This window comes from Muribacter muris, from assembly GCF_004569585.1.
GTDB lineage: Bacteria > Pseudomonadota > Gammaproteobacteria > Enterobacterales > Pasteurellaceae > Muribacter > Muribacter muris.
This window is the reverse complement of sequence record NZ_SPPA01000022.1, coordinates 1-51,826: the sequence shown is the minus strand read 5'-3', so window position 1 is coordinate 51,826 and position 51,826 is coordinate 1. Positions and strand designations below refer to the sequence as shown.

The 51,826-nt window shown below is 46.8% G+C and carries 45 protein-coding genes, 1 tRNA gene, 1 pseudogene and 1 riboswitch; of the genes and pseudogenes, 24 read left to right on the top strand and 23 right to left on the bottom strand.

Annotated elements, in window-relative coordinates; all coding sequences use genetic code 11:
- The 7 genes from E4T80_RS09715 to mnmC form a co-directional block, all read right to left on the bottom strand.
- Positions 1-625 (bottom strand): hypothetical protein (locus tag E4T80_RS09715; RefSeq protein ID WP_135057889.1); only part of this gene is annotated, 625 nt, incomplete at its 3' end.
- A 17-nt stretch (positions 626-642) separates the two neighbouring features.
- The gene (locus E4T80_RS09710) at positions 643-1,875 is read right to left on the bottom strand and encodes a tyrosine-type recombinase/integrase (RefSeq protein WP_135057887.1); all 1,233 of its coding nucleotides are present in this window, start codon (positions 1,873-1,875) and stop codon (positions 643-645) included.
- Between the two features lie 307 nt (positions 1,876-2,182).
- Positions 2,183-2,259, bottom strand: a tRNA-Ile gene (locus E4T80_RS09705).
- 77 nt (positions 2,260-2,336) lie between these two features.
- Positions 2,337-3,392 carry a molybdenum ABC transporter ATP-binding protein ModC gene (gene modC / locus E4T80_RS09700; protein ID WP_135057885.1) on the bottom strand — a complete coding sequence of 352 codons (1,056 nt, stop codon included), beginning with the start codon at positions 3,390-3,392 and terminating at the stop codon, positions 2,337-2,339.
- An 8-nt stretch (positions 3,393-3,400) separates the two neighbouring features.
- Positions 3,401-4,087 (bottom strand): molybdate ABC transporter permease subunit, encoded by a 687-nt coding sequence (modB, locus tag E4T80_RS09695; RefSeq protein ID WP_135057883.1) that lies wholly within the window; start codon positions 4,085-4,087, stop codon positions 3,401-3,403.
- A 2-nt stretch (positions 4,088-4,089) separates the two neighbouring features.
- Entirely contained in the window at positions 4,090-4,842 is a 753-nt protein-coding gene (modA, locus tag E4T80_RS09690) for a molybdate ABC transporter substrate-binding protein (RefSeq protein WP_135057880.1), read from the bottom strand.
- Positions 4,842-6,842: a bifunctional tRNA (5-methylaminomethyl-2-thiouridine)(34)-methyltransferase MnmD/FAD-dependent 5-carboxymethylaminomethyl-2-thiouridine(34) oxidoreductase MnmC gene (mnmC, locus tag E4T80_RS09685; RefSeq protein ID WP_135057877.1), complete on the bottom strand. Its 2,001-nt coding sequence runs from the start codon at positions 6,840-6,842 to the stop codon at positions 4,842-4,844. The genes modA and mnmC overlap by 1 nt, the downstream gene beginning before the upstream one ends.
- Positions 6,843-7,124: 282 nt before the next feature.
- Here mnmC and purR point away from each other — a divergent pair, with 282 nt between their 5' ends.
- Both purR and E4T80_RS09675 read left to right on the top strand, forming a co-directional pair.
- Positions 7,125-8,162 carry an HTH-type transcriptional repressor PurR gene (gene purR, locus E4T80_RS09680; protein ID WP_047977905.1) on the top strand — a complete coding sequence of 346 codons (1,038 nt, stop codon included), beginning with the start codon at positions 7,125-7,127 and terminating at the stop codon, positions 8,160-8,162.
- Positions 8,146-8,757, top strand: coding sequence for a DedA family protein (locus tag E4T80_RS09675; protein WP_135057874.1), 612 nt, complete (start codon positions 8,146-8,148; stop codon positions 8,755-8,757). The genes purR and E4T80_RS09675 overlap by 17 nt, the downstream gene beginning before the upstream one ends.
- A gap of 354 nt (positions 8,758-9,111) precedes the next feature.
- Here the strand turns inward: E4T80_RS09675 and tadA are convergent, their stop codons facing one another.
- The 10 genes from tadA to thiM all read right to left on the bottom strand — a co-directional run bounded on the left by tadA (position 9,112) and on the right by thiM (position 22,514).
- On the bottom strand, positions 9,112-9,651 hold the full coding sequence (gene tadA / locus E4T80_RS09670; RefSeq protein WP_135057871.1) for a tRNA adenosine(34) deaminase TadA: 540 nt from the start codon (positions 9,649-9,651) through the stop codon (positions 9,112-9,114).
- Between the two features lie 310 nt (positions 9,652-9,961).
- A complete protein-coding gene (locus E4T80_RS09665) occupies positions 9,962-11,752 on the bottom strand; it encodes a DEAD/DEAH box helicase (RefSeq protein ID WP_135057868.1) in 1,791 nt (596 codons plus the stop codon).
- A 167-nt stretch (positions 11,753-11,919) separates the two neighbouring features.
- A complete protein-coding gene (gene nlpI / locus E4T80_RS09660) occupies positions 11,920-12,843 on the bottom strand; it encodes a lipoprotein NlpI (RefSeq protein WP_135057866.1) in 924 nt (307 codons plus the stop codon).
- 69 nt (positions 12,844-12,912) lie between these two features.
- Complete coding sequence (gene pnp / locus E4T80_RS09655; protein WP_135057863.1) at positions 12,913-15,033, bottom strand: polyribonucleotide nucleotidyltransferase; 2,121 nt, start codon at positions 15,031-15,033, stop codon at positions 12,913-12,915.
- A gap of 217 nt (positions 15,034-15,250) precedes the next feature.
- Positions 15,251-17,023, bottom strand: coding sequence for an ABC transporter ATP-binding protein/permease (locus E4T80_RS09650; RefSeq protein WP_135057860.1), 1,773 nt, complete (start codon positions 17,021-17,023; stop codon positions 15,251-15,253).
- 105 nt (positions 17,024-17,128) lie between these two features.
- Entirely contained in the window at positions 17,129-19,273 is a 2,145-nt protein-coding gene (locus E4T80_RS09645; protein ID WP_135057857.1) for a TonB-dependent receptor, read from the bottom strand.
- A 350-nt stretch (positions 19,274-19,623) separates the two neighbouring features.
- A complete protein-coding gene (gene frr / locus E4T80_RS09640; protein WP_047977115.1) occupies positions 19,624-20,181 on the bottom strand; it encodes a ribosome recycling factor in 558 nt (185 codons plus the stop codon).
- 60 nt (positions 20,182-20,241) lie between these two features.
- On the bottom strand, positions 20,242-20,931 hold the full coding sequence (gene thiE / locus E4T80_RS09635; RefSeq protein ID WP_135057854.1) for a thiamine phosphate synthase: 690 nt from the start codon (positions 20,929-20,931) through the stop codon (positions 20,242-20,244).
- Positions 20,921-21,721 carry a bifunctional hydroxymethylpyrimidine kinase/phosphomethylpyrimidine kinase gene (gene thiD / locus E4T80_RS09630; protein ID WP_135057851.1) on the bottom strand — a complete coding sequence of 267 codons (801 nt, stop codon included), beginning with the start codon at positions 21,719-21,721 and terminating at the stop codon, positions 20,921-20,923. Before thiD ends, thiE begins: the two co-directional genes overlap by 11 nt.
- Positions 21,714-22,514: a hydroxyethylthiazole kinase gene (thiM, locus tag E4T80_RS09625; protein ID WP_135057848.1), complete on the bottom strand. Its 801-nt coding sequence runs from the start codon at positions 22,512-22,514 to the stop codon at positions 21,714-21,716. The genes thiD and thiM overlap by 8 nt, the downstream gene beginning before the upstream one ends.
- 55 nt (positions 22,515-22,569) lie before the next feature.
- A riboswitch (TPP riboswitch) is annotated at positions 22,570-22,659 on the bottom strand.
- Between the two features lie 246 nt (positions 22,660-22,905).
- Between thiM and lpcA the strand changes: the two genes are divergently transcribed.
- From lpcA to recO, 9 genes are all read left to right on the top strand, one after another.
- Entirely contained in the window at positions 22,906-23,490 is a 585-nt protein-coding gene (lpcA, locus tag E4T80_RS09620; protein ID WP_047977111.1) for a D-sedoheptulose 7-phosphate isomerase, read from the top strand.
- Positions 23,491-23,769: 279 nt separating this feature from the next.
- The gene (gene rpsB / locus E4T80_RS09615; protein WP_047977110.1) at positions 23,770-24,495 is read left to right on the top strand and encodes a 30S ribosomal protein S2; all 726 of its coding nucleotides are present in this window, start codon (positions 23,770-23,772) and stop codon (positions 24,493-24,495) included.
- 98 nt (positions 24,496-24,593) lie between these two features.
- Positions 24,594-25,445: a translation elongation factor Ts gene (tsf, locus tag E4T80_RS09610; RefSeq protein WP_047977109.1), complete on the top strand. Its 852-nt coding sequence runs from the start codon at positions 24,594-24,596 to the stop codon at positions 25,443-25,445.
- Between the two features lie 194 nt (positions 25,446-25,639).
- On the top strand, positions 25,640-27,433 hold the full coding sequence (gene lepA / locus E4T80_RS09605) for a translation elongation factor 4 (protein WP_047977122.1): 1,794 nt from the start codon (positions 25,640-25,642) through the stop codon (positions 27,431-27,433).
- A 224-nt stretch (positions 27,434-27,657) separates the two neighbouring features.
- Positions 27,658-28,620, top strand: coding sequence for a signal peptidase I (gene lepB, locus E4T80_RS09600; protein WP_135057845.1), 963 nt, complete (start codon positions 27,658-27,660; stop codon positions 28,618-28,620).
- A gap of 54 nt (positions 28,621-28,674) precedes the next feature.
- On the top strand, positions 28,675-29,346 hold the full coding sequence (gene rnc / locus E4T80_RS09595; RefSeq protein ID WP_135057842.1) for a ribonuclease III: 672 nt from the start codon (positions 28,675-28,677) through the stop codon (positions 29,344-29,346).
- A 127-nt stretch (positions 29,347-29,473) separates the two neighbouring features.
- On the top strand, positions 29,474-30,223 hold the full coding sequence (locus tag E4T80_RS09590) for a Fic family protein (protein WP_407662377.1): 750 nt from the start codon (positions 29,474-29,476) through the stop codon (positions 30,221-30,223).
- 82 nt (positions 30,224-30,305) lie between these two features.
- On the top strand, positions 30,306-31,211 hold the full coding sequence (gene era, locus E4T80_RS09585; RefSeq protein ID WP_135057836.1) for a GTPase Era: 906 nt from the start codon (positions 30,306-30,308) through the stop codon (positions 31,209-31,211).
- A gap of 186 nt (positions 31,212-31,397) precedes the next feature.
- Positions 31,398-32,105, top strand: coding sequence for a DNA repair protein RecO (recO, locus tag E4T80_RS09580; protein ID WP_135057834.1), 708 nt, complete (start codon positions 31,398-31,400; stop codon positions 32,103-32,105).
- Here recO and metX read toward each other — a convergent pair whose 3' ends face one another.
- Entirely contained in the window at positions 32,106-33,179 is a 1,074-nt protein-coding gene (gene metX / locus E4T80_RS09575; protein WP_135057832.1) for a homoserine O-acetyltransferase MetX, read from the bottom strand. It lies immediately after the preceding gene.
- Positions 33,180-33,430: 251 nt separating this feature from the next.
- On the opposite strand from metX, the gene E4T80_RS09570 reads away from it, so the two are divergent.
- The 3 genes from E4T80_RS09570 (at position 33,431) to treB (ending at position 36,657) form a co-directional block, all read left to right on the top strand.
- A complete protein-coding gene (locus E4T80_RS09570; protein WP_047977100.1) occupies positions 33,431-34,327 on the top strand; it encodes a DMT family transporter in 897 nt (298 codons plus the stop codon).
- A complete protein-coding gene (locus E4T80_RS09565; RefSeq protein WP_135057829.1) occupies positions 34,324-35,010 on the top strand; it encodes a SanA/YdcF family protein in 687 nt (228 codons plus the stop codon). The genes E4T80_RS09570 and E4T80_RS09565 overlap by 4 nt, the downstream gene beginning before the upstream one ends.
- Before the next feature lie 228 nt (positions 35,011-35,238).
- A complete protein-coding gene (treB, locus tag E4T80_RS09560) occupies positions 35,239-36,657 on the top strand; it encodes a PTS trehalose transporter subunit IIBC (RefSeq protein ID WP_135057826.1) in 1,419 nt (472 codons plus the stop codon).
- Positions 36,658-36,996: 339 nt separating this feature from the next.
- On the opposite strand, the gene E4T80_RS09555 is transcribed toward treB, so the two are convergent.
- A complete protein-coding gene (locus tag E4T80_RS09555) occupies positions 36,997-39,132 on the bottom strand; it encodes an alpha-galactosidase (protein ID WP_135057823.1) in 2,136 nt (711 codons plus the stop codon).
- 27 nt (positions 39,133-39,159) lie between these two features.
- Entirely contained in the window at positions 39,160-40,443 is a 1,284-nt protein-coding gene (locus tag E4T80_RS09550) for an MFS transporter (RefSeq protein WP_135057820.1), read from the bottom strand.
- Between the two features lie 120 nt (positions 40,444-40,563).
- Between E4T80_RS09550 and E4T80_RS09545 the strand changes: the two genes are divergently transcribed.
- Together E4T80_RS09545 and E4T80_RS09540 are read left to right on the top strand one after the other, a co-directional pair.
- On the top strand, positions 40,564-41,649 hold the full coding sequence (locus tag E4T80_RS09545) for a LacI family DNA-binding transcriptional regulator (RefSeq protein ID WP_233437171.1): 1,086 nt from the start codon (positions 40,564-40,566) through the stop codon (positions 41,647-41,649).
- Positions 41,650-41,724: 75 nt separating this feature from the next.
- A complete protein-coding gene (locus E4T80_RS09540; RefSeq protein ID WP_047976218.1) occupies positions 41,725-42,726 on the top strand; it encodes a TerC/Alx family metal homeostasis membrane protein in 1,002 nt (333 codons plus the stop codon).
- Positions 42,727-42,818: 92 nt separating this feature from the next.
- Here E4T80_RS09540 and leuB read toward each other — a convergent pair whose 3' ends face one another.
- Positions 42,819-43,895, bottom strand: a complete 1,077-nt coding sequence (leuB, locus tag E4T80_RS09535) for a 3-isopropylmalate dehydrogenase (protein WP_135057817.1) — start codon at positions 43,893-43,895, stop codon at positions 42,819-42,821.
- Between the two features lie 259 nt (positions 43,896-44,154).
- Between leuB and bioA the strand changes: the two genes are divergently transcribed.
- Genes bioA through E4T80_RS09505 form a run of 6 tightly spaced genes read left to right on the top strand, consistent with a single transcriptional unit; the run spans position 44,155 to position 48,859 of the window.
- Positions 44,155-45,447 carry an adenosylmethionine--8-amino-7-oxononanoate transaminase gene (bioA, locus tag E4T80_RS09530; protein ID WP_135057893.1) on the top strand — a complete coding sequence of 431 codons (1,293 nt, stop codon included), beginning with the start codon at positions 44,155-44,157 and terminating at the stop codon, positions 45,445-45,447.
- The gene (locus tag E4T80_RS09525; protein WP_135057814.1) at positions 45,434-46,573 is read left to right on the top strand and encodes an 8-amino-7-oxononanoate synthase; all 1,140 of its coding nucleotides are present in this window, start codon (positions 45,434-45,436) and stop codon (positions 46,571-46,573) included. The genes bioA and E4T80_RS09525 overlap by 14 nt, the downstream gene beginning before the upstream one ends.
- Before the next feature lie 8 nt (positions 46,574-46,581).
- Complete coding sequence (locus E4T80_RS09520) at positions 46,582-47,223, top strand: DUF452 family protein (protein WP_135057811.1); 642 nt, start codon at positions 46,582-46,584, stop codon at positions 47,221-47,223.
- On the top strand, positions 47,214-47,963 hold the full coding sequence (bioC, locus tag E4T80_RS09515; protein WP_135057808.1) for a malonyl-ACP O-methyltransferase BioC: 750 nt from the start codon (positions 47,214-47,216) through the stop codon (positions 47,961-47,963). The genes E4T80_RS09520 and bioC overlap by 10 nt, the downstream gene beginning before the upstream one ends.
- On the top strand, positions 47,964-48,608 hold the full coding sequence (gene bioD / locus E4T80_RS09510) for a dethiobiotin synthase (RefSeq protein ID WP_135057805.1): 645 nt from the start codon (positions 47,964-47,966) through the stop codon (positions 48,606-48,608).
- On the top strand, positions 48,608-48,859 hold the full coding sequence (locus E4T80_RS09505) for a YceK/YidQ family lipoprotein (protein ID WP_135057891.1): 252 nt from the start codon (positions 48,608-48,610) through the stop codon (positions 48,857-48,859). The genes bioD and E4T80_RS09505 overlap by 1 nt, the downstream gene beginning before the upstream one ends.
- 8 nt (positions 48,860-48,867) lie before the next feature.
- Here the strand turns inward: E4T80_RS09505 and ubiG are convergent, their stop codons facing one another.
- Positions 48,868-49,581, bottom strand: coding sequence for a bifunctional 2-polyprenyl-6-hydroxyphenol methylase/3-demethylubiquinol 3-O-methyltransferase UbiG (gene ubiG, locus E4T80_RS09500; RefSeq protein WP_135057801.1), 714 nt, complete (start codon positions 49,579-49,581; stop codon positions 48,868-48,870).
- 299 nt (positions 49,582-49,880) lie between these two features.
- Between ubiG and gdhA the strand changes: the two genes are divergently transcribed.
- On the top strand, positions 49,881-51,218 hold the full coding sequence (gene gdhA / locus E4T80_RS09495) for an NADP-specific glutamate dehydrogenase (protein WP_135057798.1): 1,338 nt from the start codon (positions 49,881-49,883) through the stop codon (positions 51,216-51,218).
- Positions 51,219-51,413: 195 nt separating this feature from the next.
- The gene (locus tag E4T80_RS09490) at positions 51,414-51,689 is read left to right on the top strand and encodes an aerial mycelium formation protein (protein ID WP_135057795.1); all 276 of its coding nucleotides are present in this window, start codon (positions 51,414-51,416) and stop codon (positions 51,687-51,689) included.
- Positions 51,690-51,716: 27 nt separating this feature from the next.
- On the opposite strand, the pseudogene E4T80_RS09485 reads toward E4T80_RS09490, so the two are convergent.
- Positions 51,717-51,826: pseudogene (locus E4T80_RS09485) on the bottom strand (IS1595 family transposase); the annotation flags it as partial.

Below are 51,826 nucleotides of genomic sequence, written 5' to 3'. Positions count from 1 at the left end.
TTCCATGCAAAGCATACCAGGTTATTCCCTGTTTAAATAACAAGGAGTTTATCAAAAGATGCAGTGGATCACTTTTCGATGATCTTACTGCATCAGCCTGGCGCATTTTTGCATGATCATTAACAGTTAGGCTGTTTAAACTTTTCTTTGTCATAGATTTTCGATAGCTTTTGTTTGTTATCCTAAACGCTTTTCTGATGTAAAAAAGAGCGATAGCTCCAGCTAGCTCATAGCCTTTAAAGGCTGAAAGCTTTCCCTTATTATCTTTTCTTGTTTTTTCTACTATTTTTATGAAAATTTCGGAAAGGCTAGCAGGTAAAATGCCTTTTCCATTGAAATAATTATTTATATTTTCAATAATTGGGCAATCATAATCAAAGAACACTCCGTTAAAAATAGGGTCTTTATGAGCTAGTTTATATGCCTCTTGTACTAACTTTTCCATTTTTAATTCTTTAGTTACGGTTATTATACAAGCAGAAATACGCTCATCATTTAATAGCTGTAATTTATCCTCTTTACTATGTTCAAAAATTGTAAATAGTTCATCTATTAAAAATATTCCCTTTTTAGGGAAATTCGCATTTGAGATACATTTTGCTTTTAATGAAGTTAAAAAATACATATATTCGCCTTATTTATTTAAAATTTTATTTGCTTTTCACACTTCTCCACATAATCCGCCCACTGTTGCATCACCGCCACACGTTGATCTAAATAGTCGGTGCGGTTATAGGCTTTCCGTGTTTGGTCGGCGATGATGTGAGCTAAGCACGCTTCCACTACGTCATAGTTAATAAGCTGTTCATTGAGATAAGTGCTGGCAATACTGCGTAGTCCGTGAGCGGTGAGCTTACCTTGATAGCCTAATAATCTAATCGCACGGTTGGCGGTTTGTGGGTTCATTGCTTGTTGTGGCTTGAGTTCGCTTTGAAAAATGTAGCGACTATGCCCTGTGATTTTTTGCATTTTTTCTAACAATCCGACCGCTTGCCGAGCGAGGGGAACCGTATGCGGACGTTTACCACCTTTCATTTTTTCAGAGGGGATAATCCATAGCCTTTTCTCAAAATCAATTTCCGCCCATTCTGCCGTTGCTGCCTCTCGTGGTCTTACCATCGTGAGTAATTGCCATTTGATTAAAATCTTGGTTTGTAGGCTAAGGTTGTAATCTCTTAATCGCTCAAGGAATAGGGGTAATTCTTCGGGACGGATAGTCGGGTTGTTCTCGGTTTTCTGCGTGCTGAAATTCGCTGATACATTCACACACTTGTTAAATTCGATGATGTCCGCATTGACGGCATAGTTCATAATTTCATTAAGCAGGCGGATCACACGGTGCAATGTATCGCCTATGCCTTTTTCCTGTAACGGCTCAAGGGCTTTGACGACTAGCTTCGGTGTGATAGAGGAAATCGGCTGATTGCCGAGTATCGGGAACAAATGCTTTTCCAGCCTGCTCCAGTTCTTCTCGATTGTTTTTATTTGGATTTCACCATTGGCGGCATCATTCAGCCGTTTTTGCCGCCACTTATCCGCTACTTTGTATAGCGTATTCTCCCGTTTGTTGATCTCTTCGCTTTCAATCTGCTGCCGGTATGTTTGCGGGTCGATATTTTCCGCCAGTAACGCTAAAAATTCCTCCCGTTGCTTGCGTGCTTGGGCAAGGGAAATATCAGGATATTTTCCCAAGCTCAATAGCACACGCTTGCTAGGTATGCTAAAGGGCTTGTAATAATTAAACCGCCAGAGCTTCGAGCCGTTGGCTTTTACCAATAAATAAAGCCCTTGCCCATCTGAAAGGGTGTAATCCTTTTCTTTGGGCTTGGCTCTCTCAATTTCTGTATTAGTGAGTGGTTTAGTTATACGCGCCAAAAAATCACCTAAATTACATCAAAACTGTATTACCACGGGTTAAAGTCCTGAAAATTGAGCGTTCAATAGCGATATAACTAAAAATTAGACGAACACTTTTCAGATAAGGCATTAAGCCGATTTGGTTATACCGTTTTGGGTTAGTCGGTAAATGTATAACTAAGCATATAACTAAAATCAGCGGTTGTAAACGTAAGAATGCGTAAGAGAACGTAAGAAGAAAGAAGATAAAAATGCTTGAAAGGCTTGATATATAAGGGTAGAGTTGATGAAAACGTAAGAGAAAATAAGACGGGAAAAGTGAAGTTGGTCCCCCTTACCGGACTTGAACCAGTGACCAAGCGATTATGAGTCGCCTGCTCTAACCGACTGAGCTAAAGGGGGATTGATAATTGACAACGATTATAAGGGAAAAGCGTCTGAAAAGCTAGGCGGGGGAAATTGTTAGCCGAAAAAACAAGCTATAGGGAGACGCTTTTGATTTGTACATAAACGGTTTGCCCTTGGGTGAAGTTTAGTTCGTCAAATGCCCAATGGCTAATGCTTGCCCAGATTTTGTGCTGATCGATTTGTACAGCGATATCCACGCGGTCGGTTTGGGGCAGTATTTTGCAAATTTGTCCGTTGAGAATATTGCGGATTGAGCTGTGCTGCGGCGGGCTAAGCGTAAGAGAAATATCCCGACTAGCAAGGGTGATGCGTAATTTATCTCCATTTTGATAACGAGAATTCTGCGGTACCCAAAGGTATTGAGAACCGATGCGTAAGCCGAGCATTTGATAGGCGCTGAGCTGGGTGGCAATCGGGAGTTCCAGCAGGGTGATTTTTTGGCTAAGCGGCTGCCAAGGGGCAAATGCCGCACTGTGCCAGACCTTCTCTGTGGTATCGTGAGCCAGCATTTTGCCGTTATCCATCAGCAAGATATAATCCGCCAATGCAACCACTTCATCAAGATTGTGGGTAACATAAAGAATCGGAATGTTGAGGGTGCGGGTAAGTTTCCCCAAATAAGCCAATAACTCTTGTTTTCGGGGCAGATCGAGGGCGGAGAGCGGCTCGTCTAATAATAAAATATCCGGATCGCTCAACAATGCCCGCCCGATCGCCACTCGCTGTTTTTCGCCGCCCGACAGATGTGCGGGGTAGCGGTTGAGTAAATGCTCAATCCCTAATAATGCCACAATTTGCAGATATTTTGCCGGATCAGACCGCTTGCAACCGTAGTTGAGATTGCCCTCCACTCGATAATGAGGAAAGAGGCGTGCTTTTTGAAACACGTAGCCGACCCGCCGTTTTTCCGGCGGTAAATGAATGCGTTGGTGTGAATCAAATAAGATCCGATCGTTTAAGCGAATACTGCCGCTCGCGCCTTGGCTTAAACCGGCGATCAGGTTGATCAGGCTGGATTTCCCCGCCCCCGAACGTCCTAGTATGGCGGTAACGCCCTTGGCGGCAATGGTTGTGTTCACCGCTAAATGCAGCTCGCCGAGGGATTGTTGAACGGATATTTGTAACATTCTTCTCCCTAATGTGTCCGTTTTTGGCGTTGGGCTAACCATTCCGAGCAGAATAGTGCCGTGAGCGAAATGGCTATCGCTACTAGGCAGAGCCGAGCGGCAGCACGTTCGCCGTCCGGGCTTTCAATGAAGCTGTACAGTGCTGCCGGAATGGTTTGGGTTTGGTTAGGAATATTTGAAACAAAGGTGATGGTTGCCCCAAATTCACCGAGAGAGCGGGCAAAACCAAGCACTGATCCGGCAATAATACCGGAGAGAGAGAGCGGCAGATTGAGCGTGAAGAACACTTTCAACGGGCTTGCCCCTAGGGTGCGGGCGGCGTGTTCGAGTTTCGGATCGACATTTTCAAAAGCCAATCGAATAGCACGTACCATTAGCGGAAAAGCCATAACCACAGAGGCTAACACCGCCCCACGCCACGAAAAGCTGAAAGAGAGGCCGAACCATTGCCACAAATACTGCCCGATTAGCCCTTTTTTCGCCATTAAAATCAAGAGCAGATAGCCGATCACTACAGGTGGCAATACAAGGGGCAAATGCACAATGCCGTTTAATAATGTTTTTCCCCAAAACTGTTTGCGGGCGAGCAACCACGCCACCCAAATAGCAGGCGGCAGCGCCCATAAGATCGCCACGCTAGCGACTTTTAGGCTTAACACAATGGCGGTAAGTTCGGCATCGGAAAAAGAAAACATTGTTATTTCAACGGCTTAAAGCCGGCATTGAGAAAAATTTGTTGTGCTTGAGGCGATGTTAGGAATGCCAAAAAATGCGCAGCTTGCGGATTGTCGCTCACCGTGGCGGCGGGATAAATAATTTCCCCGTAACTTGCCGCAGGAAAGGTGGCGACTCGCTTCACTTTGCGGCTGATGTTCGCATCGGTCGCATAGACAATACCGAGCGGCAGCTCGCCCCGTTCCACATAAGCAAGCACAGCACGCACATCTTTTGCTTTTGCCAATTTAGGCGAAACTTGCGCCCACACACCGAAATATTCAAGGGCTTTTTTCGCATAACGCCCGACGGGAACATTATCATCCCCCACCGCTAAGTAGCCCTCGCCCAAAGCGGCTTGCCAATCAAAATCATCTAGCGTTGAAGGTGTGAGCGGGCTGGATTGCGGGGCAATCAGCACCAGTTCATTTTGCACAAGCGGGGTGATTTGTGCAATTTTTTTCGAACGTTTTTCCGCCAAATATGCCATCCATTTTTGGTCGGCAGAAATAAACAGATCCGCCGGTGCATCTTGTTCAATCTGTTTTGCCAGAGTTGATGAGCCGGCGAAAGAGAAGACAATCTCGGTATCCGGTGCTTGTTGCTTATAGGCATCGCCGATTTGCTGTAACACATTGGTGAGCGAGGCGGCGGCAAATACGTTGAGCTGAGCGGCGAAAGCGCTGTTGGCTAACAATGCAAGGCTCAAAATAAAGTAACACAACCGTTTTTTCATTAAATGGTTCTCCCTTTTATCAGATGACGAATCCAACTGCGGTTTGGCGTGAGGGCGTGCAGAATGTCCTCGCTCAACGGAAGCGGTTCACCGCATATTTGGCTGGCGAGCAGCTCGCCGAGCAGGGCGGCGGTCGTCAATCCCCGCGATCCCAAGCCGGCGACCAGATAAAGAGCAGGGTAGCTTTTGGCTTGAGCGATCGGCATTTTTCGGCGTAACTGATTGTAGAGATTGGCATAATCCGCTTTTTGTGCGCTGAAATCCGGCATTGCCCCCACCATTGGAATGCGATCCCGAAATGCCGCCCGAATACCAATTTTCGCCCGATTGTGCGAGCTATCCAGTTCGTTCACCCAGTCGCAAGCGGTCAGATTTTGTTGAATTTTTGCAAAATTTTGTTGATGTTCGGCGAGGTTGAAAGTGTTATCGGCATTATCCCGCAGATGACTCGCCCCAAGGCAGTGCGTGCCTTGCGCAGATATTGGGGTGAGATAGCCGTCATAGCAGACTACGCATTTCAGCTTGGCTAAGGTGGCGTTGCTCGGCAGTTGGCTAACTTGCCCCCGCACCGGATAGAGCGGAATGCCTTCCGCTTGCGGAAACGCCGTCAGAAGATGACCGTTCGCCAGCACTACGGCTGCGTGGCTGAATGTTTGCCCGTTATGCTGCCACTGCCAGCGTTCGCCTTTATGTTCAAGATGTTCGACCTTATGGTTTAGCACAATCTTTAGCCCTAATTGTTCAAGGTAGGCAAACCCGTTTTGGACTAATTGAACGGGAGAAAGCCAGCCGCTATCCTCTAAAAATGCGCCGCCGTTTTGAACGGGAAGCCCGATTTTTTCACTTAATGTGTTGGCATCGAACAGCTCAAATAGGGCGTTGTCCCAATCTTGCTCCGCCATTTTTTGTAACTTTTTGGCGGTTTTTTCGTTATAGGCATAGAGCGCTACGCCGGAAAAATGATGTTCAAAATCAACGTGTTGGGCAAGTTGTGCCAAACGTTGCTTGGCATAATCGAAACTATGCACATAGAAACGGATATTGCGCTCGTCATCATCGCTTAATTGCGGGTAAATCGCCCCTTGCAGATTGCCGGACGCATTTTGCGCAAGAGCATTATCTTGACAATAGAGGGTAACCTTTTTACCCCGTTCCAGTAGCGACAATGCGACAAAAAGGCTGGCAACGCCCCCGCCAACAATCGCAATATCATCGACAATCGGCTGACGATGAGGGGAAAAATAGGGGTATTGCGGCGGCAGAGGCGTGCTATCCAGCGGTTTTTCTCCCCACAGCATTTCCCGCTTTTTGCCGAAGCCTTTGCGTTTTTTGACCTCAAATCCGACCGCTTGCAAGCCCCGCCGAACATCGCTAGCGGCGGTAAAGGTGGCAAAAGAGCCGCCTTGGGCGGTAAGGCGGAACATTTGGCGGTAAAGCGGCTCACCCCACATTTGCGGATTTTTATCCGGCGAGAAACCGTCTAAAAACCAACAGTCAATGGTGCTGTTGTAGCTGTCGCCCAGTTGGGGCAGATTGTCGGCCATTTCGCCGAACCAGAGGTCGAGATAAATTTCGCCAAAATGGTAACGCTGACAGCCGGTTTGACGAGGCTGCCAACAAGCGGTCAGTTGTTGCGAATAATGTGCAAATTGCGGATAGGCTTGGTGAACCTCAGACAGTTGCGTAGCGGTGAGCGGAAATTTTTCAAACGAGATGAAATAAAGACGCTTTAACGGGCTATCGGGGTAGCTTTGGCGAAAGGCTTCAAAACGTTCTGCAACGGCGAGGAAATTCAGCCCCGTGCCGAAGCCGGTTTCGGCAATCACAAAATAGGCGTTGGTGTGGCGTTGCCATTTTTCCCAAAGCTGATTGCCCTCTTGGAAAACGTAACGGCTTTCAGCCAAACCGTCTTGGGTAGAAAAATAAATATCGTCAAATTGCTCGGAAACTGGAGTGCGGCTGGCATTAAAAGCAAGGGAAGCGAAGGTCAGTTTAGCCATAATCGTCAAAGAAAATGGTGAGTTTGCCCACCATTTTGGTGTTTGAATGGATTGAGATTAGAAAATGTTGATAGCGAATAATACAATCATACCTAATGCACCGGTAACGGCTAACATTGCATAACCAAAAGCGCCCATAATTCACTCCGTAAATCTGTCATTGAAATAAGGTGTATTCTAAAAGGATTTAATAAAAATGCAATCGAAAGCCCCGATTTTGTTTAGGAAATCCGTCATTTTTGGCTATAATGAAGCAATTTTTTGTGATGAAGGACCGTGATTATGGCCACAATTAAAGATGTCGCCAAACTTGCCGGTGTTTCAACGACAACCGTTTCCCACGTGATTAATCAAACACGTTTTGTTTCACAAGAGACAACCAAAGCCGTGTGGAATGCGGTAACCGCGTTGAACTATTCGCCGAGTGCGGTGGCTCGTAGCCTGAAAATCAATACGACAAAATCTATCGGAATGATTATTACCACCAGCGAAGCGCCCTATTTCGCCGAAATTGTCTTGGCGGTCGAAGAGTATTGCTACCGTCAAGGCTATTCGCTGTTTTTATGCAACACGCAAAATGAGGTTGAAAAAATCCAAAATCACTTGGATATGTTGGTGAAAAAGCGGGTGGACGGCATTTTGGTGATGTGCTCGGAATATACGGACAATTCATTGGCGTTGTTTAATGGCTCAAATGTGCCGATGGTGGTAATGGATTGGGCACCAAATGATGAAAAGAGCGATCGCATTATCGACCACAGTTTTGACGGCAGCTATATGGCAACCCGTCATCTCATTGAAAACGGCCACCGTGATATTGCGATCATTGCCGGTCATTTATATAAAACTACTGCCAAAGCCCGCTTTAACGGCTTTGTCAAAGCAATGACGGAAGCCGGCTTGCTCATTCGCGAAGAGTGGATTAAAGAGAACGATTTTGAACCGGAAGGCGGTTATGAAAGTATGAACAGCCTGCTCCGACAAGATAAATTACCGACTGCGGTAGTGTGCGGTTGTGATACCATTGCACTGGGGGCGATTTCGGCGATTACGGAAAAAGGCTTGTCTGTACCGCAGGATATTTCCGTTATCGGTTACGACAACATTCACAGCTCCCGTTTTTATGCACCGCCGCTCACAACCATTCACCAATCCAAAACCCGCTTAGGGCAGATGGCGTTGGACGTTTTGTTAGAGCGGATAAAAGATCAAAGCGGCGAGCATTTGCCGAAAACCTTAGAATTTTTTCCGGAATTAGTGGTGCGTAGTTCCGTGCGTAATTTAAACAACGAAAGGAAAGCAAATGGAATTTCTGATTGAATTTTTCAGTAGCTACGGCTACTGGGCGGTCTTTTTTGTCTTGCTGGCGTGTGGTTTTGGCGTGCCGATCCCCGAAGATATTACCCTGGTTTCCGGCGGCGTGATTTCCGGCTTGGGCTATACCAACGTGCATTGGATGTTAGTCGTGAGTATGCTCGGCGTGTTGGTAGGCGACAGCACAATGTATTGGCTGGGGCGGATTTACGGGGAGAAAATTCTCAACTTTCCGCTTATTCGCAATGTTGCCACACCGGCACGTTTTGCGACCGTGCAAGCCCGTTTTGAAAAACAAGGTTGGAAATTACTGTTTGTCGCCCGTTTTCTACCGGGGCTACGAGCGGTGGTCTATTTGGTCTCCGGCATTACCCGTAAAGTCAGCTTTACCCGCTTCGTTGCGGTTGATTTTATGGCGGCGATTATCTCCGTGCCGATTTGGGTTTATCTCGGTGATTTCGGCGCAAAAAATTTAGACTGGCTGGAAGCACAAATTCACCGAGGGCAGATGGTAATTTGGGTGCTGCTCTTGCTCGGCGGTTTATTTGTCTTTTGGAAATGGAAAAAAGCCAAGAAAACCAAAGCTCAATCGGCGCAGTAGCAGGGCAGAACGACTATATTGGAAAGATAAAAAGGACGCTATTGAGCGTCCTTTTTTATGTTCATTCAAAAAGAGTAAGGCACAAAGATTTCGGCTATTGGCGGATACTTGTGAAAAGATCAATATCTATCGCAGTGTCATACCACCAAACGATTGCTTACAGGTAGGGACACACTGCGTGTGTCCGGATTTTAACCTATTGAAATAATTTGATTTTTATAAAGGACACACGCAGTGTGTCCCTACATTCTGTTAAAATGTCTATTTTTGTGCATTTGCTACATAATACTGGATAATTTTGAAATTATGCGGTTTTATGACGGACGCCGGTGTGGCGTTGCTACAATCATAAAATCAGCCTAAACTGACCGCTTGCAAGGCTTTGAGTGCTTTTTTCTCCGCCCGTCTTTTTTGAAAAAAGCGGCTGATTTTTTCACCGCACTGTGCCGCCATTACCCCGCCTCGAATATGAAGAAAATGGTTCATTTTGTACTCTTCAAAAAAGTGAAAACGGGAGCCGATTGCGCCGGTTTTATAATCCGCTGCACCAAAGACTAACCGCCCCAGCCGACTATGTAAAATTGCACCGGCACACATTGTGCAAGGTTCAAGGGTAACGTAGAGGGTACAGTCGATCAGGCGATAGTTACCCAAACGCTGTGCCGCCGAGCGAATAGCAAGCATTTCGGCGTGTGCGCTCGGATCGGAAAGGCTGATCGAACGGTTCCAACCTTCACCGATGATCTGCCCTTGCGGATCGATCACAACTGCTCCGACCGGAATTTCACCTTCCCGTTCGGCATTATCCGCCAGCATTAAGGCGTGCTGCATTAGAGCATAGTCTTGCTCGCTAAGATGTAGTTCGCAATGATGTTGTTGGGGTTGAATAAACATTTATGATAGAAAAGCTGGTTGATATAGGCGTTGCATACGTTTGAATGGTGGTTTGCAACGCCGTTAATTGTCATTTTACAGCTACTGATATTATTTATAAGTATCTGGTTCAGCCTGAAAAGCGTGGCAAGCGGCGGGATTTGAACGATTTTATGCAAAACCAGGCTCTTATAATATGCCTAGCCTGTACTTTGATTAAATAGACAGCATTTCAACTATTTATACGGACGCTGATATAGCGTCCGTTATCAATTTGAGTTGCTGGTTTGTATTGCAAAAATACCGTCAAACTCACCGCTTGCGTGAGGGGTTAGCGCCGACCTCGCTCGTTAAAACGTTTTTCTTTAAAGCCGCTTTTACGATCACGAAAACCGTGTTCATCACGGCGATCACGTCTGTCGCCCCGTCCTTTGCCTTTTTCATCAAAAGGCGTATTACCGTCCACCGCACCGAGCAACGACATTTGCATCGGTTTGCTTAATACACGGGCTTTGCGGGCAAAATGTTCGACCAAATGCTTCGGCATACCTTGCGGCAGCTCAATCGTCGAATATTTGTCGTGCAATTTGATATGCCCGATATAGCGGCTGCTAATATCGCCTTCGTTGGCGATAGCCCCTACGATATGGCGGACTTCCACCCCGTCTTCACGTCCAAGTTCGATGCGGTAAAGATCCATTGCAATCCGGTTATGTTCACGGTGTTCACGACCGCCACGGCGTTCGGCTGAACGAGGGTTTTCCCGTCCACGTCCCCGTTCGCTGCGGGCAGGGCGGACAGCTGGATCGGGCGGTAAAATCAATTTTTGCTTTTCCTGTAATAGCATCATCATTGCCGCTGCCAGTTCTTCGTGATCTTGATCGGCAGTGAATAAATCTTCCAATAATTCACGGTAAAGTTCTAAATCGTGATGTTCAAGCTGCTGCGAAATGCGGGCTTTGAATTTTTCACGGCGTTTTGCCATTAAAATTTCGTGATTTGGGATCGGCACTTCGTCAATCGGTTTTTTCATTAAATGCTCGATATTACGCAATAAACGGCGTTCACGAGGCTCAACGAAGAGTAAGGCTCTGCCTGAACGACCAGCACGGCCCGTTCGTCCGATGCGGTGGACGTAACTTTCGGAGTCCAGCGGAATATCGTAGTTGATAACAAGGCTGATGCGTTCCACATCTAAACCACGGGCGGCGACATCAGTCGCAATCAGAATGTCCAAACGTCCCGATTTTAAACGCTCTAATGTTTGTTCACGGGCTTGCTGGGTCATATCGCCGTTGAGTGCAGCGGCACGGTAGCCGTGGCGTTCAAGCAATTCGGTAATATCCGTTGTGCCGGTTTTGGTGCGGGTGAAGATGATTGCCGCATCAAATTCTTCCACTTCTAAAAAGCGGAGTAGCGCATCGTTTTTGCGAAAGCTATTGACTAGCCAGTAGCTTTGGGTAATATCCGGTGCGGAACGTTGGGTTGCCTGAATTTTCACCTCTTGCGGATCTTGCATAAAACGGCGGGTAATGCGGCGGATTGGTTCCGGCATTGTTGCCGAGAATAGCGCAGTTTGGTGATGCTCCGGCAGTTCCGCCATTACGGTTTCTACATCATCAATAAAGCCCATTCGTAACATTTCGTCCGCTTCGTCTAACACGATCGCTTTGAGAGCGGAGAGATCGAGCGTGCCACGGCGGATATGATCGAGAATCCGCCCCGGTGTGCCGACCACAACTTGCGAACCTTGTTTTAAGGCCCGGATTTGAATATCGTAGCGCTGACCGCCGTAAATGGTAACCACACGCACGCCTTTCATATTTTTGGTAAATTGTTCGCACGCATCAGCCACTTGAATGGCAAGTTCACGGGTAGGTGCCATCACTAACATTTGCGGGAAACGTTGTGCCGGATCAAGACGGGCTAAAATCGGGAGGGAAAAGGCGGCGGTTTTGCCGCTGCCGGTCTGTGCCATTCCCAGCACATCACGCCCTGCTAACAGATGTGGAATACAGGCTTGCTGAATAGGCGAAGGGGTGATGAACCCCATTTCATTGACGGCATCAAGAATAGATTGAGGTAAGCCGAGATCGGCAAAGGTAAGAGATTGCGTTGTCATAAGATTCCAATAATCGTGCCCAAACTGTTTGGGCGGTTTGAAAATACATTGTTGAGGGGTTAGGTAAAACAAAAAGTGTCGGCAAATCAATGCGGAGTATAAGATTGTCATTGTGCAAGCGGGCAGTTTTGCAAGATTTTCGACAAATCCGACCGCTTGTTATCGTCCTAATTTTTCCCAACAATTACGGGAGCTGTTTGGCGATTGCGCAGTTGCGAAAGCTCAAACAAAGCAAAACGATACTCAACAAAATTATAAATTTGGTTTGCCGCAGCAAGACGGAAGAAACTTTTTGCCTCTTCCAACTGATTCAATTTGAGTGTTTGTTTTGCGAGATAAAAATACGTTTCCGTTAAAATTTCAGCGTAGGTTGGCGTGTTCGGCTCTGCCTGCGTATTCATTTTTGAACGGAGCTGTGTCAGGGTTAAATCCCCTAAAAAGTAACGAACAACCGAAGTACCCCAAAAATCTTCGGATATGCCTTTTGAGCGTTCGGTCAGATTTTGTTTTGCCGTGGCCGGGGCAAGTTCTAATTCGTTAAAATAAAGCCATAAAGCCCGATAAGGATCGGTTTTATCCGCTTGGTAAAATGCCTGAAAATCCCGCTCGGCTTCGGCATAACGCTGGCTATAATAGAAAGCAAGCCCTCGGTTTAAACGGGTGTAATCGTATGCATTGTCTAATTCTAAGACGGCGTTGAAAGCATCAATGGCACTGTCATAATCATCTTCCAATAGTAGATACAGCCCTAAATAATTGTAGGCTGCCGCCATTTTGGGATTATGCTCAATGGCGTGGGTGAAATCATAACGTGCCAGCGACCAAAGCCCTAAACTGTCATAAATCACGCCTCGCTCAAAGAATAATTCCGCCCGTTCCGCATTGGCTAATTTTGCCTCTTGCAGTACTTGCGTTAGCCGCACAACCATTGCTTCTTGTTCAAAGCGTAGCTGGGGGTTAAGCTCTGCAAGGGATAATCTGTCCGGATAGATCATATCCGTTGCACGATTAACGCAACCGCTTAAAAACAGCAGGGCGAAAAGAGCGAATAGGTAAGCTCGAAAGTTTAACAACTTAACAGCTTGTTGCATTTATAAACCTTAGATCAAATAGCAATGGCTTTCTCTCGCGGGAGAGAAAGCACATTGTCGGATTAGCGTTTATTCAAGCGTCGGCTCTGCTTCTACAACTTCGGCAGGCACTGGTGCGATGTCTTTCATCGTTAATCGGATACGACCTTGGCGGTCGATCTCCACCACTTTCACTTGTACCTCTTGACCGACTTCCAAGTAGTCGGCAACCCGTTCCACTCGGGCATCGGTGATTTGTGAAATGTGCACTAAGCCTTCTTTACCGCCCAAGATTGACACAAATGCGCCGAAATCGACAACACGGGTAACTTTACCTTTATAAACGGTATTGACTTCAACTTCGGCAACGATCTCTTCGATACGTTCCATCACACGTTTTGCCGCACCATTGTCCGTTGCGGCAATTTTCACTGTGCCGTCATCATCAATATCAATAGATGTGCCGGTCTCTTCGGTGAGCGCTCGGATAGTTGCCCCGCCTTTTCCGATCACATCTTTGATTTTCTTCGGATCGATTTTCATTGTGTGGATACGAGGCGCAAAATCGGAAATATCGGCACGAGGGGCTGGGATCGCTTGTTCCATCACCTCTAAAATGTGCATTCTTGCGCCTTTCGCTTGGTTAAGGGCAATACGCATAATTTCAGGCGTGATGCCTTCAATTTTGATGTCCATTTGGAGTGCCGTAACCCCTTTTCGTGTACCGGCTACTTTGAAGTCCATATCGCCAAGGTGATCTTCATCGCCCAAAATATCGGAAAGTACCACAAATTTGTCGTCTTCTTTCACTAGACCCATTGCAATACCGGCAACGGCGGCTTTAATCGGCACGCCCGCATCCATTAACGCCAGTGATGCACCACAAACGGACGCCATTGACGATGAACCGTTGGATTCGGTGATTTCAGATACAACACGCACCACATACGGAAACTCTTCCGCAGTCGGCATTACAGCTAATACGCCCCGTTTTGCCAAACGACCGTGTCCGATTTCACGGCGTTTTGGTGAGCCGATCATTCCTGTTTCGCCGACAGAATACGGAGGGAAGTTGTAGTGGAAAAGGAAACGATCGGATTTTTCACCGGTTAATTCGTCAATAATTTGTGCATCACGCTCTGTACCTAATGTCGCAACTGCGAGGGCTTGGGTTTCGCCACGGGTAAAAATGGCTGAACCGTGTGTGCGAGGCAATACGCCGGTGCAAATATCTAATGCCCGAACCGTATCTACGGTACGACCGTCAATACGAGGTTCGCCATTAATAATGCGGCTACGCACGATTTGGCTCTCTAATGCCGTGATAATATCAATGATTTTGCCTTCACTGATGCTGTCATCTGCGGCTGTAATTTGTGTGATGACATCGGCTTTAATCGCATCAATTTGCTCGTAACGAACTTGCTTTTCAACAATGCGGTAGGCTTCGCCAAGGCGGGCTTCTGCCAAACCTTTCACTTTTTCAATCAGTGCCGTATCCGGTTCCGGTGCGACCCAGTTCCAGCGAGGCTTGCCTGCTTCTTGGACGAATTGTTTGATATTTTCGATCACCACTTGTTGTTGTTCGTGCCCGAACACCACCGCCGCTAGCATCTGTTCTTCCGATAGAATATCCGCTTCGGATTCAACCATCAGTACAGCTTTGTCCGTGCCGGCAACCACGAGATCTAAACGGCTTAATTTTTGCTCGTTGATAGTTGGGTTTAACACGAATTGATCATTGATAAAACCGACACGAGCCGCACCGATTGGGCCGTTAAACGGCACGCCGGAGAGAGAAAGTGCAGCAGATGCGCCAATCATTGCAACTAAATCCGGACTGATTTGCGGATTGACGGACACCACGGTGGCAATTACTTGGATTTCGTTGAAAAAGCCTTCGGGGAAAAGCGGGCGAATCGGGCGGTCGATTAAACGGGCGATTAAGGTTTCGCCTTCAGACGGACGACCTTCACGTTTGAAAAAACCGCCCGGAATACGACCGGCTGCGTAAGTCCGCTCTTGATAATTGACGGTTAAGGGAAAGAAATCTTGCCCTTCTTTCACCTCTTTTTTAGCCACAACGGTTACAAATACGGTGGTATCGTCCATACTTGCCATTACCGCTGCGGTAGCTTGGCGGGCGATTGCCCCCGTTTCTAATGTAACAGTATGCTGACCATATTTAAACTGTTTCACAATTGGATTCATTTTTTAACTTCCTTTTGAATATCATTATTGTTTTACTTCTTAAAAAGGGCGACTAGCAGAAATCCTCTTATCTTTTTAGGGCTAAAAGCATTTCTGATAGTCGCTTTTCACTGACGAGAAGCAAAACTTGTTTATTATAGCGAAATTTTTGCCGAAAATCGCCTACTATTTCCAATTTGCAATGATTTTATGCTAACTGACCGCTTGTTCTGGCATTTTAGTTGGTTTCGACACAACAAATTCCAAGGGTGATCCGTTTATTATGAAACGGTTGCAGGGTACAGCGATGTCCAACACTAATCAGAATACTGTGTGGCAGAGCTTGTTTAATCGTGCGATAGAGTATCGCTTCGGTGGCTTCGTCCAGCGCCGAAGTCGTCTCATCAAGGAAAATCAATTCCGGTTTACTGAGTAAAATACGCACGAAGGCGATACGTTGCAATTCTCCCGGCGAGAGCGTAGTTTGCCAGTCGAGATCCTGATCTAACGCATCAAGATATTTTTCCAAGCAACACTGCTGCATTACCTGACGGATTTGCGTATCGCTGGCATTAATATGCGGATAGCAAATAGCGTCCCGTAACGTACCTTGCGGCATATAGGGACGTTGCGGTAAAAAGAGCGGTTGCTCGGTACAAGGACGTTCGGCAATGCCAACGGTTTCAAACGGGTAAATCCCCGCCAATGCTTTTAATAGTGTGGTTTTGCCTGTGCCGGACGCCCCTTGTATGAGCAACGCATCGCCATTTTTCAGTTCTATATTGATATTTTGCATTAGCAGCGTGCCGTTTGCGTCTTTAACCCCAAAGTTTTTTAGGGTGAACCCTCGGCTACACGGATAAGGGTAGTGAAGCTGGGTGCTGTCTAACTTATCCAATGTGATAAAAAAACCGTACAGGCGGTTAAGGCGAGCTTGATAAAGGGTAAAATCATCGTAAAACAGGCGGAAAAACGAGAGTGCCCGCATTAAACGGTTAAAGGATTGTACCGTTTGGTGCATATCGCCAAGGGTAACTTGACCGGCAAAAAAGCGCTGGGACTGCAACATTAGCGGCAGAATCATCGCAATTTGAGTTACGCCGGTGTTAAAACCGTCCAACCCTAACATTTTTTGTACGATCTTCCAGCGGTTATCAATGACGGCGGCAAATTTTTGGCGTAGATGATGCCGTTCTTTTTCCTCACCTGCGTAAAAGGCGATACTTTCCGCATTATCTCGTACACGAATTAATGAATAGCGGTAATCGCCCTGTAATTTTTCTTTGTTGAAATTCAGCTTAATCAGCGGGCGGCCGATGATGACGGAAAGGAGGGTGGCGCATAGAATAAAGAGGTAGATGAAAAAGACCACGCCTTTTGGAATTTCCACCCCGAAAATTGCCAAAATACCGGATAATCCCCATAAAATCAGGGTAAATTCCACGGTAGAGACCAGTGCATTGATCATGCCTCGCACCGCATCAAGCGTGCCGTGAACAAACTCGGTGGCATCTTGTTCTATCCGTTGATCGATATTATCCGGCAAATGTTTTTCATATTTGACGAGGTAGTAGTTTTTATTGGCAAGCCAGCGATTGAGCATTTCGGCGTTGAGCCTTTCCAGCCAGCGAATTTCAAAGACTTGTTGTAGAAAGTAGTTGATGATGGCGTGGATAATTTTCACAATAACCAGCATTAAATTGATAAGCGCGAAAAACCAAAACGCATCGGCTTGCTGCTTTTGCAATGAACTGTACAATCCGTTGTAGAAAAAGGTATTGAGGACGCTGATCCGCACTTCTAATAAAATCATCAACAGTAGCAACAACATCAGTGCTAGGGTTTTAGGTTTATTTGAGCTTGCCCAACAAGGTTGGGTGATGTGCCAAAACTTTTTGCCGAAGGTGGTTTTGCCGAGTAATCGCCCCACCAAATAAACCCCTGCCGATACACTTATCAGCGCAATGATTAACCACGATGCACTGTTGTTTAATTCCGTTTGCCAGTTCATTTGTTTTCCTTTATATGACGACAAGCGGTCGGTTTGCGTGATTTTTTTACAACAGTTTGAGATTGCAAAAATAACAGCTTAGCTGACCGCTTGCTCAAGCCGTGTTTAGAATGAATAATCGGTTTTGAACCAGTAGGTGCGGGGCATTCCTAATACGGCAAAGCTGCGATCGTATTGTCCCCGTTGTACTTGCCAATACTGTTTTTTGAACAGATTTTCAACACCTAAACGGAACACCATTTGTTGTTTGCCATTGAGGGATAGGGCATATTTTGCACAGGCGTCCACGGTGGTATATGACGGTAATTTATAGTTGGCTGCCGTATCCTGATAGGATTTGCCGTAGTGCTGCAAGCCGGCATTCAAGGTTAAATTACGCAAAAAAGCGGTGTCCCATTCTATGTTGGTTTTCATCATCAGACGAGGGCTGGTAACTTGTACGCCGGACACAATCGTATCCGCATAGGTCGGGAAATCGAATACTTTGCCTTGATTGTAGCTTACGCCCACATTGGCACGCAGGGTTTTGTCCAACAGGCTGGTGTAGAGGTTAAATTCAAGCCCACGGTTGCGCTCTTTACCTCGTTCCTGATTGGCGAAGGCTTTCATCGCTTTCGTGTTGCCACGAATAATCCCCGGACGGCTGATTTGGTAAGCACTGAAAGTTGTCGTGATATTTTCTCCCCAGTTTTTACGCACACCGGCTTCTATCTGTTTGGTAACCCGTGGGCTGTTCATTTCACCGGTTTCCATATCGACTTTGCCCGGTTCAAGATCTTCCAAATAGTTAGCATAGAACACTAAATTTGGATTATAGGCATAAGAGATCGCCGTCATTGGGCTGAAGCGGTGGGACGACAAGCGGTTATTTGCATTGCGATCTTGTTGCTTAATCCATTGGAAACGCCCGCCGAGCGTGAGGCGGAGCTTATCATCCAGAATGCCAAGCGTATCTGAAAGCGCAACACTCTGTGAGGTGAGCTTGGTATCTGTCGCTTGACTAAGCGCTGTGAAAGCCGGTTTTTCAATAAATTCAGGCTGGTACAGATTGGTCTGCATTTGACCGTTGCGGGTTTTAGTCGGGTTATTGTCGTGATCCCGCTGCCGTTCTACCGAGTCAAATGCGAGATTCCAATCGTGGTTAAGCTGTCCTGTTGCAAAATTGCCCTGCAACTTGAGATTAGCACTGGTGGTACGGGCGTGGAAGTCAAAGGCGGTTGCATTCGCAATACGGTAATCACCGTTTTGATTCCGCATTGCCAGTTGCGTGAAAGAGCCAGCATATTTCGATTCCATATGCCCAAGTCCGCCGGAAAGCATTAGATTATCCAGTAAATCGTACTCAAAGGTCAACATCGCAGTGGCATCTTGGCTAGTTTGTGCAGACCAATGCGGCACTAAATTGATCTTGCCGTTTGGAGCAGCGGGGATCGCAAAGGCTAAATTTTGCATATCCTGAACCCTTGCCCGCCCGCCATCGACTTGGCGTTTATTTTGCATATAATCAAGCCCGACTCGTAGCTTTTCGCCACGATAATCCGCGCCAATCGCAATCTCTTTGGCTCGCTCGCCGTAGCCGACACGGGCAGTATCGCCATCACGGTATTTGCCGTTGATCCGCACGCCCCACTCGTTGTTCGTACCAAAGCGGCGACCAAAGTCAAAGGATTCTTGTAAACGATTATTGCTGAACCACGCCAAGCCGATACGGTTAATCTCCTCATCGGTCGCCCGTTTGGTTTCAATATTCAGTGAAGCACCCGCCGAGCCTTCCGGATCCATTCCTACGGTGGCGGTGGACGCCCCTTTTATCAACTGTGCAGAACTGACCGCTGCCGTCGGTGAATTGTAGGTGGAATAAAGCCCTGCCAAGCCGTTCACGCTAAATTGGCGGGCATCTAGCTGTAATCCCCGCACATAAATGCCTTGTAGGGTATTGGTTTCACCGCCGAAATTCATTACTGACGCATCGGTTTTGGCAATCGCATCGACCACATTGCGAGGCTCTTTATCGGCGAAGGCTTTTTCATCGTAATTCACCACGCTAATCGGCGAAGTAAAGGCTAACTGCTTGCCGAGCAAACTTAAATTGACATCGGCTTTTAAATTCGGGTTGGCTTTGAACTGTTCAAGTTCGGCAACCACTTCGACTTCATCTAATGAGGCTTGGTTTTCCGTTTGAGTGGCGTAACTTAACGAAGCCGTGGTCGCAAATAAAGCGGTATAAATGAGATTGTGTTTAAAGGTCATAGGCGTTCTCTAAGATAGAAGTTATTAAGAATAATTCTCAATATTCTACTCTCTTTTATTCGTAAAATCGCCTGCTAAATCGGTTTAGTAGTCAGTTTTTACAAAAATTTAATTTTGCAAATGTTGGCAAGATATTGACCGCTTGAGAGAGGAAACTATGGCATTATCTATCGGTTATATCAGTCTGAAGACTATTCATAGGTAGCGGGTATATTCAAACTCTATCTGTTATTGAGGAAGAGAGATTAGCGTGTTCCTACAGTTTGAATGAAAAGCGTATTGTGATCATACTGGGAACAATGAAAAATCGCCCCTCACTCGTCAGAATAAGGGGCAGATTAGGGGATAAATTAGAAATCCATTAACTCTTTTTCTTTGTCGGCTAACACTTCATCGACTTTTTTGATGAAGCTGTCGGTGATTTTTTGGATCTCTTCTTCGGCTTTGTGCTGCTCGTTTTCGCTGATTGCTTTATCTTTGAGTAAGGCTTTGATTTTATCGTTAGCATCACGGCGAACGTTACGAATCGCGACTTTGCCTTGCTCGCCTTCGCCTTTGACAATCTTGATTAAATCACGGCGGCGTTCTTCCGTAAGCGGTGGAAGCGGCACACGGATAGTCGTGCCGGCAGAAGATGGGTTTAACCCTAAGTCAGAGGTTAAAATCGCTTTTTCAACCGCACCGATTAAAGAACGGTCAAACACGCTAACAGCAAGGGTGCGGGCATCTTCCGCCACCACATTGGCTAATTGACGTAACGGGGTTGCCGCACCGTAATACTCGACTTGGATTCCGTCTAATAAGCTCGGTTGCGCACGACCGGTACGGATCTTCGCAATATGTCCTTTTAATGCCTCAAGGCTTTTTTCCATACGTTCTTGCGTGTCTTTTTTAATGTCGTTAATCATTATGCTGTTCCTTTCTAAACAAATAAACGGGGCGATTTTACCTAATTTCCGGTGGTTTTCCTAGCGATTGTTGAGAATTATCGGGGCGGCTTTGAGTTGCCGAACGGCTAAGGGGATATCCGGCGCTTGGGTGATGGCGGAAATGACAGCAAGCCCGTCAATCCCGCTTTGGCGTAAGCGGGCGGCATTAGCAGTATTGATGCCGCCGATCGCCACACAAGGCTTATCAATCGCTAATCGGGGCAGGTTATCAAGGAAATCCACGCCTAAAGCGGCACTGTGGTCGAGCTTTGAAGCGGTTGGGAAAATCGGCCCGATGCCGAAATAATCAATCGCGTCATAATGGCGATAATGTTGGAGTTGTTCAAGGGTATTGATCGATAATCCAAATATGAGATTTTGCTTTTTTAGCCGCTCAATAATCTGTTTGACATTGCCGTCCGATTGACCGATGTGAATACCGTCCGCCCCGACTGCCAGCCCCAACTCGACATCATCATTCATAATAAAAGGAATCTGATAGTCGTGGCATAATCGGCGACATTTTTTGGCGAGATCTGCCTGTGCTTTAGGCTGTGCAGCCAAAGAGAATTGACCTTTATCACGAAATTGAAAGCAACTGATGCCGCTCTCTAGTGCCTGTCTTAAGATGTTCAGTAAGTTATCGGCAGGATCGCCGCTTAAATGTCGCATATCCTGTGTGCCGGCAATAAAGTAAAGATGCAGTGAAGCCCTAATATTAACTTTCATCTTGATATGCCCAGTGGTTAGTCGGCCCTTGCCCTTTGCCGATATTTAAACTGTTGCAAATGGCGGCATTGACAAATTTTTTAGTGATACTGACCGCTTGTTGTACGGTTTTGCCTTTTGCAAGCTCCGCCGTAATGCAGGCGGAGAAGGTACACCCTGTGCCGTGAGTATGGGGTGTGTCATAGCGTGGGGTACTTAATGTCAATTCAAATTCAGGGTGAAACACCCAATCGGTACTCATCTCCCCTTGAAGATGTCCCCCCTTTATAATCACAGCGTTTGCGCCCATTTTTTGTAGGGCTTGTGCCGCCCGTTTTGCCGTGCGATGATCGGTGATGTGTATGCCGGTTAAGGCTTCCGCTTCCGGTAAATTAGGGGTAAGAATGTCCGTTAAAGGCAGTAATTGGCGGATCAAGGCAGTGATCGCGTCAGGGGCTAATAAAGCTGAGCCACCCTTGGCGATCATAACCGGATCGACAATGAGCCGATTAAATTGATAATAGCGTAGCTTGTCGGCAACACATTCAATGACCTCACTACTGCCGAGCATACCGAGTTTGACGGCGGCGAGTTCAAAATCTTGCGCTACCGTATCAATTTGTGCAGCAATACTCTTGACAGGAATAGGGTGAATGTCAAACACCCCTTGCGTATTTTGAGCGGTTACGGCGGTAATCACGCTCGTGCCAAAAACACGGCGCATTTGGAACGTTTTTAAATCCGCCTGAATACCTGCACCGCCGCCACTGTCCGAACCGGCAATCGTCAGCACTTGAGGGATCTTATTCATCACTTACCCTCGCGCGTGTTGAAATATCTGTCGGGCGAAGGGTGGCAAGACAATCAAGTAACTGCACGGCGAATTTCCCTGATTGCTGCGGTAAAATCCCTTGAGTTGCCAGCTCGCCTGCTATGTTATAACTTGTGCAGGCTTCAATGGTCGCTTGGAAGGCTTGATCTTGGTCGGCAACGCTCAAAAAGGCGGCAAATACTGCACCGAGTAGGCAGCCTGCGCCGGTGATACGGGTAAAAAGCGGTGTGCCGTTGTGGATATTCACCACGCGGTTACCATCGCTGATGCGATCGATTTCTCCGCTCATTGCCACGATACAGTGATATTTTTGGGCAACTGCCTGTGTCATCGCAGCGAAGTCCGCTTGCCCCTGTCCGGCATCGACTCCTTTCGCTTGCCAATCTATTTCGGCAAGTGTGGCAATTTCACCGACATTACCCCGAATAACGCTCATTTTCACCGTTTGTAACAGATGGGCTATGGCTTGTTGGCGGTAAGGCGTTGCCCCTACGCCAACGGGATCTAACACAACCGGCACGTTCAGGGCATTTGCCGCACGTCCGGCGCATATCATTGCATCGAGATCCGAATGATTGAGCGTGCCGATATTTAAGAGTAAGCCTTTGGAAAAGTGTTGAATATCTGACATTTCTTGCACATTGGCGGACATTAACGGCGAAGCGCCCAATGCCAACAGACCGTTTGCGGTGTAGTTGGCGACAACGTAATTGGTAATGCAATGGATTAACGGGTTGGCTTGGCGGATTTTATCTAAAAGAGAAAATTGCATAGTGTCTCCTATTTATTGAATAAAAGCAGAACCAGCAATATTGACGAAAAGGTGGACAGTATTGAAGTTAGTTCCCTACGTCAGTATTAACTGAATCAGGTTCACGGGTATAATCTCAGCAATAATTGCACCCCGACTAAACGATTTTTAGTCTAATACTGCCAAAATATTTCGCAAGTGGTTGCGCGAAAAAAGATCAAAAATGTGATCTTCTTCACATGTTGAGAGCAATATTTTTCAGAAAGCGATTGATCAGGTTTGCCCTGTGCGATTTCAGCCTATTGATGCGGAGATTGTTGCTGTATCCGGCGGGGCTTTATGTTAGACTGCCCGCACTTTTCCGCCGAACAAGCGGTAAGAAAATTTCCATTTTTTGCAAAAGGATCAGGTTATGTATCAACAACAGATTTTGGCAGAATTGAAAGAAGCTGCCGAAGTATTAGATAAATTCATTCAAGACGAACACAATTTAGCCTTAATTCAGCAGGCGGCATTGCTGATTTCCGACAGTTTCAAACAAGGCGGAAAGGTACTTTCTTGCGGTAACGGCGGTTCGCACTGCGATGCGATGCACTTTGCCGAAGAGCTGACCGGACGTTATCGCGAAAACCGCCCCGGTTATCCGGCGATTGCCATTTCCGATGTCAGCCATTTAAGCTGTGTGAGTAACGATTTCGGCTATGAATATGTCTTTTCCCGCTATGTTGAAGCCGTGGGGCAAAAAGGCGATGTCCTGTTTGGACTGTCCACCTCCGGCAATTCAAAGAATGTGCTTAATGCAATAGCAGCGGCGAAAGCCAAAGGAATGAAAGTGATTGCGATGACGGGTAAAGACGGCGGGCAAATGGCGGGGCTGGCGGATGTGGAAATCCGTGTGCCGCATTTCCGCTATGCCGATCGTATTCAAGAAGTGCATATTAAAGTCATTCATATCTTAATGATGCTGATTGAATTTGAAATGGCTAAAGCGGCGTAATGTTGTTTAATGTCGATAGATCGGGGCAGGGGAGATGCCCCGATTTTTCGTGAAAAATCACTGGATTTTTTCTAAAATCCTGCTAAAATTCGCCCGTTTTTTGTGCTTAAGCTATTTTGCACGAAAAACGTTTATTTTTTTATGTTAATCCAAAATCACACACATATCATTAACTGGTTATCGGGGTGCTGTTAGATAATCTTTAACGGTCGATTTATCAGGGTATGTGGAGGCTAAACCCTTCCCATTTCATTGGGAACTCACAAAAGGAAAATTTTTATGGCACAAGTATCTATGCGCGATATGCTTAACGCAGGCGTTCACTTCGGTCACCAAACTCGTTACTGGAACCCAAAAATGAAACCGTTTATCTTCGGTGCGCGTAATGGTGTTCACATTGTAAACTTGGAAGTGACTTTACCGTTATTTAACGAAGCGTTAGCGGAATTAACCCGCATTGCGAGCAACAATGGCAAAATTCTTTTCGTTGGGACAAAACGTGCAGCGTCAGACGCAGTAAAAGCAGCGGCAGTAGAGAGCCAGCAATTCTACGTGAACCACCGTTGGTTAGGTGGTATGTTGACTAACTGGAAAACAGTCCGTCAATCAATCAAACGCTTAAAAGATTTAGAAGCGCAAACCCAAGACGGTACATTCGATAAAATCACTAAAAAAGAAGCATTGATGCGTACCCGTGAGCTTGAAAAATTAGAATTAAGCTTAGGCGGTATTAAAGATATGGCGGGTTTACCAGATGCAATCTTTGTCATCGGTGCAGACTACGAACATATCGCAATCAAAGAAGCAAACAACCTCGGTATTCCGGTATTTGCGATCGTTGATACTAACGCAAGCCCGGACGGCGTAAACTACGTTATCCCGGGTAACGATGACGCAGCACGTGCGATCCAACTTTACTTAGATGCAGCGGTAGCGGCAATCAAAGAAGGTCGTGGTCAAGAAGCTGTTGCAGCGGAATTTGTTGCAGAAGAAGCGGCTGAATAATCGTCTTTAAGGCAAGCCCTTAAAACACATTCATTATTTGTGAAGCAGGGGCAAATTTTCCCCTGCTTTCTTTTATCTACAATCAAGAGGAATCGAAAATGGCTGAAATTACAGCAGCACTCGTAAAAGAGCTACGTGAGCGTACCGGCGCAGGTATGATGGAATGTAAAAAAGCGTTAGTGGAAGCAAATGGCGATATTGAATTAGCAATCGACAATATGCGTAAATCCGGTCAAGCCAAAGCGGCTAAAAAAGCCGGTCGTGTTGCCGCAGAAGGCGTTATCCTTGCTCGTATCGGCGCAGGTTTCGGCGTATTAGTTGAAATGAACTGTGAAACAGACTTCGTAGCGAAAGATGCCGGCTTCTTAGAATTAGCGAACGAAGTAGCGGATTATGCAGTTGCAAACAAAGGTGCAACCATTGATGCGTTACAAGCGCAATTTGAAGAAAAACGTGCGGCGTTAGTGGCGAAAATCGGTGAGAATATGAATATCCGCCGTGTTCAATACTTAGAGGGCGAAGTGCTTGCACAATACTTACACGGTGCGAAAATCGGTGTATTAGTTGCGGGTCAAGGCGCTGAAGATGAGTTGAAAAAAGTGGCAATGCACGTTGCAGCCTCTAAACCTGAATTTGTTAATCCTGAAGATGTTTCTGCGGAAGTGGTGGCAAAAGAGCGTGAAATTCAAATCGAAATCGCAATGAACTCCGGTAAACCAAAAGAGATCGCAGAGAAAATGGTTGAAGGCCGTATGGCGAAATTCACCGGCGAAGTGTCTTTAACCGGTCAAGCATTTGTAATGGATCCATCACAATCTGTCGGTAACTACTTAAAATCTGTGAATACTTCCGTGTCCGGTTTCATCCGTTTAGAAGTGGGTGAAGGTATCGAGAAAGTGGAAGAAGATTTCGCAGCAGAAGTGGCAAAAATCACTGGCGGAAACGCATAATTTTTTCCTTTCAATTAAGAGCGAGCCTAAGGCTCGCTTTTGTCTTGACAAGCGGTGGGTTTCCCCACCGTTTTTGCAAAAAAATCATTGAAACCGACCGCTTTCTTTTTCCTTTTCGTTGGTTTTCAGGTAAAATTCTGCGACTATTTTCTTAATAAGTTTTGACAGATAGGACATTTACTGCCCTTATGAAAATGCAGAATATTCGTAATTTTTCTATTATTGCCCATATCGATCACGGCAAATCGACCTTATCCGACCGCTTGATTCAAACCTGCGGCGGCTTATCGGCGCGTGAGATGGAAGCACAAGTGCTGGACTCAATGGATTTGGAGCGTGAACGTGGCATAACCATTAAAGCCCAAAGCGTAACCCTTCATTACACCGCCAAGGACGGTGAAACTTATCAACTGAATTTTATCGACACTCCGGGACACGTTGACTTTTCCTATGAAGTATCCCGCTCTTTAGCTGCGTGTGAGGGTGCATTATTAGTGGTCGATGCCGGACAAGGCGTTGAGGCGCAAACCTTAGCAAATTGCTATACGGCGATTGAAATGGATTTGGAAGTTGTGCCAATTTTAAATAAAATCGACTTACCAGCGGCTGATCCGGAGCGAGTGGCGGAAGAAATTGAGGATATTGTCGGCATTGATGCAATGGAAGCGGTGCGCTGTTCGGCAAAAACGGGGTTAGGTATTGATTTGGTATTGGAAGAGATTGTTGCAAAAATCCCTGCTCCTGAAGGCGATCCCGAAGCGCCGTTGCAAGCGTTAATTATTGACTCTTGGTTTGATAACTATTTGGGTGTGGTTTCCTTAGTTCGGGTGAAAAACGGTACGCTCAAGAAAGGCGACAAAATTAAGGTAATGAGTACCGGACAATCCTATAATGTGGATCGCTTAGGGATTTTCACCCCGAAACAAGTGGATACGACCGTCTTAAACTGCGGCGAAGTCGGCTGGGTTGTCTGTGCGATTAAAGATATTTTAGGCGCGCCGGTGGGCGATACGATTACCCATCATCATAACCCTGCCGCAGAGGTGTTAGCGGGTTTCAAAAAAGTGAAGCCGCAAGTTTATGCCGGTTTGTTCCCGATTAGCTCGGACGATTATGAAGCTTTCCGGGACGCTCTCGGCAAGTTGAGCCTAAACGATGCCTCGCTTTTCTACGAGCCGGAAAATTCCACGGCACTCGGCTTTGGTTTCCGTTGCGGTTTCCTCGGCTTATTGCATATGGAAATTATCCAAGAGCGCTTAGAACGGGAATATGATCTTGACTTGATTACGACAGCGCCGACCGTTGTCTATGAAGTCGAGCAGACCAACGGTGAGGTTGTTTATGTGGATAGCCCGTCCAAACTGCCGCCGATCAGCAATATTGCCCAAATCCGTGAGCCGATTGCCGAGTGTAATATGCTTGTGCCGCAGGAATATTTAGGCAATGTGATTACCCTTTGCGTTGAAAAACGGGGCGTGCAAACTAATATGGTGTATCACGGCAATCAAATTGCCCTGACCTATGAAATCCCAATGGGAGAAGTGGTGCTGGATTTCTTCGACCGTTTGAAGTCTACGTCTCGCGGTTATGCCTCTTTGGATTACGGCTTTAAGCGTTTCCAAGCAGCCGATATGGTGCGGGTTGATATTATGATCAACGGCGATCGGGTTGATGCGTTGGCACTTATCGTGCATAAAGATAATGCACAGTATCGTGGGCGTGAATTGGTCGAAAAAATGAAAGATCTCATTCCCCGTCAGCAATTTGATATTGCGATCCAAGCGGCGATCGGCAACCATATTATCGCGCGCTCTACGGTTAAACAGTTACGCAAAAATGTCTTGGCAAAATGTTACGGCGGTGATGTCAGCCGTAAGAAAAAATTGTTGCAAAAACAGAAAGAGGGTAAAAAACGAATGAAATCCCTCGGTAACGTTGAAGTACCGCAAGAGGCGTTTTTAGCAATTTTACACGTTGGCAAAGACTAACCACAAGCGGTCGGTTAGTGAGATATTTTTGTAAATTTTCGATATTATGTAGCAAATGTACAATTTAAAGAAATGTAGGGACGCTACGCAAGTATCCGTGAAAATCAAATGATCTCAAAAGTTGTATGGTTTCCCTACTTATGAGATAGTATTTAAGTTTGTGCAACGGCTAATAATATCGTAAATTTCCACTTAAAACCGGCTGCTTGCAGAAGGAGAACGAAATGGCAAATATTCTGCCGATTTTATTTATTGCCGTGCTTTACGGCGTATGGAAAGTGTTGGAGAGCTACCAACTGCCGAACACCTTGTCGATTATATTGGTATCGTTGGTGGTGATCTGCGGTGGTTTTTGGGCGTTTTATAAATTCAGTGCCGAACCTCGCCGCCAAGCGAAAATTGCCCGTGAGCAAAAACGGCTAGAGCGTGAATTAACGGCGGAAGAACTGGCACAAGTTCAGCCTCGCTCAATGGTCGGTGAATTTCTTGCCTCACTCTTTGGGGTACTTTTCTTGGTCACTTTTTTACGCTCATTTATTTTTGAGCCGTTTCAAATTCCGAGCGGATCAATGGAACCGACCTTGCGAGTGGGCGATTTCTTAGTGGTGGAAAAATACGCCTACGGCATTAAAGATCCGATTTGGCAGAATACTTTAATTGAAACGGGCAAACCGCAGCGGGGCGATGTGGTGGTGTTTAAAGCGCCGCAGCAACCGGCAGTGGATTACATTAAACGTGTGATTGGTGTGGGTGGCGATAAAGTTCAATATAACTTATCCACCCAACAATTAACGGTAACAGACGGCAAAACCGGCGAAGTGAAGACATTCCAATATCAAGGTGCAGCACCAAATCCCGACTTTTTCTACCACGGTGAAATGCAAATTGAGCGTACGGAAATCGGTGATGTCCGCCATCAAATTTTGAATAACCCGCAGGCATTTAATTATGCCCCCTATTTTTATCAACAAGCGGGTCAAGCGGTCGGTGAATGGGTTGTACCGGCAGGGCATTATTTCGTAATGGGCGATAATCGGGATAACAGTGAAGACAGCCGTTTTTGGGGCTTTGTACCGGAAAAAAATCTGGTCGGTAAAGCCACTTTTATTTGGTTGAGTTTGGATAAAAAGCCGAATGAATTTCCAACCGGCATACGATTTAACCGATTATTTACCACAATACAATAATAATTTCAGCGGCAAAGTTGGTCGCATTTCCTTAACTCAAGGGCAGAGGTCTTAATGCAATTAGAACGATTACAATGTAAGCTGGGGTATCAATTCCGACAAATTGATTACCTAAAACAAGCGCTTACCCATCGCAGTGCAGGGGCAAAGAATAACGAACGGCTGGAATTTGTCGGCGATTCTATTCTTAACTTTGCCATTGGCAAGGCATTGTACGATAAATTCCCGAAAGCAAACGAGGGGGAACTCAGCCGAATGCGGGCCTCGTTGGTGCGGGAGCAGACCTTAGCGATTGTTGCGCGTCATCTAGAGCTGGGTGAGCATATACGCTTGGGCGCAGGCGAGCTGAAAAGCGGTGGTTTTCGGCGGGAATCCATTTTATCGGATTGTGTTGAGGCAATTATCGCGGCGATCTATTTGGATGCCGGCTTTGAAACGGCGCTTGAGTGTATTTCCCGTTGGTACCAAGATTTGCTGGTGGAAATGAAACCGGGTGAAGCGCAGAAAGATCCGAAAACCCGTTTGCAAGAGTATTTGCAAGGCAAAAGGCTAAAATTGCCGGAATATCAAGTGATTGAAATTAAAGGCGAAGCGCATAACCAAACCTTTACCGTAAGTTGTAAAGTTGAACGATTGGCAGAAACAGTGATCGGTAGTGGCACTAGCCGCCGTAAAGCCGAACAAAATGCCGCCGAGCAAGTCTTGCAAAAATTACTCAATAAATAATCTCAACAAGCGGTCAGTAAACGGTAAACATTTGCAAAAAATGCCTTAAAACCGACCGCTTGCTTTATGAAGAAATGCAATGCAATTAGATGATCTGAGCCAATACCGATTCGCGACATTATTAAAAATGTTGAATAGTAAGAGACCGTTAGATGCTATAACGGCACAAAAACTTGAAGAACATTTTTATTTAAAATATAACCAACAATCCAATGCGATTGAGGGAAATTCTTTAACGTTGATAGAAACTAAGGTATTACTTGAAAACGGCATTACCGCAAAGGGTAAGCCCTTTAAAGATCATTTAGATATTATTAACCACAGAAATGCGATTTATTATCTGAAAGATTTAATCAAAGAGAATAATCCGTTATCTGAAAAGCAGATTAAAGAATTTAATTATTTATTATTAAAAGGAACGGATTATGAATATAGTGCGGGTAAATACCGTAATGTACCGGTTATGATTGGGGGGAGCGAACATATTCCGCCTCAACCCTATTTAGTGCAAACGGAAATGGATAATTTGTTGATAAATTATCACCAATCCATAGCGGCATTGCCCCATTCAGATGAGTTTCTTGACATTAAATGTATCGCCCGTTTACACGCGGATTTTGTCCATATTCATCCGTTTACTGACGGAAATGGCAGAACCGGTCGCTTATTGATGAATTTAGAATTGATAAAAAGAGGTTATCCTTTAGCGATTATTTCTGATAGTGATCGTATCGAATATTATCAAGCCTTATCTCAAGCGGATAAGCGTAATTATGAAGAGATTGAATGCTTTCTTTTGGAAACGATCAAGCGAACTTTATGTGATACATTGAATGTTGTTTTTCCTGACTGGCAGCATCATTATCTAAACGATTAACTCAACAAGCGGTCAGCAGACAAGCAAAAATTTGCAAAAAAGGTCTTAAAACCGACCGTTTGTTCAACCTCAATGAGAAAGTATGACAACAGAATTAAAAACTTACTGCGGATTTATTGCGATTGTCGGGCGTCCGAATGTCGGCAAATCGACCCTTTTAAATAAAATTCTCGGGCAGAAAATTTCAATTACCTCACGCAAGGCACAAACTACCCGCCACCGCATTTTAGGGATTAAAACCGAAGGGGCGTATCAAGAAATTTATGTGGATACGCCGGGGTTACATATTGAAGAAAAGCGGGCGATTAACCGGCTGATGAATCGTGCCGCCAGCAGTGCGATTGGTGATGTCGATATGGTCATTTTTGTGGTGGAAGGCACAAAATGGACAGATGATGACGAAATGGTACTAAATAAACTGCGTAGCACAAAAGCGCCGGTGATATTGGCGATCAACAAAATCGACAATATCAATGAAAAAGAGGTGCTATTGCCGCACATTACCGAGCTGAATGCCAAGTTTCCGTTCAAAGAAATTATTCCAATCTCGGCACATAAGGGCGAAAATGTACAGATTTTAGAGAAATATGTGCGTCAATCGCTGAAAGAGGGGATTCACCACTATCCGGAAGAGTACGTTACCGACCGCTCTCAACGTTTTATGGCATCGGAAATTATCCGTGAAAAACTGATGCGTTTTATGGGGGAAGAATTACCCTATTCCGTAACGGTTGAGATTGAACAGTTTAAAACCAATGAACGTGGCACTTATGAGATCAACGGCTTGATTTTAGTCGAGCGTGATGGGCAGAAAAAAATGGTGATCGGCAATAAAGGGCAGAAAATCAAAGTGATCGGCACGGAAGCCCGTGCCGATATGGAACGTCTGTTTGACAACAAAGTGCACCTTGAATTGTGGGTGAAAGTCAAAGCCGGCTGGGCGGACGATGAGCGTGCGCTACGTTCCCTCGGCTACATTGACGAGTAACGGTAAGCGGTGAGTTAATGCCGTTTTTTGACAGTATGTCGGCGTAACGCTCAAAATGTCGGATTGTAGAGCGCCTAACGGCTGTATGCGGGCAAGATGAACCACTGCTTGAGTTTGAGCAACGGATTTCTATTATATTAAACGGGACGCAACAGTGTCCTGTTTCGTACGAGAGCGAATTTGACTATGCAACGGGCGTTTGTGCTGCATCGCAGAGAATATAGCGAAACCAGCTTATTGGTTGATTTTTTCACGGAACAGCAAGGGCGGATAACGCTGCTTGCCAAAGGCGCAAGGCGTGCCCGCTCGCCGCTCAAAGCCTTGTTGCAACCCTTTACACCGCTACTGTTGAGTTGGAGCGGGCGGGGCGAGTTAAAAATTCTCAGCAAGGTTGAAGCGATTTCAATGACCCTGCCAATGCCTACCCTTGCCCTTTACAGCGGTTTTTATGTCAATGAAGTGTTAAGCCGTGTGTTGGAAAACCATACCGCCTACCCCGAATTATTTCAACACTATCTGCACTGTCTCACTCGCCTCGCTTCAAAGCCGGAGGTTGAACCGACCTTACGAACCTTTGAATTTCAGGTATTGCAAGCGCTCGGTTACGGGGTGAATTTTACCCAATGTGCCGCCACGGGCGAGCCGGTTTCCCCGACAATGTGCTATCAATTTCGGGAAAATGAAGGTTTTATTGCTTCACTCTTGCAAAATAATTTAAGTTTTCTCGGGCAGGATTTATTGGCGTTTGAGGCGTTGGATTTTCGGGAAAAAAGTACGCAACAGGCGGCGAAACGCTTTACCCGCTTGGCGCTCAAGCCTTATTTAGGTTCGGCTCCCCTCAAAAGCCGAGAGTTATTTCAAGGGATTTTGCCGCATAAATTGAAAGGGGCTTAACTATTTTGCCAACCCTTTGCGGATCATCGGTTCAAAAAAACTGTAATCGACTAAAAAGGCATCGTGCCCAAAATTAGAGTGTAGCTCGTAAAAATCGAGCTTCACTCCCGCCTCTTCCAACCGCTGTCTACTTTTGTGCATATCCACCGATTTAAACAGTTGATCGCTGGTAACCGCCACGAGGGTGTAGTTTGCTTGAATACGTTGTAGGGCGTGTCGCTCGCTTGCAAAGCCGAGTGCCGGATCGTATAAATCCAGCGCACGCAATAAACGCAAATAGCTGTTGGCATCAAAACGATCTAAAAATTTCACCCCTTGATAGCTCAAATAGGATTCCACTTGGAAATGATCGCCCCAAATAGCCCCGTGTTGCTTGGTTTCACGCCCAAAGGCTTTAGCGAGCTGAACATCGGTGCGGTAGGTCAGCATACCGATCATTCGAGCCAGTTTTAACCCGTTGGCGGGCGGGCGATGATCGTAATAATCCCCTTGGCGAAAGTCAGGATCATTGATGATCGCTTGGCGCATCACGTGGTTAAACCCGATCCCCTCGGCACTTAGGGTGAGGGAGGAGCAAAGGTTGATGATATTGCGCACTTTATCGGGATAGCTAATGCCCCATTGGGTCGCTTGCATTCCGCCGAACGAACCGCCGACTACGGCGTGTAGTGTGCCAATGCCGAGTGCCTCTAACAGCGCTTTTTGCACGGCGACAATATCTTGAACGGTGATGATTGGAAAGCGGCTACCGTAAGGTTTCTGAGTGAGCGGGTCGAGGGAAGCAGGGCCGGTTGTGCCTTTGCAGCCACCCAACACATTCGAGCAAATAAAGAAATAGCGATCGGTGTCGAGCGCTGCGCCTGCCCCAATGAAATCCTGCCACCAACCTTTATCCGCCGGTGGTGCAAAGTAAGGTTCGGCATCGCCGGTTAATGCGTGGCAGAGCAGCACCACATTATCTTTTGTCGCATTCAAACGCCCATAGGTTTGGTAAGCCACCTGAACGGGCGAGAGCGTGCCGCCAAGGGTAAGGGGCAGCGGTTGATCGGTAAAAAGGGTGATATGTTGTGCCATAGTGAACCTTATTTTGCAGAAAACAGGCGGTATCTCACCGCTTGCGTGCCAATATGTTTCTTTTTATCGCTGACTAAATTAGCGAGGGCGACAGCGTTTGTCAAGAAAATTTAGCCGTCTAAACGTCTAGATTTTTAAATGGCTAAAAATAGCTTGTTTGGCAGCCAAAATCGCCTGAACCTGTGGCTAAGGCTTGCATTTTTTAGCCGCTCCGCTATGCTACCACCTTGTTTACTTGTCATCGTGAAGCTATGCGAAATCATCAACCAATCAAAGGGGCATTGGCGATTGTGTCTGCGGGCGTGCTGTTTGCCTGTATCAATACGCTTATTCCCAAACTGACCTCCGTCTCCCCGCTTGATGCCAGCGTGATTGCTCTTGTTCAATATTTAGCCGCCTTTTTATTCCTTATGCCGAGTATGGCGCAGATGGGCTTTTTCCAATCGTTAAAAACCCGTCATTTCGGTTGGCACTGTTTTCGGGTCTTTTTATCGGCGATCGGCATTCAGTGCTGGACAATGGCACTGGCTTATCCGATACCGATTTGGCAGGGAATTGCGTTACTGATGACTTCACCGCTGTTCGTTACGATCGGTTCGGGACTTTTGTTAAAAGAGAAAGTTGGGGCGAAGCGTTGGGCGGCAACCTTTCTTGGCTTTATCGGGGCAATGATTATTTTAGCGCCGTGGTCGGACGATTTTGAGTGGATCGTATTACTGCCGGTCGCCGCTGCATTCTTTTGGGCGTGTTATTCATTGATGGTGAAAAAACTCTCTGCGGAGGATTCGCCTACGACAATGGTCGCTTATCTTTTTATTTTGATTACACCCTTTAACCTGTTGATTGCCTTAACTAATTTAAGCCCGAACGGGTTTAGCCTGCCCTCTTTTAGCGATTTCGGTTATTTGATTTTACTCGGCTTTTTTACGGCATTGGCACAATTGGCGGTGGCGAAAGCCTACCGATTAGCCGATGCCTCTTATATCCAACCGTTTGATTTTATTAAGCTACCCCTTAACGTGTTGGCAGGCTGGCTCGTGTTTAACTGGGTGCCGCCGGGTAAATTGTGGCTGGGGGCAGCGATTATTATTGGGGCGACAATGTATATCACCCACGCTGAAACGCAGCAGGCAAAGGGCAGAGAATGACAGAAAAAATACGTCTCCGATTTACACGCTTTTCACTGTGGTGCAAACGCTGGTCGAAACGGGCTGTGTGGGCTACGGGGCTGTTAGGCTTGCTCATTGTTGCCATCGATCTCGGCACGAGCTATTGGGTAAAGGCAAAAGTCTATACGGACATCAATCGGCTGCCAACACGGGAGTATGCCGTGGTGCTTGGCACGGCAAAATTTTACTCCAGCGGCGCGCCGAATCTCTATTATAAATACCGCTTGGAAGCCGCCGAGCAGGTACTTCACGCTGAGAAAGTGCAGTATCTGTTGCTCAGTGGCGATAACCAAACCCCCTACTATAACGAGCCGAAGATGATGAGCGCCGATCTGCAAAAAATGGGGATCTCGCCTGCCAAAATGCGACAAGATTATGCGGGATATAGCACCTTTGACTCGGTGATTCGTGCCGATAAAGTGTTCAAATTACCGCCTTTTACCATCATTTCCCAACAATTTCACTGTGAGCGTGCATTGCTGGTCGCCCAATTTAAAGGGATTGATGCGATCTGCTATGCCGCAACCTATCCCGAAAACCACTATAAAGTCCGTATTCGAGAGTTTTTTGCCCGCACAGTAACGTTAGCACGGCTGATGTTAGGAATGGAAGCAACCACCCTTGAACCCTCTCGGATCGTGGAATTACCCAAAAAAGTGTAAACATTAGATCGCAGCAAGCGGTCGGTTTGGGTGCATTTTTTGCGATTGTGTCGATAATATACTTTAATGAGCCGTTTTGCATTTGCAGTGCATTAGAAAAATGTTTGAAGAAATGCTGGCTTGTTATTGCCGTTTTGTGATCTCGATCACGATTTGGGAACGTTCCCATTGCTAAAATTTCGCCGAAAATCTATAATTTAGCCTATTGATTGTCCTTAGGTGCATATTATGGCTAAACAAAAACTTGATCCGCAAAATGTGGATAAATTGATTGAATTGATCGGCGGGCGTGAAAATATCGCCACCGTTACCCACTGTATTACCCGCTTACGTTTTGTGCTGAATGATGAAACGAAGGTGGACGGCAAAGGTATCGAAGCCTTACCGATGGTAAAAGCCAATTTTTCAACGGGCGGGCAATACCAAGTGGTTATCGGGCAGGAAGTGGGTGATTACTACAATGTGCTATTGCAAAAAACCGGCTTGGCAAGTGTCGATAAAGAACAGGTGAAAGCGGCGGCCCGCCAAAATCAAAAATGGTATGAGAGCTTGATTTCGCATATGGCGGATATTTTTATTCCGCTATTACCGGCGTTGATTAGCGGCGGTTTGATTTTAGGTTTCCGCAATGTGATCGGCGATATTGCGATGATTGACGGCAAAACCTTGACCCAAGTCAGTCCGTTTTGGCAGAGTGTGCATTCCTTCTTATGGTTGATTGGTGAGGCGATTTTCCACTTCTTGCCGGTCGGGATCTGTTGGTCGATTGCACGGAAAATGGGGACATCACCGATTTTGGGCATTGTATTGGGGATTACCTTAGTATCGCCGCAGCTGATGAATTCTTACGGGTTAGGATCGCAAATACCGGACGTTTGGGATTTCGGTTGGCTGGCGGTAGAAAAAGTCGGCTACCAAGCCCAAGTTATTCCAGCGATTATGGCAGGTTTGGCATTATCTTACATTGAACGATTTTTCAACAAAATCGTGCCGGACTTCTTAAATTTAATCATTGTGCCGGTAACGTCCATTATTTTAGCCGTGTTTCTTGCACATACGATTATCGGGCCTCTCGGTCGGGAAATCGGTAATGGCGTGGCGTTTGTGGTGAAATATGCGATGACGGGTGATTTTGCGCCGATTGGTGCGGCATTATTCGGCTTCTTATATGCACCGCTTGTGGTAACGGGAGTGCATCAAACGTCCCTTGCGATTGATATGCAAATGATCCAAAGCATTGGCGGCACGCCGGTGTGGCCGTTGATTGCACTGTCTAATATTGCACAGGCTTCGGCGGTGGTTGCTGTCATCATTATGAGTAAAAAAGCCAGCGTACGAGAAGTGGCAGTACCGGCGGCATTATCTGCCTACTTAGGTGTTACTGAACCGGCAATGTACGGCATCAACCTAAAATACCGTTTCCCAATGCTCTGTGCAATGATCGGCTCGGCGTGTGCCGCCTTAGTGTGCGGTTTGGCAGGCGTGTTAGCGAGCAGTATCGGTGTAGGCGGTTTACCGGGCATTTTATCCATTCAGCATCAATTCTGGGGTACATTTGCAGTTGCAATGCTTGTAGCGATTATCGTACCGATTGTACTGACAATGGTGGTATATAAACGCCGAGCCAGTGCCGGCATATTAGAATAGAGGTTATACAAGCGGTGAGATTTCACCGCTTTTTTGCAATTATTCAATATTATGTCGCAGTTGCACAAACTTGTTTTTTGTTCGCTTGTAGGGACACACTGCGTGTGTCCGGATTTTAACCTATTGAAATAATTTGATTTTTATAAAGGACACACGCAGTGTGTCCCTACATTTTGTTAAAATGTCTATTTTTGTGCATTTGCTACATAATACCGCAATTATTCGGGGCTTAATCACCATTGACAAAATCTAGGGATAATATTTGGCACGATCAATCGCTATCACATAAACGAAAGAGAGGCAATTCAGCCTCTCTTTTAGGTTTAAGATGTGAATTTCTTAGCATTGTTTGAAATGCAGTAACATCGCAGTTGCCGGATCGAGATTTGGGAGTGTCAGTCCGACTTTTTTCAGCCAATCGGAATGGACAACGAGCGGTTTGTCGTTAATTGCGTTGGTGAGCCATTCGGGGAGCGTTTTCATTAAATGCCCGCACTTGCCGGTTTGAAAGGCCGCCGGAATATCCAAGAGGCTGATTTCATAGTTGCCCTCTGCTAAATAAGGCAGGCGTAGCGGCTCTTGTTGTAGATAATCCAACATTGCAAGTTGATTGACTAAAACGACCGCTTGCGTTCCCGCTTGGCTGATAACGCCGTTTACCAAAGAGGCAGGATCTTGTCTATCGAGGCGGAAGACCTTGCCACTGTGGAGTAAAGGTCTAAGCTGTTTATGAAGGGCAATATATTTTCTGAAGCCTTGACGCTCCGCTTCGCCTTCTTTAACCGGATCAAGTTCCACGCCCATATGCCCAAACAGTGCCGTTAATCCTCGGAAACTAACGTCCAGTTGGCGATAGGTGGTGTGGCAATGCTTGCCGCCGATATGCGCGCCCATCACTTCCGGCGGGTAGAAATAGCTCATTCCCCGTTGAATGGTTTGACGTTCAAGGGCGTCATTATCGTCTGATGCCCAAAACCGTTGAGATCGTTTTAATACTTCGTAGTCGATCCGTCCGCCACCGGAGGCACACGCCTCAAACTCAACATCCGGGTATTTCTCGCATAGCAGATCGCACAGGCGGTAAAAGGCTTCCGTCTGTTTGGTAACGGCGGCTTGTCCGTTATGCCCGCCCTGTACGATGCGGCGGTTCATATCCCATTTGACATAATCGATCTCGTGATTGCCGAGTAGCCAGTCCATTCGTTCGACCAAATAATTAAACACATCAGGATTGCAAAGATCCAATACGTTTTGGTTACGTTCCTGTGGTTGATCGTAGCCTTCGACTTGCAGTAGCCAGTCCGGGTGTTGGCGGTATAACTGACTGTTTTTGTTGATCATCTCCAACTCAACCCAAATACCGAACTGCATACCGAGATCTTTCACCGCTTTGATGATCGGGGTTAAACCGTGCGGGTATTTGCGCTCGTCCAAATACCAATCGCCCAAGCCGCCGAAATCGTCATCACGCCCGATAAACCAGCCGTCATCAATGATAAAGCGTTCCACCCCCATTTTTGCTGCTTCCGTTGCCATCGCGATAATGTGATCGGGGTTGTGGTCGAAATAGACCCCTTCCCAAATATTGAGGTGAACAGGGCGGGTTTTTTGGCGAGGAAAACGCACCAAATGCGCCCGCACATAGTGGTGAAATTGCCAGCTCATCGCATTTAAGCCTTGATTGGAAAAGGTTGTATACACCCACGGGGTTGCGATTTCATCGTGTTGTGCCAGTTGGATTTCGCCTGGAAAATAGAGGGCTTCAAGCTGAACGGTGCGGCGACCTCGAATATCAATATCGGCACGGATACGGTGATTGCCGCTCCAAGCCAAGTGAAAGCCCCACACTTGTCCGCTTTGCTCTTTAAAGCCCTGTTCGCCAATCATAATGTTTGGCGGATACTCGTGGGAGGTACGCCCGACACGGTTTTCTTGGATAAAACCGCCGTGTTTGAGCGTGTGGCGGTTAAGCTGAAATTCCCGCACCCAGCGTCCGTAAAAATTGCATACCTCATCGGCATATTCCGGCAACGGCATTGTAACGGCAAGGCGATTGACCGTAAATGTCTCCGCTTTAAGATTGCGCAATCGGTTACGGGTTTTGAGCACGCCGGTCTGTTCGTCCAACTCAAATTCACTGCTAAATTCAAGACCGGCAAGCTCATCAACTAACCGCAGTTGCAAGCGGTGAGATTGCTGAGAAATTTCGCAATGATTGAACACCGGCGCCCAATCCTGCCCGTTACGATGCCCTTCAATACTACTGGACTCGAAATAGCCCCGCCCGTTTTCGCAGGCAAGGGATACCGGCACGGCAATATCTAAGCCGCCGTTGGTTACACCGCTGTCGAGGGCGGCAATATTGCTCGGATCAAAATGGACTAAATGCTCCCCCCAATACACAATACGGGGATTTTGGTCGGCAATAATCACCAGATCATTTTTTTGGCTGGTTAAACGAATAACATTGTTCATCATTAAATCCTCTTAACATTTTGCGAGTTAAATTCCGTGGGCATTGCGTTTTTGCAATAGATAGCGTTCCGTAGCGGACATTTTGCCCGTGAGGGTAAAGACCGACAGTAGCGTAAAGGCAAGGGCGATACAACCTAAGATGAAATAGGTCTCTTGGAAGCCGAATTTGTCGTACCAAGTCCCGACCGTTGCCGACATCAGCATATTGGCAACTTGTTTGGCGAATTGACACGCCACCAGATAAATGGTCGCGGAAAAATGCACTTCAAACACATTGGCAATATATTTAAACAAACCGACTAAATAGAACGGCACTTCAAACATATGCAGGGTTTTCAATACCACCACGTGCCACGCTGTCGTGGCATAGGACGAGCCGATAATGCGGATACTCATAATCATTCCGGCGATCAGCAACGCATTTTTCGCGCCGATGCGGTTAATCAACAGCGGCACAAAGAACATAATCAACGCATTCAGCAGTTCGCCGCCGGTGGTAACATAGCCGAACATTTCCATTCCCTGTTCTTTCGATTCAAAGAAGGTATTGAAGAAATTACCGAATTGCTGGTCGAAAATATCATAAATGCAGGCAACCCCGATCACATAGGCAAGCAATGCCCAAAAACGCGGGAGTTTAAGCAGTAAAAAGGCTTGTTTGAGGGTAACAGGGTTTTTGTTCGCCCCTAATTGAGCGGCAACACTGGTACTGGCATTTTGCTCCGGTTTGGCTAACGCGACCAAAACCAACAAGACGACCGCCCCTGCTGAACCGAGCCAAAAGACCGAATTAGGATTGTGCGCATACATTATGCCGGCAAGGGAGGCACAAATTGCCCAGCCGAACATACCAAACATTCTCGCCCGCCCATACTCAAAATGGCTACGGCGGCTCACCCGCTCAACATAGGCTTCCGAAGCCGGCGCACCGCCGGAAAAGACGAACCCCATATAGATCCCGCCGGCAATGGCCCCTAACCAAATATTAGTTTGAAGCAGCGGCGCAAACACATAAATAAAGAACGGCGAATAAAACAACAGGGTAATGGCGACAACCCAAAGTAAATGTTTTTTAATGCCTAATTTATCGGCAACATAGCCAAAAATCGGCTGAAAGCAGAGGGCGAAAAACGACATTGACGCAAATACAATGCCCCGTTCTTCCCCGCTTAACCCGTTAATATCGCCTAGCCAAATCCCTAAAAACGGGTAGCAGGTTGCCATAATGAAAAAATAGACGAAAAAGTAGCCGCTAAAAATCCAATAATTCCGATTAGACAAATAGTAGGCTTGCGGTGTTTGTAATTGCATAATTGACCTCTGACACATCGAAAGACCATTAAATGTTAACGTTATCAATCAAGATCACAAGTATAGAAATAGCGAAAATATGATGAAGATCACATTTTTTAACGTTAACATTGCAATTTTGTGAACCTGATCACAGATTTTACACGGGAGAAGATAGACAAGCGGGCAGATTTCGGTAACATTTTGCAAAATTCTTTCAGTATTAACACAATGGCATCACTTAAAGACGTGGCAAAACTGGCGGGCGTGTCGCTGATGACCGTATCCCGTGCCATTCACAACCCCGAACAGCTTTCGCCCAAAACCTATCAGATCGTCAAACAGGCGATTGAGCAGCTTAACTATGTGCCGAATATTTCCGCCCAAAAAATTCGGGGGACACAAGCCGCAACCCATACTATCGGCGTATTATCGCTGGATACCGCCACCACGCCGTTTTCCGTGGAAATTTTATTAGCGATTGAGCAGACGGTACGCCAATTTGGTTGGCACTCTTTTATTATCAATACCTTTGAAAACGAGCTGGAGCAAGCGGTCGGCACGTTGATTTCCCACCGTCCGAGCGGCATCATTTTCACTACCAGTGGCTTGAAAAAAATTGCCATTCCCCCTGCATTGCGGCGTTATCCGATTGTGCTGGCTAACTGCCTGACCGATGACATTCAAACCGCCTGCTATGTGCCGAATGATTTTCAAGGGCAGTTTGATGCCGCTCAATTATTGCTGGAAAAGGGCTACCACTCGCCCCTTTGCCTCTATTTGCCGAGTAATGCGATTGCCGCCCAAGCCCGACAACAAGGCTTTGAGCAGGCGTGGCGGGCGAATATGGGGCAAAACAGCCCGCCGCCTAAGCCGTTTTTTATGTCGCCGTTTAGCCAAAATTTTGGTGAGGTTCTCCCTATTTTGCAAAAAATGTGCCGTAAACGACCGCTTGAGTTTGATGTGGTAGTCTGTGGTAACGACCGCATTGCGCTACTGACCTACCAATTTTTGCTGGGGCAGGGGATACGCATTCCTGACGAGGTGGCAGTGTTGGGCTTTGATAATATGGTCGGCGTGGCGGATTGGTTTCTCCCGCCGCTGACGACCGTGCAGCTTCCCCACTATGAAATGGGGCAACAGGCAGCCTTGCATTTGATAGAGGCACGCACCGACAATAACGTCCATTATTTGGATTGCCCGTTGGTGGAGAGAGCGTCCTGTTAAGGTGGGATAGATCTTGACAAAGATCAACTTTTTCTGAAAAATCGCACCGTTTTTTCACGCTTTTTAAGAGGTTTTATGGGAACGTTCGGTTTTCCGCTTGAGGCAATTATTGTCTTTTTTGTTGTGATTTTATTCTCGGTTTATGTGGATTTATTTGCGCACCGCAATACCAAAGAGATCAGCGTCAAAGATGCTTCACTTTGGTCGCTCTTTTGGATCGGCTTGGCACTCGCTTTTTATGCGTATGTGTGGCTACGCTTCGACAAACAATTTGCCGATCTCTATCTTGCCGGATATGTGTTGGAAAAGAGCCTATCTATCGATAATTTGATGGTATTTGTGGCGATCTTCGCCTCATTCGGCATTGTCGGCAAATTACAACACCGCATTTTATATTGGGGCATTTTAGGGGCATTGGTGTTCCGAGCCGTTTTCGTGGTGATCGGCACCGGCTTATTTGCGGCAAGCCCTTGGGTTGGCTTTTTCTTTGCTGTTTTTGTGTTTTGGAGCGGCGTTAAAATGCTGCAAAGTGCAAAAAAAGAGGAGGAAACGATCGAAGATTACGCAAATCACTGGAGCGTGCGTTTGGTCGGCAAAACAATGCCGGTGTACACCAAATTATTCGGCGAGCGCTTTTTTGTGAAACACCAAGAGCTGAATGAGACGCAACTGGCAAACATCACCCGCCAAGGTTTCCGTTATGTTACACCGGCATTTTTATGTTTGATTGCGATTGAAAGCTCGGACGTTGCATTTGCTTTCGACTCCGTGCCGGCGGTGATTGCGGTAACCGAAGAGCCGTTATTGGTGTATGCAGCGATGATTTTTGCCATTCTCGGTTTACGCAGCCTGTACTTTATTTTGGCGGCACTCACCAAATATTTGGTGCATTTGGAAAAAGCAGTTATTGCGTTGTTGTTTTTCATTGGGATCAAAATGGGGATTCAATCGTGGAATCACGCCGTTGGCGATACCGGCATTCATATTTCACCGAATACCAGCCTCTTTATTGTGCTAGGCGTATTAGCGCTTGGGGTGATCGCCTCCCTCATCTTTCCTGCAAAAACGGAAAAATAAATCAGACGGCTGAATGGAACAAAGGGCGTTTTAAACGCCCTTTCTTTTTTGCGAAAAAATTCACATAACCGACCGCTTGCGGTTAATCGGGGTTAAATCCGGTTAGCGATTAAATCGCCCATTTCACTGGTGGAAACCGGGGCGGATTGATCGGCTAAATCGGCAGTACGATAGCCTTCGGCAAGCACGTGTTGCACCGCATTTTCAATCGCTTTTGCCGCATCTTCCAAGCCGAAACTGTAACGGAGCATCATTGCCGCCGATAAAATTTGGGCAATCGGGTTGGCGATATTTTTGCCGGCAATGTCCGGTGCCGAGCCGCCCGCCGGTTCGTACAGCCCGAAGCCTTGTTCGTTGAGGCTGGCGGACGGCAACATTCCCATTGAGCCGGTAATCATTGCACATTCGTCCGAAATAATGTCGCCGAAAATATTGGAGCAGAGCAGCACATCAAAGAAATCCGGCTGCTTGATGAGCTGCATTGTTGCGTTGTCGATATAAATATGATCGAGCTTCACTTCGGGGTACTGTTTTGCCACTTCATTCACGGTTTCACGCCATAAAATCGAGCTCATCAAAACATTGGCTTTATCCACGGAAGTAACGTGTTTGCTCCGTTTCATCGCCGTTTCAAACGCGACTTTGGCGATACGTTCGATTTCATAGCGGTGGTACACTTCCGTATCAAAGGCTTTTTCTTGTGCGCCCTCGCCTTCACGTCCTTTTGGCTGCCCGAAGTAGATGCCGCCGGTTAATTCCCGCACGGTTACCATATCGAAGCCTTTTGCGGCGATGTCGGCACGCAACGGGCAGAATTTTTCCAAGCCTTTGTAAAGGGTGGCTGGGCGAAGATTGCAGAACAGGGCGAAATGTTTGCGTAACGGCAAGAGTGCGCCACGTTCCGGCTGCTCGTTTGCCGGCAGATGCTCCCATTTTGGCCCGCCGACCGAGCCGAATAAAATCGCATCGGCTTGTTCGCAGCCTTTGAGGGTGCTGTCGGGCAAGGCTTTGCCGTGATTGTCGATGGCAATGCCGCCGATGTCGTGATGGTGGTAGTGCAGAGTAAAACCGAATTTTTGTTGGACTTTATCCAACACTTTGATTGCCTGAGCCATAATTTCCGGCCCGATACCGTCCCCGCTTAATACCGCAATGTTGTAATGTTGCATATAAATTCCTCAATTTTATTGTTGATTAGAAAGGCGTAATATAAAACATTTTGCTAAAAGGCGGGGGATTTTTTAGCGGAAACCGCACAATTTAGGCTAGAATAGCCGTATTTATCGACACACAGAGAGAAAAGCGGGCGAGGCGATGCCGCAAACGCAAGTGCCGTTCGGGGCGTGAACCCTTTTCGCTTGCGAACGTTGTGCTTATTGCAAAATGATGCAGATAACCGACCGCTTGTCAGCCCTAAACCGAGACTATATGAACGAAGAACAGCTTTTAGCCCTTGATCGCCAATACGTTTGGCATCCTTATACTGCAATGCCGAATCATTTGCCCGTTTATAGCGTGGAGAGAGCGGAGGACGTGGAGATTTGGCTGCAAAACGGGCAGCGATTGATTGACGGAATGTCCTCTTGGTGGGCGGCGTTGCACGGCTACAATCACCCCGTGTTAAATCAGGCGGCAATCGACCAACTCGCTAAAATGAGCCATATTATGTTTGGCGGATTAACCCACGAACCGGCGGTGAAATTGGCGAAAACCTTGGTTGATATTACACCAGCAGGGCTGGAGCAGGTCTTTTTTGCCGACAGCGGCTCGGTCGCGGTGGAAGTGGCGATGAAAATGGCGGTGCAATATCAATCCGCACAGGGTAAACCGACCCGTCAGAAATTTGCCACGATCCGCAGCGGCTATCACGGCGACACTTGGCACGCAATGTCCGTTTGTGATCCGACCACGGGAATGCACAATTTATTTGCCCGCAGCCTGCCCGTACAATATTTTTTGCCCCAGCCGAGCGTGAAATTTGGCGAAGCGTGGCAGGACACGGCAATCCACCCGTTAGCCGATTTACTGGAGAAACGGAGCGATGAGATCGCTGCGCTGATTTTAGAGCCAATCGTGCAAGGCGCAGGCGGAATGTATTTTTATTCCCCTGTCTATTTGCAAAAAGCGAAAGCCTTGTGCGAAGCATACGGCGTGCTGCTGATTTTCGATGAAATCGCCACCGGTTTTGGACGCACCGGCAAACTGTTTGCGGCGGAGTATGCGCAGGTCAGCCCCGATATAATGTGCGTAGGCAAAGGCTTGAGCGGCGGCTATATGACGCTGTCCGCTACCTTGACCACCCGCCATATTGCACAAACCCTTTCCCGTAGCGAAGCGAAATGCTTTATGCACGGGCCGACATTTATGGCAAACCCGCTGGCGTGTGCCGTCTCACTCGCCTCCGTTGAATTATTATTGGCGGGCGATTGGCAAGCGAATATCCGCCGTATCGAACGGCATTTTCAGCAAAGTCTTGCACCTCTGACGGCTTGTGAGTATGTCAAAGAGGTGCGGGTATTGGGTGCAATCGGGGTGATTGAAATGGTTGAAGAGGTGAATATGGCAAGCCTTCAGCCCCGTTTTGTAAAACAGGGGGTATGGGTGCGGCCTTTCGGCAAATTGGTCTATTTAATGCCGCCGTTTATTATCAATGCCGAACAGTTAGTCCGCTTGACCGATGGCGTGATTGCCGCATTAAAGGAAGAATATGCAACAATTTGAGCAATTTTTAACGGCGAAAAAAGCCGAAAACCAATATCGCACCTTGCCCGAATTGGCGCATCAGGGCAAATATGTTGAGCAAGGGGAGCGGCGAATGCTCAACCTGTCCGGTAACGATTATCTTGGTTTGGCAAATCAAGCGGGCTTATGCCACGCCTTTTTTGCAAATTATGGTGACCAACTGCCCGCTTGCACGGCTTCGTCGTCCCGTTTGCTGACGGGCAATTTCCCGATTTATCATCAGTTGGAAGCACTGCTTGCCGAGCGTTTCGGGCGGCAGAGTGCGTTGATTTTTAACAGCGGCTATCACGCCAATATCGGCATTCTACCGGCGTTGGCGGACAGGCAGACCTTGATCGTGGCGGATAAATTGGTGCACGCCAGTTTGATTGATGGTATTCGGCTAAGCCGTGCCACATTCCTGCGTTATCGCCATAATGACTATGCCCATTTGGCAGATATACTGGCGAACAATGCCACGCACTTTGCCCGCATTATTATTGTAACGGAATCGGTGTTCAGTATGGACGGCGATGTGGCGGATTTGCCGGCCTTAGTGCGATTTAAGCGACAATATCCGCAAATTTTGCTTTATGTTGATGAAGCGCACGCCGTCGGGATTTACGGCGAAACGGGCTTGGGTATGGCGGAGCAGATGGGATGTGTGGCGGAAATCGATCTGCTGGTCGGCACGTTTGGTAAGGCGTTGGCGTCTGTCGGGGCGTATTTGGTGTGCGATCAACTGATTAAGGATTACCTCATCAACACGATGCGCCCGCTGATTTTTTCTACCGCTTTACCGCCGCTAAATGTGGCGTGGACACACTTTCTGTTTGAACAATTACCGCATTTCAAGGCACAACGGCAGCATTTAGCCCGCTTGAGCGGCATATTGCGGCAAGCGGTTGCCGAACGGCAGCCCCATTCAAGCCAAAGCCATATTGTGCCGTATCTGCTCGGCGACAATCAAACAACGGTGGAAAAAGCCCGACAATTACAAGCTCTCGGCTATTATTGTTTACCGATTCGCCCGCCGACCGTGCCGCAAGGTACTTCCCGAATTCGTTTTTCGCTGACCGCCGATTTGAGCGAAGCCGAGCTGACGGCATTGATTGATTGTCTATAAGGAACGCTATGAAATACATTTGGCATCGCCGACAACAACCGGATTTACTCGTCTATTTTGCCGGCTGGGGCACGCCCCCATCGGTCATTGCACATTTAGGCTTGCCTGACGGCTATGACGTGCTGATCTGCTATGATTATCGGGATCTCAAGTTGGCATTTGATTTTGCTCCATACCGCAATATCAGAGTGGTGGCGTGGTCGTTGGGCGTGTGGGTTGCGGAGCGGGTATTGAGCGGGTATTCGCTACTGTCGGCAACAGCGATTAACGGCACCGCCAACCCCTGCGATGCACAATACGGCATTCCACCGGCGATTTTTACGGCAACCTTAGCGGGTTTAACACCGCACTCACGCCAAAAATTTGAACGCAGAATGTGCGGTAAAGGGCTAAGCGACTATCAGCAACGTCAGGATCAGCGTCGCTTTGACGATCTTTACGCAGAGCTGACCGCACTGTTCCACGCAATTTGCAATGATACCCGCACGGATTTATTGGCGTGGACACACGCCGTTATCGGCACACAAGATAAAATTTTCCCCGCCCAAAACCAACACGCCTATTGGGTGAACCGTTGTGCCGTTCGCACGCTGGAAGGGGAGCATTATCTTTTGCCTGCCTTTAGCCGTTGGGACGAGCTATGGACGTAAATAAACAGGCGGTTCAACGCCGTTTTCAGCGTGCGTTACCCTTTTATGACAAACAGGCAAAGGCACAGCAACAGATCAATCGGCGTTTGCTCTCAATCTTGCAAAACACGCGGTCGGATTTTGAACATATTTTGGAAATCGGTTGTGGCACAGGGCATTTCAGCAGTTTATTGCAACAACATATTGCTGCAAAACAGTGGTGGCTGAACGATTTGTGCGAGGTGGGCGAACATCTGGCAGCCCGTCTGACCCAGCCGTATCACTTAATCGTAGGCGATGCGGAGGCGCTGGCATTAGCGCGGCAGTTTGATTTGATTGCGTCCGCTTCCACGTTTCAGTGGTTTGCTGATCCGCCCCGTTTTTTAACTCGGCTCAAACGGCATCTCAAGCCGAACGGTTTGTTACTGTTTAGCGTGTTTAGCCCCGATAATTTGGTGGAAATCCGCCGTTTGACGCAGGTTGGGTTGGATTATCCGAGCATTCAACAATGGCACGATTGGCTGGCGGCGGATTTTCAGATTTTGCACACGGAAAGTGCGCAAATCCGCTTGATATTTGAGTCGCCGTTGGCGGTATTACGCCATTTGCAGCAGAGCGGCGTAACGGCAGTCAGCCGGCAGGTGTGGACAAAAGGGCGGCTCAAGCGATTTTGTGCCGACTATCAACAGTATTACAGCAGCAATGGCGGCGTGCGCCTGACTTATACGCCGTTATACCTGCTAGCGAGGGTGAAAGCATAAATGGGCAAAGTGATTTTTGTATCCGGTATTGACACGGACGTGGGAAAGAGTGTGGCAACGGGCTGGTATGCCAAACAGCTAATGATGCAGGGGTATTCGGTCATTACGCAAAAAATGGTGCAGACCGGCGGTGAGAAGTTATCTGATGATATTCGGCTACACCGACAGATGCAGGGCATCGACTTAACCGAAGCTGATCGGCAGGGGTTGACCTGCCCCTACATTTTCCCTTATCCCTGCTCGCCGCATTTGGCGGCGCGTTTGGCAGAGGAGAGCATTGATGCAGAAAAGATCACCCAAGCGACCGCCTGTTTAAGTGCAAATTATGATTATGTCTTGTTGGAAGGGGCGGGCGGTTTGCTTGTGCCTTATACCGAGAGCCGAACCACTTTCGATTACCTGCGAGCGTGCGGTTATCCGCTGATATTGGTAACGTCCGGCAGGCTCGGCAGCCTTAATCACAGCTTGTTGAGCCTTGAAATGTGCCGCATACATCACATTCCGCTCCAAATGGTGATTTATAACGACTATCACGCCGCTGATCCGCTCATCAGTCAAGAAACCCGGCGTTATCTTCGCCGTTACCTTGCCGACAATTTTCCCGAAGCACAGTTTGTATGTTTACCGATACAGGATCTGATGTGATGAAAAAAGGTAATGCCAAGGGCATTAAGTGGTTAAAACGAGGGATTTTTGCAACTTTAGTGCTACAACTGACCGCTTGCGGTACGGTGATCAGTTTTGCCGAAAATGATTACCGTGTCTATGGCGGCGTACGCCGAGATTTTCAGGCTATTCAAGAGGGTAGCGTATTGGGCGTGCTGGCGGTGGTGGATTTGCCTCTCAGTTTTGTGATGGATACCTTAGCCCTGCCCGTTACCCTTAGCCGAGATTAGCCTAAAGGCTAATCAAGGTGGGTGAGGGTAGCGATGTAGTTACAGCTCACATCGTGGTTAAGGCGGAAAGTTTCACATAGCGGGTTGAAATGATAGCCGGCCATTTCCCGACAGGTTAAGCCCGCCTGATCGCACCAATTCAGCAATTCCGCCGGTTTGATAAACTTTTCAAATTGATGTGTGCCTTTCGGCAGCATTTTCAGCACATATTCCGCCCCGATAATCACCAACATATAGGCTTTAAAGGTGCGGTTAATGGTGGATAAAAACAGCACGCCGTTTGGTTTGAGCAGCGCTTGGCAGCTTTGGATAATGGAGAGCGGATCGGGAACGTGTTCCAGCATTTCCATACAGGTGATGACATCGAATTTGGGCTGATCGCAAGCGGTCAGTTGTTGGCGAAAATCTTCAACAGTGATTTGTTGATAGTCAATGGCTAAACCGCTCTGCTCTGCGTGTTGTTTGGCGATTTGTAGCGGCTCATCGGTCATATCAATGCCGATCACTTCAGCGCCTTGCTTTGCCATCGCCTCGCTTAAAATGCCCGCCCCGCAGCCGACATCCAAGACCAGTTTGCCGAACAGACCGCCCGCTTTTTCATTGATATAGGCGAGCCGAACCGGATTGAGCAAGTGAAGGGGCTTGAAATCGCCGTGCGGATCCCACCAGCTTTTCGCCATTTTTTCAAATTTTGCAATTTCGTGTTGATCGATATTTTTCATAACTTACCTGAATGTAAAGCGGTTGCAAAAAAACGCTAGTATCCGACCGCTTGCAACCTGCCGTTATTGTAGCCTAATTCCGCAGGAAAAGGGACTGATGGAGATATTTTGTTGGTCAGTGGTAATATTCAGCTGAAAAATGTGATCTCTTTCACAAAACAGACCAAAAAAACGGCGATTAAACATAGTTTTTTTAATTATTGATATAAATTTTTCTAATTTGATATTGCAAATCTCAACAACATTGCTAAACTCATCACCCATCAAACACAACTTTTCTTTTTTATACTGGAGTTTTTATGAGCGATTTGAATGCCCTTTTCCAAAAAATCAAACAACGTGATCCGGAGCAAGCCCCGTTCCACCAAGCCGTTGAAGAAGTCTTCGGCAGCCTTGCACCGTTTTTGGCGAAAAATCCAAAATATACCCAACAAGGATTATTAGAGCGTATCGTTGAGCCGGAGCGGGTGATCAGCTTTCGGGTAACCTGGGTGGACGATAACGGACAAGTGCAGGTAAATCGTGGCTACCGTGTTCAAATGAACTCGGCGATCGGGCCTTACAAAGGCGGCTTACGTTTCCACCCGACCGTTGATTTAGGCGTGCTGAAATTCCTGGCGTTTGAGCAAGTGTTCAAAAATGCGCTGACAACCTTACCAATGGGCGGCGGCAAAGGCGGTTCGGATTTCGATCCGAAAGGCAAATCCGATGCGGAAGTAATGCGTTTTTGCCAAGCCTTTATGAGTGAATTATACCGTCATATCGGGGCGGATACCGATGTGCCGGCGGGGGATATCGGCGTGGGCGGTCGTGAAATCGGCTACTTGTACGGTCAATACAAAAAATTACGCAATGAGTTTACCTCTGTGCTAACCGGTAAAAGTTTAACGTGGGGCGGCAGCTTAATCCGTCCGGAAGCGACCGGCTACGGTACGGTCTATTTCGCCGAGAGTATGCTCAACACCCGTGGGCAAAGCATTGAAGGTAAACGAGTGGTGATTTCCGGTTCAGGTAATGTTGCGCAATATGCGGCGGAAAAAGTATTGCAAAAAGGCGGTAAAGTTTTAACCGTTTCCGATTCTAACGGCTATGTACAGTTTGGGGATAACGGAATGACCGAAGCGCAGTTAGCGGCGTTATTAACCTTGAAAAACGAACGCCGTGAGCGTTTATCCGTTTATGCTCAAGAGCAGGGGTTAGCCTATTTTGACGGGCAAAAACCGTGGGGCGTGGCGTGTGATGTGGCACTACCTTGTGCAACCCAAAACGAGTTGGATACCGAAGATGCCAAAACCTTGCTCAAAAACGGCTGTATCTGTGTGGCGGAAGGGGCAAATATGCCTTCGTCATTAGGGGCGGTAGAGGTGTTTGTTGCAGCGAAAATCCTTTATGCACCGGGTAAAGCCTCCAATGCGGGCGGTGTGGCGACTTCTGGTTTGGAAATGAGCCAAAACGCTATTCGCCTGTCTTGGAGCCGTGAAGAAGTGGATCAGCGTTTATTCGACATTATGGCAAATATCCACCAAAACTGTGTGGAAAACGGCACGGAGAACGGTTTTGTCAATTATGTGAACGGCGCAAACATTGCCGGCTTCAAAAAAGTCGCAACCGCAATGTTGGAGCAGGGCATTGTTTAATCGTTTTTAGTTCTAAATAGAAGAAGGCTAGGGCTGATACCTAGCCTTTTTATTATACGGAATTTACTATTTTTGTAATTTAATGTTGAAAAATGTATTGTTTTAAATTTTGTGTTGTATTTGAACAGCTTTTTGGCTAAAATTGAACAATAAGTTTAATATACTTACATTTTGATTACTTTAGTGAGGTGTTATATGAAATTACTTAAGTTTGTTTCACTCTTCTCTGTAGCAATTTCGCTATCTGCTTGTAGTTCACTTTACCTTCCTAAGCAAACTGCTCAAACGGATGAACAGATAGCTCAACGTAGAGCCGAGATTAGAGCAATGGAAATGCAAGATTATCGTGATGAGCGTAAACAACGTCAGGATGCGATTGAGGATTTAGGCACATTAGAAATGAATAGGGCTAAAGCTATCAATAAGGCTTATGAAAACCGTAGTAAGCAAAAGATCTATATTCTTCATTAACTTTATTTTAGGGGCTGTACTAGATAACTAGAATAAATTCTGCTTTACTAATTGTTTTAAAATGGAAAATTGAACTTTTATTTCACTGTGGTTAAAACGCCATTCACATTCCTTCAAATACAGTTCAAAATGCTCTT

Coding starts and splice junctions, on each gene's coding strand:
- bioC (WP_135057808.1), top strand. CDS start 47,214: ATGGACGTAAATAAACAGGCGGTTCAACGCCGTTTTCAGCGTGCGTTA.
- E4T80_RS09555 (WP_135057823.1), bottom strand. CDS start 39,132: ATGAACAATGTTATTCGTTTAACCAGCCAAAAAAATGATCTGGTGATT.
- treB (WP_135057826.1), top strand. CDS start 35,239: ATGGCTAAACAAAAACTTGATCCGCAAAATGTGGATAAATTGATTGAA.
- modC (WP_135057885.1), bottom strand. CDS start 3,392: ATGTTACAAATATCCGTTCAACAATCCCTCGGCGAGCTGCATTTAGCG.
- rnc (WP_135057842.1), top strand. CDS start 28,675: ATGCAATTAGAACGATTACAATGTAAGCTGGGGTATCAATTCCGACAA.
- E4T80_RS09520 (WP_135057811.1), top strand. CDS start 46,582: ATGAAATACATTTGGCATCGCCGACAACAACCGGATTTACTCGTCTAT.
- pnp (WP_135057863.1), bottom strand. CDS start 15,033: ATGAATCCAATTGTGAAACAGTTTAAATATGGTCAGCATACTGTTACA.
- nlpI (WP_135057866.1), bottom strand. CDS start 12,843: ATGCAACAAGCTGTTAAGTTGTTAAACTTTCGAGCTTACCTATTCGCT.
- ubiG (WP_135057801.1), bottom strand. CDS start 49,581: ATGAAAAATATCGATCAACACGAAATTGCAAAATTTGAAAAAATGGCG.
- leuB (WP_135057817.1), bottom strand. CDS start 43,895: ATGCAACATTACAACATTGCGGTATTAAGCGGGGACGGTATCGGGCCG.
- gdhA (WP_135057798.1), top strand. CDS start 49,881: ATGAGCGATTTGAATGCCCTTTTCCAAAAAATCAAACAACGTGATCCG.
- tsf (WP_047977109.1), top strand. CDS start 24,594: ATGGCTGAAATTACAGCAGCACTCGTAAAAGAGCTACGTGAGCGTACC.
- tadA (WP_135057871.1), bottom strand. CDS start 9,651: ATGTTTATTCAACCCCAACAACATCATTGCGAACTACATCTTAGCGAG.
- purR (WP_047977905.1), top strand. CDS start 7,125: ATGGCCACAATTAAAGATGTCGCCAAACTTGCCGGTGTTTCAACGACA.
- modA (WP_135057880.1), bottom strand. CDS start 4,842: ATGAAAAAACGGTTGTGTTACTTTATTTTGAGCCTTGCATTGTTAGCC.
- E4T80_RS09505 (WP_135057891.1), top strand. CDS start 48,608: ATGAAAAAAGGTAATGCCAAGGGCATTAAGTGGTTAAAACGAGGGATT.
- bioD (WP_135057805.1), top strand. CDS start 47,964: ATGGGCAAAGTGATTTTTGTATCCGGTATTGACACGGACGTGGGAAAG.
- thiM (WP_135057848.1), bottom strand. CDS start 22,514: ATGCAATTTTCTCTTTTAGATAAAATCCGCCAAGCCAACCCGTTAATC.
- E4T80_RS09490 (WP_135057795.1), top strand. CDS start 51,414: ATGAAATTACTTAAGTTTGTTTCACTCTTCTCTGTAGCAATTTCGCTA.
- E4T80_RS09675 (WP_135057874.1), top strand. CDS start 8,146: ATGGAATTTCTGATTGAATTTTTCAGTAGCTACGGCTACTGGGCGGTC.
- E4T80_RS09665 (WP_135057868.1), bottom strand. CDS start 11,752: ATGACAACGCAATCTCTTACCTTTGCCGATCTCGGCTTACCTCAATCT.
- lepB (WP_135057845.1), top strand. CDS start 27,658: ATGGCAAATATTCTGCCGATTTTATTTATTGCCGTGCTTTACGGCGTA.
- lpcA (WP_047977111.1), top strand. CDS start 22,906: ATGTATCAACAACAGATTTTGGCAGAATTGAAAGAAGCTGCCGAAGTA.
- rpsB (WP_047977110.1), top strand. CDS start 23,770: ATGGCACAAGTATCTATGCGCGATATGCTTAACGCAGGCGTTCACTTC.
- bioA (WP_135057893.1), top strand. CDS start 44,155: ATGAACGAAGAACAGCTTTTAGCCCTTGATCGCCAATACGTTTGGCAT.
- E4T80_RS09645 (WP_135057857.1), bottom strand. CDS start 19,273: ATGACCTTTAAACACAATCTCATTTATACCGCTTTATTTGCGACCACG.
- mnmC (WP_135057877.1), bottom strand. CDS start 6,842: ATGGCTAAACTGACCTTCGCTTCCCTTGCTTTTAATGCCAGCCGCACT.
- metX (WP_135057832.1), bottom strand. CDS start 33,179: ATGGCACAACATATCACCCTTTTTACCGATCAACCGCTGCCCCTTACC.
- frr (WP_047977115.1), bottom strand. CDS start 20,181: ATGATTAACGACATTAAAAAAGACACGCAAGAACGTATGGAAAAAAGC.
- E4T80_RS09590 (WP_407662377.1), top strand. CDS start 29,474: ATGTTGAATAGTAAGAGACCGTTAGATGCTATAACGGCACAAAAACTT.
- E4T80_RS09570 (WP_047977100.1), top strand. CDS start 33,431: ATGCGAAATCATCAACCAATCAAAGGGGCATTGGCGATTGTGTCTGCG.
- era (WP_135057836.1), top strand. CDS start 30,306: ATGACAACAGAATTAAAAACTTACTGCGGATTTATTGCGATTGTCGGG.
- E4T80_RS09540 (WP_047976218.1), top strand. CDS start 41,725: ATGGGAACGTTCGGTTTTCCGCTTGAGGCAATTATTGTCTTTTTTGTT.
- modB (WP_135057883.1), bottom strand. CDS start 4,087: ATGTTTTCTTTTTCCGATGCCGAACTTACCGCCATTGTGTTAAGCCTA.
- recO (WP_135057834.1), top strand. CDS start 31,398: ATGCAACGGGCGTTTGTGCTGCATCGCAGAGAATATAGCGAAACCAGC.
- thiD (WP_135057851.1), bottom strand. CDS start 21,721: ATGAATAAGATCCCTCAAGTGCTGACGATTGCCGGTTCGGACAGTGGC.
- E4T80_RS09650 (WP_135057860.1), bottom strand. CDS start 17,023: ATGAACTGGCAAACGGAATTAAACAACAGTGCATCGTGGTTAATCATT.
- lepA (WP_047977122.1), top strand. CDS start 25,640: ATGCAGAATATTCGTAATTTTTCTATTATTGCCCATATCGATCACGGC.
- E4T80_RS09550 (WP_135057820.1), bottom strand. CDS start 40,443: ATGCAATTACAAACACCGCAAGCCTACTATTTGTCTAATCGGAATTAT.
- E4T80_RS09525 (WP_135057814.1), top strand. CDS start 45,434: ATGCAACAATTTGAGCAATTTTTAACGGCGAAAAAAGCCGAAAACCAA.
- thiE (WP_135057854.1), bottom strand. CDS start 20,931: ATGAAAGTTAATATTAGGGCTTCACTGCATCTTTACTTTATTGCCGGC.
- E4T80_RS09565 (WP_135057829.1), top strand. CDS start 34,324: ATGACAGAAAAAATACGTCTCCGATTTACACGCTTTTCACTGTGGTGC.